This is a genomic window from Bradyrhizobium sp. BR 1433, assembly GCF_051547665.1.
Taxonomy (GTDB): domain Bacteria; phylum Pseudomonadota; class Alphaproteobacteria; order Rhizobiales; family Xanthobacteraceae; genus Bradyrhizobium; species Bradyrhizobium australafricanum.
The window spans coordinates 5,185,461-5,243,131 of sequence record NZ_JBPUGG010000001.1 but is presented as its reverse complement, the minus strand read 5'-3'; the positions used below and the strand labels follow the sequence as shown (position 1 = coordinate 5,243,131).

The 57,671-nt window shown below is 65.6% G+C and carries 47 protein-coding genes and 6 pseudogenes (2 of these 53 cut by a window edge); 38 read left to right on the top strand and 15 right to left on the bottom strand.

The window, feature by feature from the left end; all coding sequences use genetic code 11:
- Window positions 1–805: the 3' portion of a phosphoribosylaminoimidazolesuccinocarboxamide synthase gene (locus tag ACSKB9_RS25295; RefSeq protein ID WP_438076491.1), read on the top strand. 110 nt of this gene lie to the left of the window's left edge; the window shows 805 of its 915 coding nt (coding positions 111–915); its start codon lies off the left edge, out of view; it ends in the stop codon at window positions 803–805.
- A 257-nt stretch (window positions 806–1,062) separates the two neighbouring features.
- On the top strand, window positions 1,063–1,869 hold the full coding sequence (locus tag ACSKB9_RS25290; RefSeq protein ID WP_438076489.1) for a crotonase/enoyl-CoA hydratase family protein: 807 nt from the start codon (window positions 1,063–1,065) through the stop codon (window positions 1,867–1,869).
- Between the two features lie 256 nt (window positions 1,870–2,125).
- Here ACSKB9_RS25290 and ACSKB9_RS25285 read toward each other — a convergent pair whose 3' ends face one another.
- The 3 genes from ACSKB9_RS25285 to ACSKB9_RS25275 form a co-directional block, all read right to left on the bottom strand.
- The gene (locus ACSKB9_RS25285; protein ID WP_438076487.1) at window positions 2,126–2,530 is read right to left on the bottom strand and encodes a hypothetical protein; all 405 of its coding nucleotides are present in this window, start codon (window positions 2,528–2,530) and stop codon (window positions 2,126–2,128) included.
- A 109-nt stretch (window positions 2,531–2,639) separates the two neighbouring features.
- Entirely contained in the window at window positions 2,640–4,136 is a 1,497-nt protein-coding gene (locus ACSKB9_RS25280; RefSeq protein WP_438076485.1) for an NAD-dependent succinate-semialdehyde dehydrogenase, read from the bottom strand.
- A gap of 241 nt (window positions 4,137–4,377) precedes the next feature.
- Entirely contained in the window at window positions 4,378–4,701 is a 324-nt protein-coding gene (locus ACSKB9_RS25275; RefSeq protein WP_092080983.1) for a hypothetical protein, read from the bottom strand.
- Window positions 4,702–5,046: 345 nt separating this feature from the next.
- On the opposite strand from ACSKB9_RS25275, the pseudogene ACSKB9_RS25270 reads away from it, so the two are divergent.
- Both ACSKB9_RS25270 and ACSKB9_RS25265 read left to right on the top strand, forming a co-directional pair.
- Window positions 5,047–6,241 (top strand): annotated as a pseudogene (locus ACSKB9_RS25270) (serine hydrolase domain-containing protein).
- Between the two features lie 316 nt (window positions 6,242–6,557).
- Window positions 6,558–8,270 carry an AMP-binding protein gene (locus tag ACSKB9_RS25265; protein ID WP_438076483.1) on the top strand — a complete coding sequence of 571 codons (1,713 nt, stop codon included), beginning with the start codon at window positions 6,558–6,560 and terminating at the stop codon, window positions 8,268–8,270.
- A gap of 170 nt (window positions 8,271–8,440) precedes the next feature.
- Here the strand turns inward: ACSKB9_RS25265 and ACSKB9_RS25260 are convergent, their stop codons facing one another.
- Window positions 8,441–9,442 (bottom strand): adenosine kinase, encoded by a 1,002-nt coding sequence (locus tag ACSKB9_RS25260; protein ID WP_438076481.1) that lies wholly within the window; start codon window positions 9,440–9,442, stop codon window positions 8,441–8,443.
- A gap of 297 nt (window positions 9,443–9,739) precedes the next feature.
- On the opposite strand from ACSKB9_RS25260, the gene murJ reads away from it, so the two are divergent.
- The 16 genes and pseudogenes from murJ (at window position 9,740) to ACSKB9_RS25180 (ending at window position 24,919) form a co-directional block, all read left to right on the top strand.
- Entirely contained in the window at window positions 9,740–11,278 is a 1,539-nt protein-coding gene (gene murJ / locus ACSKB9_RS25255; RefSeq protein WP_438076479.1) for a murein biosynthesis integral membrane protein MurJ, read from the top strand.
- A gap of 66 nt (window positions 11,279–11,344) precedes the next feature.
- Window positions 11,345–12,398, top strand: a pseudogene (gene trpS, locus ACSKB9_RS25250) (tryptophan--tRNA ligase).
- Between the two features lie 88 nt (window positions 12,399–12,486).
- Window positions 12,487–12,981 (top strand): universal stress protein, encoded by a 495-nt coding sequence (locus tag ACSKB9_RS25245; RefSeq protein ID WP_438076477.1) that lies wholly within the window; start codon window positions 12,487–12,489, stop codon window positions 12,979–12,981.
- Window positions 12,982–13,182: 201 nt separating this feature from the next.
- A complete protein-coding gene (locus tag ACSKB9_RS25240; RefSeq protein WP_438076475.1) occupies window positions 13,183–13,752 on the top strand; it encodes a NifU family protein in 570 nt (189 codons plus the stop codon).
- A gap of 88 nt (window positions 13,753–13,840) precedes the next feature.
- Complete coding sequence (gene tsaB, locus ACSKB9_RS25235; protein ID WP_438076473.1) at window positions 13,841–14,536, top strand: tRNA (adenosine(37)-N6)-threonylcarbamoyltransferase complex dimerization subunit type 1 TsaB; 696 nt, start codon at window positions 13,841–13,843, stop codon at window positions 14,534–14,536.
- Window positions 14,533–15,018 (top strand): ribosomal protein S18-alanine N-acetyltransferase, encoded by a 486-nt coding sequence (rimI, locus tag ACSKB9_RS25230; RefSeq protein ID WP_438076471.1) that lies wholly within the window; start codon window positions 14,533–14,535, stop codon window positions 15,016–15,018. Before tsaB ends, rimI begins: the two co-directional genes overlap by 4 nt.
- A 77-nt stretch (window positions 15,019–15,095) precedes the next feature.
- On the top strand, window positions 15,096–15,548 hold the full coding sequence (locus ACSKB9_RS25225; protein ID WP_016840396.1) for a Fur family transcriptional regulator: 453 nt from the start codon (window positions 15,096–15,098) through the stop codon (window positions 15,546–15,548).
- A 5-nt stretch (window positions 15,549–15,553) separates the two neighbouring features.
- On the top strand, window positions 15,554–16,234 hold the full coding sequence (locus tag ACSKB9_RS25220) for an HAD family hydrolase (protein WP_057015308.1): 681 nt from the start codon (window positions 15,554–15,556) through the stop codon (window positions 16,232–16,234).
- 204 nt (window positions 16,235–16,438) lie between these two features.
- Window positions 16,439–17,827, top strand: a complete 1,389-nt coding sequence (gene miaB, locus ACSKB9_RS25215) for a tRNA (N6-isopentenyl adenosine(37)-C2)-methylthiotransferase MiaB (RefSeq protein ID WP_438076468.1) — start codon at window positions 16,439–16,441, stop codon at window positions 17,825–17,827.
- A 5-nt stretch (window positions 17,828–17,832) separates the two neighbouring features.
- Window positions 17,833–18,904 (top strand): annotated as a pseudogene (locus ACSKB9_RS25210) (PhoH family protein).
- A gap of 68 nt (window positions 18,905–18,972) precedes the next feature.
- A complete protein-coding gene (gene ybeY, locus ACSKB9_RS25205; protein WP_438076466.1) occupies window positions 18,973–19,476 on the top strand; it encodes an rRNA maturation RNase YbeY in 504 nt (167 codons plus the stop codon).
- A 1-nt stretch (window position 19,477) separates the two neighbouring features.
- Window positions 19,478–20,590 carry a hemolysin family protein gene (locus ACSKB9_RS25200; RefSeq protein WP_028335517.1) on the top strand — a complete coding sequence of 371 codons (1,113 nt, stop codon included), beginning with the start codon at window positions 19,478–19,480 and terminating at the stop codon, window positions 20,588–20,590.
- Complete coding sequence (gene lnt, locus ACSKB9_RS25195) at window positions 20,587–22,200, top strand: apolipoprotein N-acyltransferase (protein WP_438076464.1); 1,614 nt, start codon at window positions 20,587–20,589, stop codon at window positions 22,198–22,200. Before ACSKB9_RS25200 ends, lnt begins: the two co-directional genes overlap by 4 nt.
- 261 nt (window positions 22,201–22,461) lie before the next feature.
- Window positions 22,462–22,878: a helix-turn-helix domain-containing protein gene (locus ACSKB9_RS25190; protein ID WP_028335515.1), complete on the top strand. Its 417-nt coding sequence runs from the start codon at window positions 22,462–22,464 to the stop codon at window positions 22,876–22,878.
- 179 nt (window positions 22,879–23,057) lie between these two features.
- Window positions 23,058–24,182 (top strand): M20 family metallopeptidase, encoded by a 1,125-nt coding sequence (locus ACSKB9_RS25185; protein ID WP_438076462.1) that lies wholly within the window; start codon window positions 23,058–23,060, stop codon window positions 24,180–24,182.
- On the top strand, window positions 24,179–24,919 hold the full coding sequence (locus ACSKB9_RS25180) for a tRNA (guanine(46)-N(7))-methyltransferase TrmB (protein WP_438076460.1): 741 nt from the start codon (window positions 24,179–24,181) through the stop codon (window positions 24,917–24,919). Before ACSKB9_RS25185 ends, ACSKB9_RS25180 begins: the two co-directional genes overlap by 4 nt.
- Before the next feature lie 93 nt (window positions 24,920–25,012).
- Here ACSKB9_RS25180 and ACSKB9_RS25175 read toward each other — a convergent pair whose 3' ends face one another.
- Together ACSKB9_RS25175 and ACSKB9_RS25170 are read right to left on the bottom strand one after the other, a co-directional pair.
- Window positions 25,013–25,855 (bottom strand): phytanoyl-CoA dioxygenase family protein, encoded by an 843-nt coding sequence (locus ACSKB9_RS25175; RefSeq protein ID WP_076824505.1) that lies wholly within the window; start codon window positions 25,853–25,855, stop codon window positions 25,013–25,015.
- 217 nt (window positions 25,856–26,072) lie between these two features.
- On the bottom strand, window positions 26,073–27,143 hold the full coding sequence (locus ACSKB9_RS25170) for a DUF2336 domain-containing protein (RefSeq protein WP_438076457.1): 1,071 nt from the start codon (window positions 27,141–27,143) through the stop codon (window positions 26,073–26,075).
- 346 nt (window positions 27,144–27,489) lie between these two features.
- On the opposite strand from ACSKB9_RS25170, the gene rimP reads away from it, so the two are divergent.
- The 11 genes and pseudogenes from rimP (at window position 27,490) to ACSKB9_RS25115 (ending at window position 40,026) form a co-directional block, all read left to right on the top strand.
- A complete protein-coding gene (rimP, locus tag ACSKB9_RS25165) occupies window positions 27,490–28,278 on the top strand; it encodes a ribosome maturation factor RimP (RefSeq protein WP_438076455.1) in 789 nt (262 codons plus the stop codon).
- A gap of 3 nt (window positions 28,279–28,281) precedes the next feature.
- Window positions 28,282–29,898, top strand: coding sequence for a transcription termination factor NusA (nusA, locus tag ACSKB9_RS25160; protein WP_057015297.1), 1,617 nt, complete (start codon window positions 28,282–28,284; stop codon window positions 29,896–29,898).
- Window positions 29,899–29,972: 74 nt separating this feature from the next.
- A complete protein-coding gene (locus ACSKB9_RS25155; RefSeq protein WP_438076453.1) occupies window positions 29,973–30,659 on the top strand; it encodes an RNA-binding protein in 687 nt (228 codons plus the stop codon).
- A gap of 107 nt (window positions 30,660–30,766) precedes the next feature.
- Window positions 30,767–33,464, top strand: a pseudogene (infB, locus tag ACSKB9_RS25150) (translation initiation factor IF-2).
- A 174-nt stretch (window positions 33,465–33,638) separates the two neighbouring features.
- On the top strand, window positions 33,639–34,049 hold the full coding sequence (gene rbfA / locus ACSKB9_RS25145; RefSeq protein ID WP_028343913.1) for a 30S ribosome-binding factor RbfA: 411 nt from the start codon (window positions 33,639–33,641) through the stop codon (window positions 34,047–34,049).
- Window positions 34,049–35,158, top strand: coding sequence for a tRNA pseudouridine(55) synthase TruB (gene truB / locus ACSKB9_RS25140; RefSeq protein WP_438076451.1), 1,110 nt, complete (start codon window positions 34,049–34,051; stop codon window positions 35,156–35,158). Before rbfA ends, truB begins: the two co-directional genes overlap by 1 nt.
- 2 nt (window positions 35,159–35,160) lie before the next feature.
- Complete coding sequence (gene rpsO, locus ACSKB9_RS25135; RefSeq protein ID WP_016844725.1) at window positions 35,161–35,430, top strand: 30S ribosomal protein S15; 270 nt, start codon at window positions 35,161–35,163, stop codon at window positions 35,428–35,430.
- A 314-nt stretch (window positions 35,431–35,744) separates the two neighbouring features.
- Complete coding sequence (pnp, locus tag ACSKB9_RS25130; protein ID WP_050383431.1) at window positions 35,745–37,907, top strand: polyribonucleotide nucleotidyltransferase; 2,163 nt, start codon at window positions 35,745–35,747, stop codon at window positions 37,905–37,907.
- 203 nt (window positions 37,908–38,110) lie between these two features.
- Window positions 38,111–38,833: a superoxide dismutase gene (locus ACSKB9_RS25125; protein WP_057015294.1), complete on the top strand. Its 723-nt coding sequence runs from the start codon at window positions 38,111–38,113 to the stop codon at window positions 38,831–38,833.
- Between the two features lie 123 nt (window positions 38,834–38,956).
- Window positions 38,957–39,433, top strand: coding sequence for a GNAT family N-acetyltransferase (locus ACSKB9_RS25120; protein WP_438076448.1), 477 nt, complete (start codon window positions 38,957–38,959; stop codon window positions 39,431–39,433).
- Window positions 39,430–40,026 carry a glutathione S-transferase family protein gene (locus ACSKB9_RS25115; RefSeq protein ID WP_438076446.1) on the top strand — a complete coding sequence of 199 codons (597 nt, stop codon included), beginning with the start codon at window positions 39,430–39,432 and terminating at the stop codon, window positions 40,024–40,026. Before ACSKB9_RS25120 ends, ACSKB9_RS25115 begins: the two co-directional genes overlap by 4 nt.
- Here ACSKB9_RS25115 and fabV read toward each other — a convergent pair.
- The 3 genes from fabV to fabA all read right to left on the bottom strand — a co-directional run bounded on the left by fabV (window position 39,952) and on the right by fabA (window position 43,186).
- The gene (gene fabV, locus ACSKB9_RS25110; protein WP_438076444.1) at window positions 39,952–41,319 is read right to left on the bottom strand and encodes an enoyl-ACP reductase FabV; all 1,368 of its coding nucleotides are present in this window, start codon (window positions 41,317–41,319) and stop codon (window positions 39,952–39,954) included. The genes ACSKB9_RS25115 and fabV overlap by 75 nt on opposite strands.
- Window positions 41,320–41,397: 78 nt before the next feature.
- The gene (fabB, locus tag ACSKB9_RS25105) at window positions 41,398–42,621 is read right to left on the bottom strand and encodes a beta-ketoacyl-ACP synthase I (protein ID WP_172646261.1); all 1,224 of its coding nucleotides are present in this window, start codon (window positions 42,619–42,621) and stop codon (window positions 41,398–41,400) included.
- A 43-nt stretch (window positions 42,622–42,664) separates the two neighbouring features.
- Window positions 42,665–43,186 carry a 3-hydroxyacyl-[acyl-carrier-protein] dehydratase FabA gene (gene fabA, locus ACSKB9_RS25100; protein WP_057015289.1) on the bottom strand — a complete coding sequence of 174 codons (522 nt, stop codon included), beginning with the start codon at window positions 43,184–43,186 and terminating at the stop codon, window positions 42,665–42,667.
- Window positions 43,187–43,513: 327 nt separating this feature from the next.
- Here fabA and irrA point away from each other — a divergent pair, with 327 nt between their 5' ends.
- Window positions 43,514–44,005 (top strand): iron response transcriptional regulator IrrA, encoded by a 492-nt coding sequence (irrA, locus tag ACSKB9_RS25095; protein WP_026192029.1) that lies wholly within the window; start codon window positions 43,514–43,516, stop codon window positions 44,003–44,005.
- Between the two features lie 177 nt (window positions 44,006–44,182).
- On the opposite strand, the gene ACSKB9_RS25090 is transcribed toward irrA, so the two are convergent.
- Window positions 44,183–44,710 carry an SH3 domain-containing protein gene (locus ACSKB9_RS25090; RefSeq protein ID WP_438080394.1) on the bottom strand — a complete coding sequence of 176 codons (528 nt, stop codon included), beginning with the start codon at window positions 44,708–44,710 and terminating at the stop codon, window positions 44,183–44,185.
- A gap of 339 nt (window positions 44,711–45,049) precedes the next feature.
- Here ACSKB9_RS25090 and ACSKB9_RS25085 point away from each other — a divergent pair, with 339 nt between their 5' ends.
- Window positions 45,050–46,054, top strand: a complete 1,005-nt coding sequence (locus ACSKB9_RS25085; protein ID WP_438076441.1) for a 2-hydroxyacid dehydrogenase — start codon at window positions 45,050–45,052, stop codon at window positions 46,052–46,054.
- 425 nt (window positions 46,055–46,479) lie between these two features.
- Here ACSKB9_RS25085 and ACSKB9_RS25080 read toward each other — a convergent pair whose 3' ends face one another.
- Complete coding sequence (locus tag ACSKB9_RS25080) at window positions 46,480–47,391, bottom strand: LysR family transcriptional regulator (RefSeq protein WP_253605833.1); 912 nt, start codon at window positions 47,389–47,391, stop codon at window positions 46,480–46,482.
- Window positions 47,392–47,512: 121 nt separating this feature from the next.
- On the opposite strand from ACSKB9_RS25080, the gene ACSKB9_RS25075 reads away from it, so the two are divergent.
- Window positions 47,513–48,520: an aldo/keto reductase gene (locus ACSKB9_RS25075; RefSeq protein WP_438076439.1), complete on the top strand. Its 1,008-nt coding sequence runs from the start codon at window positions 47,513–47,515 to the stop codon at window positions 48,518–48,520.
- A 110-nt stretch (window positions 48,521–48,630) separates the two neighbouring features.
- On the opposite strand, the gene ACSKB9_RS25070 is transcribed toward ACSKB9_RS25075, so the two are convergent.
- Window positions 48,631–49,434 carry a HesA/MoeB/ThiF family protein gene (locus ACSKB9_RS25070; protein ID WP_438076437.1) on the bottom strand — a complete coding sequence of 268 codons (804 nt, stop codon included), beginning with the start codon at window positions 49,432–49,434 and terminating at the stop codon, window positions 48,631–48,633.
- A gap of 111 nt (window positions 49,435–49,545) precedes the next feature.
- Here ACSKB9_RS25070 and ACSKB9_RS25065 point away from each other — a divergent pair, with 111 nt between their 5' ends.
- The gene (locus ACSKB9_RS25065) at window positions 49,546–50,919 is read left to right on the top strand and encodes a serine protease (RefSeq protein ID WP_438076435.1); all 1,374 of its coding nucleotides are present in this window, start codon (window positions 49,546–49,548) and stop codon (window positions 50,917–50,919) included.
- 191 nt (window positions 50,920–51,110) lie between these two features.
- Here the strand turns inward: ACSKB9_RS25065 and ggt are convergent, their stop codons facing one another.
- The 3 genes and pseudogenes from ggt to mutM all read right to left on the bottom strand — a co-directional run bounded on the left by ggt (window position 51,111) and on the right by mutM (window position 54,366).
- The gene (ggt, locus tag ACSKB9_RS25060) at window positions 51,111–52,790 is read right to left on the bottom strand and encodes a gamma-glutamyltransferase (RefSeq protein WP_438080392.1); all 1,680 of its coding nucleotides are present in this window, start codon (window positions 52,788–52,790) and stop codon (window positions 51,111–51,113) included.
- Between the two features lie 106 nt (window positions 52,791–52,896).
- Entirely contained in the window at window positions 52,897–53,460 is a 564-nt protein-coding gene (locus tag ACSKB9_RS25055; protein ID WP_438076433.1) for a GNAT family N-acetyltransferase, read from the bottom strand.
- A 1-nt stretch (window position 53,461) separates the two neighbouring features.
- Window positions 53,462–54,366, bottom strand: a pseudogene (gene mutM / locus ACSKB9_RS25050) (bifunctional DNA-formamidopyrimidine glycosylase/DNA-(apurinic or apyrimidinic site) lyase).
- 162 nt (window positions 54,367–54,528) lie between these two features.
- Here mutM and ubiE point away from each other — a divergent pair.
- The 3 genes and pseudogenes from ubiE to coaBC all read left to right on the top strand — a co-directional run.
- Window positions 54,529–55,292 (top strand): annotated as a pseudogene (gene ubiE / locus ACSKB9_RS25045) (bifunctional demethylmenaquinone methyltransferase/2-methoxy-6-polyprenyl-1,4-benzoquinol methylase UbiE).
- Window positions 55,289–56,863, top strand: a complete 1,575-nt coding sequence (ubiB, locus tag ACSKB9_RS25040) for a 2-polyprenylphenol 6-hydroxylase (protein WP_438076431.1) — start codon at window positions 55,289–55,291, stop codon at window positions 56,861–56,863. Before ubiE ends, ubiB begins: the two are co-directional and overlap by 4 nt.
- Window positions 56,864–56,932: 69 nt before the next feature.
- Window positions 56,933–57,671, top strand: partial view of a bifunctional phosphopantothenoylcysteine decarboxylase/phosphopantothenate--cysteine ligase CoaBC gene (gene coaBC / locus ACSKB9_RS25035; protein ID WP_438076429.1) — the 5' portion only. The gene runs 728 nt beyond the window's last position; the window shows 739 of its 1,467 coding nt (coding positions 1–739); the start codon lies at window positions 56,933–56,935; its stop codon lies beyond the right edge, outside the window.

The following is a 57,671-nucleotide window of genomic DNA, read 5'->3' as shown; positions in this document are numbered from 1 at the left end:
CATCTCGGCATTCGACGTGGTAATGGCGGAAACCATTCCGATGAAGGGCGCGGTGCTGACCCAGATCAGCGCCTGGTGGTTCCGGCAGCTCGAGGGCACCGTGCCGCATCACATGATCAGTGCCGATGCCGACGAGATCATCCGCGCCGTGCCTGAACTGAAGGACCATCGCGCCGACATCCTCGGCCGCGCGATGCTGTGCAAGCGCACCACCGTGTTCCCGATCGAATGCGTGATCCGCGGCTACATCTCCGGCTCGGCGTGGAAGGAATATGCAGCCGATGGCACGCTTGCCGGCGAGAAGCTGCCGGCCGGCCTGGTCGAGAGCCAGAAGCTCGAACCCGCGATCTTCAGCCCGGCGACCAAGGCCGAGGCCGGCCATGACGAGAACATCACGGTTAAGCGGGTGTGCGAGATCGTCGGTGCCGACGTCGCCGCGACGCTGGAGAAGATGGCGCGCGACGTCTACGGCTATGGCAAGCAGACCAGCCGTGCCCGCGGCATCATCATCGCCGACACCAAGTTCGAGTTCGGCCGCGACAAGGACGGCCGCATCATCCTGATCGACGAGGTGATGACGCCGGATTCGTCGCGGTTCTGGGCGGTCGATGCCTACAAGCCCGGCCAGTCGCAGCCGAGCTTCGACAAGCAGCCACTGCGCGACTATCTCGACGTCGAGCGCCGCGCCGGTCGCTGGAACGGCGACGCGCCGGCCCCGCCGCTGCCGGCCAGCGTGGTGGATGCGACGAGCAAGCGGTATCTGGAAGCGTATCGCCGCGTGACGGGAAGCGAGCTGAAGGTTTAGCTGCACCGTCGGCGCGTTCGCTCTTTCACCGTCACCCTGAGGAGGCCGCAACGCGGCCGTCTCGGAGGGTCGACGGCCCGGCTGGTGGCCGTCCATCCTTCGAGGCTCGCTCCGCTCGCACCTCAGGATGACGGGGAATGAGCGGTGCACGCTTCGCTTTGCCCACCCTGCGGAATTGCGCTGTCTGTCGTGGGATTGCACCGAACTCACCTCTGAGCCACTCTCCGGCACAACAAGAACAGCCCTGGGAGCGCCCCATGTCCGATGCCGATACCGTGCTCGTCGAGCGCGACGGTCCTGTCACCATCATCTCGATCAACCGTCCGCACAACCGCAACGCCGTCGATGGCGCCACCGCGCGCAAGCTGTATGACGCGTTTCTCGCCTTCGATGCGGATGCGAGCGCATCGGTCGCGGTGTTCACCGGCACCGGCGGCTATTTCTGCGCCGGCGCCGATCTGAAGGCGGTGGCGGCGGGCGATCCCGAGAAGAAGCGCGAGGTCGGCGGCCACAACACGATCGCGCCGATGGGACCGAGCCGGCTGCGGCTTTCGAAGCCGGTGGTCGCCGCGATCGAAGGCTTTGCGGTCGCCGGCGGCATGGAGCTCGCGCTGTGGGCCGACATGCGCGTCGTGGCCGAGGACGCAACCTTCGGCGTGTTCTGCCGCCGCTTCGGCGTGCCGCTGATCGATCTCGGCACCATCCGCCTGCCGCGACTGATCGGCCATTCGCAGGCCATCGACATGATCCTGACCGGACGCCCGGTTGCCGGGCCCGAAGCCCACCGCATGGGACTCGCGAACCGATTGGTGCCGAAGGGCGAGGCCCGCGCCCACGCCATTGCGCTCGCCAAGGACATCGCGAAATTCCCGCAGAAATGCATGCGCGCCGACCGGCTGTCGGCGCTGCGGCAGTGGGACCTCGACGAGGAAGAGGCGATCAGGAACGAGATGCGCGGCGGGCTCGACGTGATAGCGTCAGGCGAAACGCTGTCGGGCGCGGCGCGCTTTGCCTCCGGCGTCGGCCGTCACGGCGCCTTCGGCAGTGAGAGCGGCCACGGCTGAAGATTACGTCTCGCTAGCCTTCTCCTTTTCCTGAAAGGGGGAAGGTCGGGATGGGGTGAGCCGCAGGCGATGCCGTATGCGGAGAGAGCTGATCCCCACCCGCTTGCTCTGACGAGCAAAGCGACCTCCCCTTTTCAGGGGAAGGTAATGCGGAGAGACTCCGGATTTCGCTTCGCTTCATTCGGGCTACGAAGGCGAGAACTACAGCGACCCGCGGCTTTGGCTCGCCGCAAGCTGACCCATCAGCGCCTTGTCGTCATAGCGCGCGAGCGAAAGGCTGCGGGCGAAGACTGGCACGGGCGCGCCGACCACAGCGCGGGCGCAGAGGTCGCCGGTGGCGCGGGCGCCCATCGTGCCGTAGCCCGACAGCGCGGTGGCGAGGAACACGCTTGGCGTCTTCGCCGCCCCGATCAGTGGCCAATTCTCTCGTCATCGGATAGTAGCCGCCGTAATGCACGCGGTCGCGCGGCAGCGCGCCGAGATAGTGCGCGAGCTTTGGCTGCAGCCGGCTCGCCGCGCGCAGCACGACTTCGGGGAAATAGGGATTCAGTTCCGGCTCGCGAACCGGCTCGGTGATCTGTTCCGCGTTGAACGCCCAGCCGAGCTTGATCCACTCGCCGTGATCGCCGCCGTCGGGCCGGCAATGGATGCTGCCCGGCAAGCCCCCCACCCCAACCGTCTCCCCGCAAGAACGGGGAGAGGGTGCGCAGCGGCAGTTGCCGTCACGATACGGCCTAATCTCGCTACACTCTCAAAGGTAATGACGGCGATCAGACGCCGGCCATCATCACGTATTTGATCTCGACATATTCATCCATGCCGTGGCGCGAGCCTTCGCGGCCGAGGCCCGATTCCTTGACGCCGCCGAACGGCGCCACTTCGGTCGTGATCAGGCCGGAGTTGACGCCGACCATGCCCGACTCCAGCGCCTCGGCGACGCGCCAGACGCGGCCGATGTCGCGCGAATAGAAGTAGGAGGCGAGGCCGAACGGCGAGGCGTTGCACATCGCGATCACGTCGGCCTCGTCCTTGAAACGGATAACCGGCGCGAGCGGGCCAAAGGTCTCTTCGTGCGAGACCAGCGCGTCCGGCCGCACATCCGACAGCACCGTCGGCTCGAAGAAGCTGCGGCCGAGCGACGAGCGCTTGCCGCCGGTCACGATCTTGGCGCCGCCCTTCACCGCATCGGCAATGTGCCGTTCGACCTTCTCGATCGCTTCCATGTTGATCAGCGGCCCCTGCGTCACGCCCTGCTCCGTGCCGTCGCCGATCTTCATCTCCGCGACCTTCTTCGACAGCTTCGAGACGAACGCGTCGTAGACCTTGTCCTGGGCATAGAGACGGTTGGCGCAGACGCAGGTCTGGCCCATGTTGCGATACTTCGAGACGATGGCGCCTTCGACGGCGGCATCGATATCGGCGTCGTCGAACACCACGAACGGCGCGTTGCCGCCGAGCTCGAGGCCGAGCTTCTTCACGCCGACCGACGCCTGCCGGTACAGGATCTTGCCGACCTCGGTCGAGCCGGTGAAGCCGACGAAGCGCACCGCCGGATGCTCGCACAGCACCTCGCCGATCGGCGGCGCATCACCGGTGATGATGTTGAACACGCCCTTCGGCACGCCGGCCTTCTCGGCCAGCGCAACGAGCGCGAGCGCGGACAGCGGCGTCTCGTTGGCGGGCTTCAGCACCACGGTGCAACCGGCCGCCAGCGCCGGCGAGACTTTGCGGGTGATCATCGAGTTCGGGAAATTCCATGGGGTGATGGCGCCGCAGACACCGATCGGCTGCCGGATCGCGAGCAGACGCGCGTCCGGACGCTGGGTCGGGATCGTCTCGCCATAGACGCGACGCGCCTCTTCCGCGAAGAATTCGACATAGGCGGCGCCGATATCGACCTCGCCGAGCGCTTCCGCCAGCGGCTTGCCCTGCTCGGAGGTCAGGATCAGCGCAAGGTCCTCGCGGTTGGCGATGATCAGATCAAACCACTTGCGCAGGATGTTGGAGCGCTGTTTCGCGGTCAGCTTGGCCCAGGCCGGAAACGCGCGCTCGGCGGCCTCGACGGCCTTGGTCGCGTCATCGGCGCTCAGCTGCGGGATCTTGATCAGCTCGACGCCGGTCGCCGGATTGTTGACGGCGAATTCTGACGTGCCGACCCAGGCGCCGTCGATGTAGCAGCGGTCGCGCAGCAGCGAGGGGTCCTTCAGGCGGCTCTTCAGGGAGGATGCTGCGGATTGGGTGGCGCGTGCGGCGACGGGCGGGGTCATGGCGTTACTCCTGTCATTTCTGGAATTTCTTGGGGGTGTTCACCGCCTATATAAGCGGAAAGCCGCTGCGATGCACCGGCGCCGGGCGCGACCCTGCTTGGACGCAAACGCGGCGCGATTGTTGGAGGGTTGTCATTCCGGGGCGGCTCTAAGAGCCGAACCCGGAATCTCGAGATTCTCGGTGCGCAGTTGCGCACCTGAGGGTTCGATGCTGCGCATCGCCCCGGAATGACGGCTCTGATCAGACCGCGCCGCCGGACATATAGGTTTCACGACGCCCGATCATGCGCTCGGCCGCGGCCTTGGCGTCCGCCTTGGTCGAGGTCGCGCAGGTCCGGTATTCGAGGTCGGCCTGCGCCCGCGCATCGCGGCGGCCGAACCAGGATTTGGCGCCGGTCTGCAGCAGCGCCAGCGCCCGCGCGACATTCTCGACGGCCTCGAAGGAGTGCAGTGCGCCGGTACCTGCGTAGCGGACTTCGTAGAGACCTGGGCTGATCGGCGCTTCGATATTCTCGCCGCGGCCCGGCCGCGGATAGCGCTTCCATTCACTCCATGTCGAAATCATTGCTGCGCCCCCGCAAGGCGGGAAATGACGAATCTTTTCGTCAAATCCGGTCCAATCCGCCGCACCGTTTGTGCAGCGATCTGAATGCGTTAATGCAAATAATCAGGTACGAAAATCATTCCTTGATCACGTTACCGTGGCCACCCGCGAAGGTCACCGGGACTTGCTCGAAGTCCCCTGCAAAATCTGCGCGCGTGGTGAACGCCTCCCGACCAAGGCCGTTCCTGGCGGCCGGCCTTCACGACATCGCGACGTCGTCGTATCGCGCCCGCCTTGCGGGAGCGGAAAAGCGGGAGGATGATCCGCCCACTTCAAAACAATAAACCCCACCGGAGGAAGCCCCCAATGCAGAGCAAGGCTCAGATCGATCAGGTATTGCGCCAGAAGAGCGAGGCAAAGGAAATTCCCGGCGTGGTCGCCATCGCGGCCACCGGCAAGGACGTGATCTACGAAGGCGCGTTCGGCAAGCGCGACCTCTCCAAGAGCGATCCCATGACGGCAGACAGCGTGTTCTGGATCGCCTCGATGACCAAGGCGGTGACCTCGGCGGGCGCGATGCAGCTCGTTCGAGCAGGGCAAGCTCTCGCTCGATGAGCCGATCGGCAAGCTGTTGCCCGATCTCGCCGCGGTGCAGGTGCTCGACGGCTTCGACGCCAAGGGCGAACCGCAGCTGCGGCCGGCGAAAAAGCCGATCACGCTGCGCCAGCTCATGACCCACACCGCCGGCTTCGCCTACGACATGTGGGACGGCAACCTCGGCAAATATCTGGAAAAGACCGGCACGCCCGGCATCATCACCTGCCTGAATGCCGCGCTGAAGACGCCGATTATGACCGATCCCGGCACGCGCTGGGAATACGGCACCAATATCGACTTTGTCGGCAAGGCAGTGGAGGCCGCATCCGGCAAGAAGCTCGATGCCTATCTGCGCGACAATATGTTCGCGCCGCTCGGCATGAGCGACACCGCCTTCAAGATCTCCGACGACATGCGCAAGCGGCTGGTCGGCATGCATGCCCGCGGCGAGGACGGCACGCTGGCGGCAATCCCGTTCGAGCTCGAGCAGAATCCTGAATTTCACATGGGTGGCGGCGGCCTGTATTCGACCGCGGCCGACTACATCAAGTTCTGCCAGATGATCCTCAACAAGGGCAAAGGCAACCGCAATCAGGTGCTGAAGGCCGAGACGGTCGCGACCATGGGGCAGAATCACATCGGCGAGCTCACCGTCGGCAAGATGACGACGGCCTTGCCGATGTACACCAACGATGTCGATCTCTATCCCGACATCGTCAAGAAATGGGGCTTGAGCTTCCTCATCAACACCGCCAAGACGCCGGAAGGCCGCAGCGCCGGCAGCCTCGCCTGGGCGGGCCTTGCCAACACCTATTACTGGATCGATCCGTCGCGCGACGTCTGCGGCGTGATCCTGACCCAGCTGTTGCCGTTCGCCGACAAGCACAGCCTGGAAGCCTTCGCAGGCTTCGAGAAGGGCATCTATGCCGGGCTCGACGCCGGCAGCGGGCAAAGGGCGGCGTAAGGCTCGATGAGATAAGTCGTACCAGCCGTGACGGGACTCCTCTCCCTCTCTCCATTCTTACGGGGAGAGGGTTGGGGTGAGGGGCTGCTTCCGCACAGACGGTCGCAATTGGACTCGCAGAGACTCCCCCTCACCCGGATCGCATCTTCGATGCGATCCGACCTCTCCCCGCACGCGGGGCGAGGTGAAGCGGAACCCGTCGCCGCTACAATCGAAAACCATACCCGCCATAGGTCGGGCCTGTCCCATCGGCGCCAAACGACTAAGATCGCGCAAAAAGCGTGACGACACGAACACGACCACGAGGAGGACGAGCTTGGCACCCACACCCAAGGGAGACAGCAAGGCCGACAGCTATGTCTGCGGCATTTCCGATACGCCGCTGCTCGGTGAAACCATCGGCCGCAGCCTCGACCGCGCACGGGCGCGCTGGGGCGAGCGCGAGGCGCTGGTCTCGCCCAGCCACAATGTGCGCTGGACCTGGACCGAATTCGCCTGTCACGTCGAGGCGCTGGCGGCGGGCTTCATCGCGCTCGGGCTGCAACGCGGCGAGCGGATCGGCATCTGGTCGCTGAACCGCCCGGAATGGACGCTGACGCAATTCGCCGCCGCGAAAGCCGGACTGATCCTCGTCACCATCAATCCGGCCTATCGCCTCAGCGAGCTGGAATTCGCGCTCGGCAAGGTCGGCTGCGCCGCGATCGTGACGGCGACCGCATTCAAGACCTCGGCCTATATGGAGATGCTGAACACGCTGCTGCCCGAGCTCGCAAGCTCGGAGCCCGGTCACTTGCGGTCGGCGCGGCTGCCGCAGCTGCGCGCCGTCATCCAGATCGGCGGGCCGGCTGCACCAGGCACCATTCCATTCGACCAGGTATCGCAGATGAGCGGGGCGCGTCATCGCGAGCAGCTCGCAGCGCTCGGCGAGAGCCTGCAATTCGACGATCCCGTCAACATCCAGTTCACCAGCGGCACCACCGGCTCGCCCAAGGGCGTGACGCTGACCCATCACAACATCCTCAACAACGGCTACTTCACCGGCCGCGCCATGCGCCTGACCGAGCAGGACCGCATCTGCATTCCGGTGCCGCTCTATCACTGCTTCGGCATGGTGATGGGCAACCTCGCCTCGGTCACGCTCGGCACCACCATGATCTATCCCGGCGAAGGTTTCGATCCGCTGGCGACGCTGACCACCGTCGCGCAGGAGAGATGCACGACGCTGTACGGCGTGCCGACCATGTTCATCGCCGAGCTCGACCATCCGGAGTTTTCGCGCTTCGACTTGTCGTCGCTGCGCACCGGCATCATGGCCGGCGCGCCCTGCCCGATCGAGGTGATGAAGCGCGTCAACACCGAGATGAACATGCGCGAGGTGACCATCGCCTACGGCATGACCGAGACGAGCCCGGTTAGTTTCCAGAGCGCGACCGACGATCCGCTGGAACGCCGCGTCTCGACCGTCGGACGCATCCATCCGCATGTCGAGGTCAAGGTGATCGATCTCGACGGCAAGGTGGTGCCACGCGGCGAACGCGGCGAGCTCTGCACCCGCGGCTACAGCATCATGCTCGGCTATCGGGACGAGAAGGAAAAGACCTCAGACGTGCTTGATGCCAATGGCTGGATGCACACCGGCGACCTCGCCGTGATCGACGACGAGGGCTATTGCAACATCGTCGGCCGCATCAAGGACATGGTGATCCGCGGCGGCGAAAACCTGTATCCGCGCGAGATCGAGGAATTCCTCTACCGCCATCCGAAGATCCAGGACGTGCAGATCTTCGGCGTCGCCGACGAGCGCTATGGCGAGGAGCTGTGCGCCTGGGTCAGGATCAGGCAGGGTGAAACGCTCACCGCCGACGAGGTCCGCGCCTTCTGCCATGGCCAGATCGCCCACAACAAGATCCCTCGCTATGTCGAGTTCGTCGAGGAATTCCCGATGACGGTGACGGGGAAAATCCAGAAGTTCGTGATGCGCGACGCGGTGGAGCAGCGGCTCGGGCTCAAGGCGGCGAAGACGGCGTGATCTCTCTTCTCCCTCGCCCCGCTCTTGCGGGGAGAGGGTCGGGGTGAGGGGCCGCCTCCGCAAACTGGATGAAGATGAGTACGCGGAGACTCCCCCTCACCCGGATCGCATCTTGCGATGCGATCCGGCCTCTCCCCGCAGGCGGGGCGAGGCGAGAAAGAGCGGCGCCCTTAAACCAGCAGCCCCTGCTGCTTCGCCAGATCCTGCAGCGATACCAGCGGCCGGGCGCCGATGTGCTGGATCACTTCGGCCGCGGCGAGCGCGCCGAGCCGGCCGGCATTCTCATGGCCGACATTGCGCACGAGACCGACCAGGAAGCCGGCGGCGAACAGATCGCCGGCGCCGGTGGTGTCGACCAGCCTGTCGATCGGAGAGGCCGGCGCCGAAACAACGCTTTCGCCTGATATCACGACGCAGCCCTTCTCGCTGCGGGTGACGACGCCGAGTTTGGTATCCTTGCCGAATTGCTTCAGCGCGGTGTCGAAATCCGAGGTCTGGTACAGCGAGTGCAGTTCGGACTCGTTGGCGAACACGAGGTCCACGATGCCCTTGCGCATCAGGTCGAGGAATTCGTCGCGATAGCGATCGACGCAGAACGAATCCGACAACGTCAGCGCCACCCGGCGGCCTGCGCCATGCGCGATATCAGCCGCCTTCACGAAAGCGTCCTTGGCGTTCTTCGGATCCCAGAGATAGCCCTCGAGATAGATGATGCTGGCGGCCGCGATCTGGTTTGGATCGATATCGTCGGGGGTCAGATCCTGCGCGGCCCCGAGATAGGTGTTCATGGTGCGCTCGCCGTCCGGCGTCACCAGGATGTAGGAGCAGCCGGTGGCCGGTCCGGTCCTGGCCGGCGCGGTGTCGAACGCCACGCCGGCGGCGCGGATATCGTGGACGTAAAGCTTGCCGATCTGGTCGTCCTTGACCTTGCCGACATAGGCGGCGCGGGCACCGAGACTGCCGACGCCGACGATGGTGTTGGCAGCTGAGCCGCCCGACATTTCCGTCGCCACGCCCATGTCGCCGTAGATCGCGGTGGCGCGCGCCTCGTCGATCAGCTGCATCGAGCCTTTGGTCATGCCGTGACGGGCAAGGAACCCCTCGTCGGTCTGCACCAGCACGTCGAAGATCGCGTTGCCGATCCCAAGAACGTCGTATTTTGCGTCAGCCATAGACCTGCCCTGTGTTAACGCCACCCAACAAGAGTGGCGGCCTATCACGTTACGCCTCGGGGCAGCAAGGGAAGCGGCTGCTGCTAGTTCCGTCATCCCCTCGCCAGTAACCCGTCATCCCCGCGCAAAGGCTTCGCCTTTGTCGCTGGAGGTGCGAGCCTCTTCGGCGAGCCTCGAAGGATGGACGGCCCGACTGCGGCCGATTCATCCTTCGAGGCTCGCTTCGCTCGCACCTCAGGATGACGGGGCTGGCAGAGTGATGCTGGCGGCAACGTGGGTGGCTGCTATACAGACCCCATGTTCCGCTCCTTCCTCACGGTCTCCTCGGGAACGCTGGCCTCGCGACTGCTCGGCTTCGTGCGCGATTCCGTGATCGCGGCGCTGCTGGGCGCGGGGCCGGTGGCAGATGCCTTCCTGGCGGCATTCCAGCTTGTGAACGTTGTGCGACGGCTGTTGTCCGAGGGCGGACTGAATGCCGCCCTGGTACCGGCCTGGCTGAAGGCGCGCGATGCCGGCGGCTTGGAGGCGGCAACCGCCTTTGCCGGCCGCGTGCTCGGCACCGTCAGCGCCGCGGTGATCGCATCCGCGCTCGTCATCGGCCTGCTGATGCCGCTGGTGATCGCGGCGATCGCGCCGGGTTTTGTCGGCCGCGACACGCTGCAATTCGCCGTCGACGACGCGAGGCTGATGCTGCCCTATCTCGCCTTCGCCGGCCCGGTCACCGTGATGATGGCACTGCTCAGCGCGCAGGGGCGCTTCGCGCTGACCGCGTTCTCGCCGCTGTTGTTCAACATCGCGTTGATATCGGTGATGGCCGTGCTGCTGGTGCGGCAGCAGGAGCCGGCGCAGGCCGCGATTGTCATGGCGGCAACGATCGGCGTCGCCGGCTTCCTGCAACTGTCGATGCTGGTGCTGCGCGGCGCAAGGCTCGCCTCGCCGCTCCGCGTGTCCTTCGATCCTGACATGCGCGGCTTTCTCGGCCGCGCGGTCCCCGGCATGGTCGCGAGCAGCGCGCCGCAATGGCTGATGGTCGCAGGCGCGGTGATCGCATCGACCTCGCCGTCGGCGGTGTCCTGGCTCTATTTCGCCAACCGCCTGCTCGAGCTGCCGCTCGGCATTGTCGGCGTCGCCATGGGCACGGTGCTGATCCCGGAGATGACGCGCGCCGTGCGCAGCGGCGAATCCAGCGCGATCGCGCATGCGGAATCGCGTGCCCTCGAGCTCGCGGTCGGGCTGGCGCTGCCGGCGACGCTCGGCCTGATGGTGCTGAGCGAGCCGATCGTGCGGATGCTGTTCGAGCACGGCGCGTTCACCGCCCAGGATAGCGCGGCAACCGCGCAAGCCTTGATCTGGCTGACGCTGGCCTTGCCGGCGCATGTGCTGGTGAAGGCGCTGTCGCCGGCGTTCTTCGCGCGCGAGGACACGCTGACGCCGCTGCTCGCGACGCTGAAGGCTATCGTGGTGACGATCGCGGCGGCCTTCCTGTTCGGTCATATCTTCGGCGCGAGCGGAATTGCCGCAGGCATCGCGCTCGGCGCCTGGAGCAACGCACTGGCACTGATCCGCAAGGGGGCCGCCACCTTCGGCTTCTCGATCGATGCCGATGCGCGCCGCCGGCTGCCGCGCATCCTGGCCGCGGCGCTCGCGATGGGCGCCCTGCTTTGGCTCGCGGAGGGCGGGCTGCCGTCGGCCGGTAGCCACGGTTTCGTGCAGGCAGCCTCGCTGCTCGTGCTGATCGCGGCAGGTATTGCCGGTTACGGGCTCCTCTTGCAGCTTTTCGGTGTCACCGGCTGGCGCGAGGCGGTTAACGCCGTCAGGCAAAGGCGCCCCGCCTGACTTGCGCGCGCGGAGCTTAAGTGGCAAACGACGCGGCAAAACTAGCCATTTCCGGGAATTTAGACCATGGCGTTCGTTGAACGGGTTTTCTCAGGCGTCCAGCCGACGGGCAATCTGCACCTCGGCAACTACCTCGGCGCCATCGTCAACTTCGTGAAGATGCAGCAGACCCACAACTGCATCTATTGCGTCGTCGACATGCATGCGATCACGCAGGGCGTTCGAGGTCTGGGGCGGCCCGGCCGAGCTCGCCCGCAACACCCGCGAGGTCACCGCGGCCTTCATCGCCGCCGGCATCGATGCCAAGAAGCACATCGTGTTCAACCAGAGCCAGATCGCCGGCCATGCCGAGCTGACCTGGATTTTCAACTGCGTCGCGCGGATCGGCTGGCTGAATCGCATGACGCAGTTCAAGGAGAAGGCAGGCAAGGACCGCGAGAACGCCTCGGTCGGCCTCTACGACTATCCGGTGCTGATGGCCGCCGACATCCTGCTCTACCGCGCCACCCATGTGCCGGTCGGCGAGGACCAGAAGCAGCATCTGGAGCTGTCCCGCGACATCGCGCAGAAGTTCAACAACGATTTCGCTGATTCAATTCGTGGTCATGGTTTCGCCGACGGCCTTTTCTTCCCGCAGCCCGAGCCGCTGATCACGGGGCCGGCGACGCGGGTGATGAGCCTGCGCGACGGCACCAAGAAGATGTCGAAGTCGGATGCGTCGGACAATTCGCGCATCAACCTCACCGACGACGCCGACACCATCGCGCAGAAGATCCGCAAGGCGAAGACCGATCCGGAGCCGCTGCCGTCGGAGGAGAAGGGTCTCGAAACGCGTCCGGAGGCCGACAACCTGGTCGGCATCTACGCGGCGCTGGCCGGCATCTCCAAGCAGGAGGTGCTGACGCAGTTCGGCGGCGGTCAGTTCTCCAGCTTCAAGAACGCGCTGGTCGAGGTTTGCGTCGCGAAACTGGCGCCGATCGCCTCCGAGATGAAGAAGCTGGTCGCCGATCCCGGCCATGTCGACGCGGTCCTCGCCGACGGCGCCAACCGCGCCCGCGGCATCGCCGACGAGACCATGCGCATGACCAAGGACATCGTCGGCTTCATCCGCCCGCGCTGACGCGCAAAGCAGGAACTGCGCGCTCCCTCTCCCAAACGGCGAGGGAGTATGGCACCATGGGTTGGTTTGGTTCAGCACCGGGACATGCATGACCACCCAGCGACGAAGCTACGAGACAGGTCACAAGCCGAAGTGCCTCGTCATCGTTGACGACACGGCGGAATGGGACCGCGCGGTCTATTACGCCAGCCGATGGGCGATCCGGGTCGGCGGCGGCGTCGTGATGCTGCGGGTGATCGAGACCGAGGACCAGAACCAGCAATGGCTCGGGGTCGCCGACATCATGCGCGCGGAGGCCGAGGAGGCCGCCAACGAGGCGCTCGACCGCGCCGCCGGCCGCGCCAACGGCATCGCCGCGATCACCCCGGAGCGGGTGATTCGCGAGGGCGAGCCGATCGAACAGATCCTCGACGTGATCGACAAGGACGTCGATATCGCAGCGCTGGTGCTGGCGGCCAATCCGGGCGCCGAGGGGCCCGGGCCGATCATCACCACCATGGCCAAGACCATGGGGGCATTCCCGATCCCGGTAACCATCGTGCCGGGCGGCCTGACCGACGCCGAGATCGACGCCCTGTCCTAAGCGCTATCCGGCCCGAAAACCGCTCCAGAGCATGGGTGCAGGCCTGGAACCGCGGTTTTGCGGCTTGATCGCGGGCTTTTTAGTTGCCATCTGACTCCTTGATTTGACGCGTTTTCTTCGCGAACCGGTGTCACTTCGCTCGAAAACGCTATAATGGAACCCAACGCGCCGGCCTTGAACCGGCGACGCCGGAGACAGCAAATGTTCATTCAGACCGAAGCCACGCCCAATCCCGCCACGCTGAAATTCATCCCGGGCCGCATGGTGCTCGACAGCGGGACCATGGAATTCTCCTCGCCCGAGTCCGCTGCGCGCTCGCCACTCGCCGAACGGCTGTTCGCCGTATCCGGCGTCACCGGTGTGTTCTACGGCGCCGACTTCGTCACCGTGACCAAAGCGGACGGCGACTGGCAGCACCTCAAGCCCGCGATCCTCGGCGCGATCATGGAGCACTACATGTCCGGCGCGCCGCTGCTCGCCGACGGCACTGCGGCCAGCGACGACGCGCGCGACGAGGAAGGCGAGTTCTTCGACGAGGCAGACGCCGAGACGGTCGAGCAGATCAAGGACCTGATCGAGACCCGCGTGCGGCCCGCGGTCGCCAATGACGGCGGCGACATCACCTTCCGCGGCTTCAAGGACGGCATCGTCTATCTCAACATGAAGGGCTCCTGCGCCGGCTGCCCGTCATCGACCGCAACCCTGCAACACGGCATCCAGAACCTGCTCCGGCACTTCGTGCCCGACGTGCAGGAAGTCCGGCCGATGTGATGGAGCGGCGAATGGCGAGTGGCGAATCGCGAATAGCATTCTCCGCAAGACCCCTATTCGCCATTCCCTATTCGCTATTCGCCCTCCCATGATGATTCTCGCCATCGATACCGCGCTCGACGCCTGCTCCGCGGCGGTGCTCGACACCACCTCCGGCAATACAATCGCCATCGAATCGCAGGCGATGCAGCGCGGCCATGCCGAGGCGCTGATGCCGCTGATCGCGCGGGTGATGAAAGAGAGCGGCATCGGCTTTGCCGGGCTCGACCGCATCGCCGTCACCACCGGCCCCGGCAGTTTCACGGGCCTGCGCGTCGGCCTCTCGGCGGCGCGCGGCCTGGCGCTGGCCGCAGAAAAGCCGGTGGTCGGACTTTCGACGCTCGCCGCCTACGCTGCGCCTGTCGTCGCCGAGAATGGCGCGGCTGCGATCCTGTCGGCGATCGATGCGCGGCATGATCACGTCGATTTCCAGCTGGTCGGCGGCGACGGCAGTCCGATCATCAAGCCGAAGGTGGCGCCGATCGCGGAAGCGCTCGAGGCCTCCCAACACGGCGCGCTGCATCTGGTCGGCAAAGCCGCCAATATCCTCGCCGAGCGCTGGCCCGCCGACGCCGCACCGCCGGTCAAGGTCGACCGGCAGCCCGCGCCCGATATCACCTGGGTCGCCTGGATCGGCGCGGCCGTGGATCCTGAAACCGCGCCGCCGCGGCCGTTCGATCCGCGCGCGCCCGACGCCAAGCCGCCGAAGGACCGGCTCGAAATCAGCACGCCGCGATCGACATGATCGGCTGGCTGTCACGATGGTGGGGCGGCGGTCCGCCCGCGGTCGAGCCCGCATCGCTGCGCGACGCGGCGCGACTCGCGCAATTGCACGGCGCGTCGTTTCATCGCGGCTGGGGCGAGGGCGAATTCGAGGCGATGCTGACCGAGCGCAACACGCTGGTGCACCGGCTGCGGCAGGGACGCAAGGTGATCGGCTTTGCCGTCTCACGGATGGCAGCGGACGAAGCCGAAATTCTGTCGATTGCGATCGATTCCAGTCAGCGCGGCCGCGGCCTGTCGCGCGACCTGCTGCTGACCCATCTCGGCCATCTTGCCGGCCGCGGCATCCGCACCATCTTCCTCGAGGTGGAAGAGAACAATCAGCCGGCGCGACGGCTCTACGAAAAGGCCGGATTCGGCGTGATCGGCCGCCGCGAACGCTACTACAAGCAGCCCGGCGGGGAACATTTGAACGCGCTTCTGATGCGGCGCGACTTGTCGTAACATCGGCGCGATGGCAGAACAGCGCCCTGCTCTGCCATCCAAGGCTCAAGGACTGGCCAAGGACCTGCCAAGGACCCATGACGACGGTGAAAATCACGCCTGCGCAGAAGAATACCGGCATCGAGGCGCGCTGCGCCGCGACCGGCATGCGCATGACCGAACAGCGCCGCGTGATCGCACGCGTGCTGGCGGAGGCCATGGATCACCCTGACGTCGAGGAGCTCTACCGCCGCTGCGTCGCGGTCGACGACAAGATCTCGATCTCGACCGTCTATCGCACCGTCAAGCTGTTCGAGGATGCCGGCATCATCGAGCGCCACGACTTCCGCGAGGGCCGCGCGCGCTACGAGCAGATGCCCGAGAGCCATCACGACCACCTGATCAATCTGCGCGACGGCAAGGTGATCGAGTTCACCTCCGAAGAGATCGAGAAGCTGCAGGCCGAGATCGCGCGCAAGCTCGGCTACAAGCTGGTCGATCACCGTCTCGAGCTGTATTGCGTCCCGCTCGACGAAGACAGCAAGTCGTAAGCCGGGTGAGTTTCGACCTCGTCATCTTCGATTGCGACGGCGTGCTGGTCGACAGCGAGGTGATCTCCTGTCGCGCGCATGCGGAGACGCTGACGCGGCACGGCTTTCCGATCACACCCGACGGCGTGCTGAAGCGCTTCCTCGGCGTGTCCGACCGCGAGGCGCGGCGGATCGTCGAGAGCGAGATCGGCCGCGCGCTGCCCGAGACCTTCGAGGCCGAGGTCAAGCACGCGACGCTGAGCTTCTATGCCGACGATCTCAGCGCGATCGCGCATGTCGGCGAGGCGATCGCCGCGCTCGGCTTACCGAAATGCGTGGCGTCGAGCGGCACACCGGAAAAGATCCATCACGGCTTGACCTGCGCCGGGCTCTACGACCAGCTCGCGCCGCATATTTTCTCCGCCACCCAGGTCAAGCGCGGCAAGCCGGCGCCCGATCTCTTCCTGTTCGCGGCGGCGCAGATGGGCGCCACCCCCGCGCGTTGCGTCGTGATCGAGGACAGCGTGGCCGGCGTCACCGGCGCCCGCGCCGCCGGGATGACCGTGCTCGGTTTTTACGGCGGCAGCCACTGCACGGCGGAACATGAGGGGATGCTGCGCCAGGCCGGCGCGGCCGTCACCTTCGCCGATATGCGGAAATTGCCCGATTTGATCGCCCGGGTGGGGGCCACGGCGAGCGCTGACTGACCCTGCGAGGTCATTCCGGGGCGCGACCGAAGGGAGCGAACCCGGAATCTCGAGATTCCCCGGTGCGCAATTGCGCACCTGAGGTTCGATGCTGACGCATCGCCCCGGAATGACGTCCAGACCGCTGGATTTTCCCCGGTTTAAGCTATATTTCAGCCTCGGCGCCCCGATGGCGCCGTTTCCATTTTTCACTCTCAGGGTTCCATGACGACGCCGCGCAAGCTGCACATCAAGTCCTATGGCTGCCAGATGAATGTCTACGATGCGCAACGCATGGCGGACACGCTGGCCGGCGAGGGCTTTGTCGAGACCGCGAGCGCCGAAGACGCCGACCTCGTCATCCTCAACACTTGCCACATTCGCGAGAAGGCGTCGGAGAAAGTCTATTCCGAGCTCGGGCGGCTGCGCGTCGCCAAGGACGAGGCCGCGCGGGCGGGCCGCGAGATGAAGATCGCGGTCGCCGGCTGCGTCGCGCAGGCCGAAGGCGCAGAGATCATCCATCGCGCGCCGACCGTCGACATCGTGGTCGGGCCGCAGAGCTATCATCATCTGCCCGAGCTCTTGAAGCGCGCCAAGGCAAACGGCCGCGCGCTGGAAACGGAATTCCCGGTCGAGGACAAGTTCGGCTTCCTGCCGCAGCCGAAGCCGGATGCGATCCGCGCCCGCGGCATCTCCGCCTTCGTCACGGTGCAGGAAGGTTGCGACAAGTTCTGCACCTTCTGCGTGGTGCCCTACACGCGCGGCGCGGAAGTCTCGCGTCCGGTCGCCAGGATCATCGACGATGTGAAGCAGCTCGCTGACAATGGCGTGCGCGAATTCACGCTGATCGGACAGAACGTCAACGCCTATCATGGCGAAGGCCCCGACGGCCGCGTCTGGCCGCTCGGCAAATTGTTGCAGCGCCTCGCCGAGATCCCCGGCGTCGCGCGGCTGCGCTATGCGACCAGCCATCCGCGCGACGTCGACGACGCCCTGATCGCGGCCCATCGCGATTTGCCCGAATTGATGCCGTTCGTGCACCTGCCGGTGCAATCGGGGTCGGACCGGATCCTTGCCGCCATGAACCGCAAACATACCGCCGATGACTACCGGCGCGTCATCGACCGGTTCCGCGCCGCGCGGCAAGACATTGCTTTTTCATCAGATTTTATCGTGGGCTTCCCCGGAGAGACGAGGGAAGAATTTTCCGCCACCCTCGCGCTTGTCACGCAAATCGGATACGCTGCGGCGTATTCATTCAAGTATTCGCCACGGCCGGGCACGCCGGCGGCGGAGATGCGGGAGACAGTGTCAGCAGCCGAGATGGACGAGCGCTTGGGGCGGCTTCAGGAATTGATCGACAGCCAGCAATCGGCCTTCAACCGGGCTGCGATTGGCACAACGGTCGATGTGCTGTTCGAGCGCGCCGCGCGCAATCCGGGCCAGATCGTCGGCCGTACCGCCTATCTGCAGCCCGCCCATGTGATGGCGTCGCCTGACATCATCGGCCAGGTCCTCCCGGTGAGGGTCGACAGCCTCGAGCGCTACAGCCTGATCGGCGAGCTCGCGACGCGACCCGTGCCCGGCCTCATTTCGCAGACCATTGGAGCCTGAAATCCTTGCCCAAAAGCGCATCGGATTCGTCTTCGCTCGCTCCCAGCCGCAAACCTGACCGCGACATGCAAATGCCACCTGAGACCCGGCCCCCTGAAACTCAGGTCGTCATCGATTTCGACGACAACCGCGCGGCATCTGCGCTGGTCGGCCCCTACGGACAGAATCTGGCGCTGATCGAGCGGCGGCTCGGCGTCGTGGTCGATTCCCGTGGCAATCATCTCACCATCGCAGGCTCCCGCGACGGCTGCGACGCGGCGCGGCGCGTGCTGGAGACGCTCTACGCGCAGGCCGTTCGAAGGACACGACCTCGATCAGGGCGAGGTCGAAGGCGCGATCCGCGCCGTGATCGCACAGGGCTCGCTGTTCGAATTCGACAACAAGACCGCCAAGCCGACCTTCGAGACCATCAATCTGCGCAAGCGTCCGGTGCGCGCCCGCACCGCGGCGCAGGATTCCTACATCCGCGCCCTGAAGCGGCATGAGCTGGTGTTCGGCATCGGCCCGGCCGGCACCGGCAAGACCTGGCTCGCGGTAGCCCATGCCGCGCAGCTGTTCGAGCGCAAGGAGGTCGATCGCATCATCCTGACGCGGCCCGCGGTCGAGGCCGGCGAGCGGCTCGGCTTCCTGCCCGGCGACCTCAAGGAGAAGGTCGATCCGTATCTGCGCCCGATCTATGACGCGCTGTACGATCTGATGGACGCCCGCGTCGTCGAGCGCGCGCTGCAGGGCAACGAGATCGAGATCGCCCCGCTCGCCTTCATGCGCGGCCGCACCCTGACCAATGCCGCCATCATCCTCGACGAGGCGCAGAACACCACGACGATGCAGATGAAGATGTTCCTGACGCGTCTCGGCGAGAACAGCCGGATGATCGTCACCGGCGACCCGTCGCAGGTCGACCTGCCGCATGGCCAGGCCTCGGGCCTCACGGAAGCCGTGAAGCTGCTCGACGGCGTCGAGGGCATCGCCCAGGTGCATTTCAAGGCCGAGGACGTCATCCGCCATGAATTGGTGGCGCGCATCGTGGCCGCCTATGAGGGATTGCCGCAAAAGCCGGCAAACGCCAGATCTTGAGACCAATAGCTTCGGCCGCGAGCCCACACGGCGCGGGATCCGGCCATAACGCAGATTTTGAAACCAACGTGTCTGCTTTTCCTGCAACCGATGTTCTCGTCACCGCCGAATGCTGGCAGGCCGAGCCCAATGCCGACGCGGTGATCCACCGCGCCATCGAGGCTGCCGCCGAACTCGCCGATGCCGATGTCGCCGACGCCGAGCTTGCGGTGATGCTGACCGACGATGCCGGTATCCGCACCCTGAACGCCAACTGGCGCAGCATCGACAAGCCGACCAACGTGCTGTCGTTCCCGGCGCTGCAGCCGGAGGGCGCCGCCGGCGGCGGACCTGACGACGCCCCGCGCATGCTCGGCGACATCGCGATCGCCTATGAGACGACACGGCGGGAAGCCGATGAAGAACAGAAACCGTTCGACCATCATTTGAGCCATCTCGCGGTGCATGGCTTCCTGCACCTGATCGGCTACGACCACGAGAACGATGACGATGCCGAGGATATGGAGGCGCTCGAGCGCGAGATCCTCTCTTCCCTCGGCATTCCCGACCCCTATGCGGATCGGATCGCCTGACATGCCGGATTCCGAACCGACCCACGACAACCCGCGCAACGTGAGCAACCTGCCCGCCGTGGTGCACGAGGGCGAGGTGCAGCGCCCGGCGGCCGAGGGCTGGCTGGTGCGCGCGATCCGCACGCTGTTCGGCTGGAAGGCCGGCTCGGTGCGCGACGACCTGCAGGTGGTGCTCGACGCCTCGACGCCCGACGATGTCGGCTTCTCGGCGATCGAGCGCACCATGCTGCGCAACATCCTGTCGCTGAACGAGCGGCGGATCGCCGACGTCATGGTGCACCGCGCCGACATCGTCGCGGTCAAGCGCGACATCCCGCTCGGCGAATTGATGAGCCTGTTCGAGAGCGCGGCGCATTCGCGGCTCGTCGTCTACAACGAGACCCTCGACGACCCCGAGGGCATGGTGCACATCCGCGACCTGCTCGCCTTTATGACCGCGAGAGCCCGCGTCACCGACGCGACCAAGACGAAGCGCAAGAAGCCGTTCCCGGCCGGGCTCGATCTGCGCAGCGTCGACCTCGCGCTGCCGTTGTCGGAAGCCAATATCATCCGTAAGCTGCTCTACATCCCGCCATCGATGCGCGCGATCGACCTGTTGGCGCAGATGCAGGCCTCGCGGATCCATCTCGCTTTGGTGGTCGACGAATATGGCGGCACCGACGGGCTGGTGTCGATCGAGGATATCGTCGAGCAGATCGTCGGCGAGATCGACGACGAGCACGATTCCGACGAGCCGCCGTCCATCGTGCGCCAGCCGGACAACTCCTTCATCGCCGACGCGCGCGCCAGCCTGGACGATGTCCGCTCAGTGATCGGCGAGGATTTCGTGATCGGCGACGCCGGCGAGGAGGTCGAGACGCTCGGCGGCTACCTCGTATCGTTCGTCGGGCGCCTGCCGGTACGCGGCGAGGTGATTTCGGGGCCCGGCAATTACGAGGTCGAGGTGCTCGACGCCGATCCGCGGCGGGTCAAGCGCGTGCGCATCACCGCGCGCAAGGAACGGCCGACGCCGCGCAAGGAGCGCGAGCGACGCCGCGAGCAGGCGCCGGACTCCGGAAACCCGCAGGCGAATGACAACATGCCGCCGCCCGGCGAGGGAGCCGGTCCGCAGTGAGGCTGTCCGACAAGCTCCGATCGATCGGCCTTGCAATCATCCTGACCTGGGGATGGAAACGCGCCGTCCTCGCGCTCACGGCCGGCGCGCTGTCTGCGCTGGCGATGGCGCCGTTCAACGCCTGGCCGGTTCTGTTTCTCACCTTTTCCATCGCGGTCTGGCTGATCGACGGCAGCGCGGCCGGGCGCTGGCGCGGCGTGCCCGCCGCGGCGCTGTCCGGCTTCTGGTTCGGCCTCGGCTATTTCGTGCCGGGGCTGTACTGGATCGGCTACGCCTTCTTCGTCGATGCGGACACCTTCGCCTGGCTGACGCCGTTCGCGGTGCTCGGCCTGCCTGCCTATCTCGCTTTGTTCACCGCGTTCGGCTTCGGGCTGGCGCGGCTGATCTGGCCGCGCGATGCCTCGCGCGTGCTGGCGCTCGCGGTCAGCCTGACGATTTCGGAATGGCTGCGCGGCCATCTCCTCAGCGGCTTTCCGTGGAATGCGTTCGGCTACGCACTGACCGAGCCGCTGGCGCTGGCGCAGACCGCGTCGCTGATCGGGCTGTGGGGCATGACGTTCCTGGCCGTCGCGATCTTCGCAAGCCCGGCCGTGTTGATCGACGGCGGCTCGCGCGGCCGCAAGCCGTGGCGCGCGCCGGTGGCCGCGGTGCTGGTGCTGGCGGCGATGCTGGCGTTCGGCGTGGTCCGCCTCGCGCAGCAGCCGACCAGGATGGTCGACGGCGTCAAGCTGCGCATCATGCAGCCCGATTTGCAGCAGGACGCCAAGTTCAACTACTCCGCCAAGGCGGCGGTGATGCAGAAATATCTCACCCTGTCGGATCGCGCCTCCGGGCCGCATGCCACCGGCGTGAAGGATGCCACCATCCTGATCTGGCCGGAATCCGCGTTTCCGTTCTTCCTGACCAAGGAAACCGACGCGATGGCGCAGATCGCCGACCTGCTGCCGAAGGGAACCGTGCTGATCACGGGTTCGGTGCGCGCGCCCGATCTGCCGCCCGGCGTCCGCGTCACGCGCGCCTATAATTCCATCTACGTCATCGACCACGACGGCAGCGTGCTCGCGGTCTACGACAAGCTGCATCTTGTCCCGTTCGGAGAATATCTGCCGTTCCAGGACTGGATGGAGAAGCTCGGCTTCGTGCAACTCACCAAGGTGCAGGGCGGCTACATTCCCGGCACGATCCGCCGCACGCTCGATATTCCGAATGCACCACGCGCCCTGCCGCTGATCTGCTACGAGGCGATCTTTCCCGGCAATGTCGTGAGCCGCGACGACCGTCCCGGCTGGATCGTCAATGTCACCAATGACGGATGGTTCGGAATCTCGACCGGCCCTTACCAGCACCTGCGACAAGCCCGGCTGCGCACCATCGAGGAAGGCCTGCCGATGGTCCGCGCCGCCAATACGGGCATCTCGGCCGTCATTGACCCCGTCGGCCGGATCGTCGCGCAACTCGGGCTCGGCATCGAGGGCGTGCTGGATGCCGGCCTGCCGGCGGCCATCGCGCCGACGATCTATGCGCGTGTCGGGAACGTCCCCGCCGCTGTGATTGTGATCACAGCCCTGGCGTTCGTGTTGCGGCGGCGGTTTGTGAGGCGAAAAGCCTGACGGCTGCATATCGCCGGTTGTCGCGAACCCGAAAAAACGTCGAAATTTACCTCAATATGATTCCACCAGTTGACAGATCGACCGTGCACTTCGCATTGTACGGGTCCACGCGAAATCACAAGCCAAGTCAGCCCCTTTGCGCAAATTGTCCGCATTTCGTCCCGATCCTCCTTGCAGGATTTGACGGCACCGGCGCCTGAGGCATACTCCACTTCCAACTTGCCTCATCCACGGGCGCGCAATCCCTTAGGAGAGTTGGAGATGTCCACCAAAGCGCCCAATCCTGTTGACAAATATGTCGGCAGCCGCGTCCGTATGCGACGCATCATGCTCGGCATGAGCCAGGAGAAACTGGGCGAGGCGCTAGGCCTGACGTTCCAGCAGGTGCAGAAATACGAGAAGGGCACCAACCGCGTCGGCGCCAGCCGGCTGCAGCAGATCTCCGAAATCCTGCAGGTGCCGGTCTCCTTCCTGTTCGACGGCGGCCCGAGCGGGGTCAAGACCGCCGACGGCTTCAGCGAGGGCGCCTCGCCGACCTACGTCTCCGATTTTCTGGCAACCGCCGAGGGCCTGGCCCTGACCCGCGCCTTCACGCGGATTGCGGACGCCAAGCTCCGCCGCAGCATCGTCGAACTGGTCGAGCAGATTGCGGCGCGCGAGGCAGCCGAGCAGGCCTGATCCAGCCATATCCGTTTGAGAGATCGTCAAATCTGGAATATGCCATTGCGGCGCGCGCCAACGCGATGAGCTCAGCTTGAGCATCATCGCGCTTGAGCGCCTCCTTTGAGCATGTTTCCGGATCATGCTTCGGCGCGTGCGCGCAATGACAAAGCGAATTCACAGGCGACGACAACACCATGTCCAGCAATCCGTTCGAAACCGCCGTGATTCTCGACGGCATCCGCCGCTGGGTCGAGATCGAATCTCCGACCGAGCGGCCCGATCAGGTCAACAAGCTGGCTGATCTCGTCGCGTCGGGCTATCGCGACCTGCCAGCCACGGTGGAGCGCCTTGCGGGACGCGACGGCTGCGGCGATCACCTGGTGACGCGCTCGTCCTGGGGCCAGGACGCGCCGGGCATCCTGGTGCTGAGCCATCTCGACACAGTCCATCCGATGGGATTCATCGAACGGTTACCATTCAAGGTCGACGGCGACAGCGCGTTCGGCCCCGGCATCTACGACATGAAGGGCGGCGCCTACCTAGCTTATCATGCATTCCGGCAGGTCTGCGCCGACGACACGCGCCCGCCGCTCGGCATCACCCAGCTCTACGTATCGGACGAGGAGATCGGCAGCCCGACCTCGCGGGCGCTGATCGAGGCCGAGGGCCGCAAGGCCAAATACGTGCTGGTGACGGAGCCGGCGCGCGACGGCGGCAAGATCGTCACCGGACGCAAGGGCGTTGCGCGCTTCGACGTCACCATCAAGGGCGCGCCGGCCCATGCCGGCACGCGCCCCGAGGACGGCCGCAGCGCGATCCGGGAGCTCGGCAATGTGATCCAGGCGCTGGAGGCGATGAACGACCTCAAGCGCGGCGTCACCGTCAATGTCGGCGTCGTCCGCGGCGGCACCAAGCCGAACGTGATCGCCGAAGAGGCCTATGCGGAAGTCGACATGCGCGTGCCGACCAGAGCCGACGCCGACGAACTGGTGCCGAAGATCCTCGGGATCACCTCACGCACCGAGGGCGTCAGCGTGAAGATATCGGGCGAATTGAACCGTCCGCCCTATGAGAAAAGCAACGCCGGCGCCGCACTCTACGAGCACGCCAAGGGGCTGGCCGCCGAGCTCGGCTTCGAGCTGGCGGATGTGTTCACCGGCGGCGGCTCCGACGGCAATTTCACCGCGCCGCACACCGCGACCCTCGACGGCCTCGGCGTCGACGGCAAGGGCGCGCATACCCATTACGAGCAGCTCTACATCTCGTCGATCGAGCCGCGCGCGCGGCTGCTCCACCGTCTCTATCAAACGCTGCGATGACACCGGCTCCAGGCGACCGCGGCGATCGCGATTCCCCCGACGACGGTGCGATGGCGCATGCGCGCGGCTCGTTCTTCGGACGACGCAAGGGCCATAAGCTGCGCCCGCATCAGGCCGACCTGATCGACACTCTGCTGCCGCATCTGGCGGTCGACATCTCGGCGCCCGCGCCCGAGGCGCTGACCGAGTTGTTCGATGACGGCATCGAGAATGTCAGGCTCGAGATCGGCTTCGGCGGCGGCGAGCATCTGATCGCGGAGGCACAGGCCTTTCCGAGCACGGGCTTCATCGGCTGCGAGCCCTATGTCAACGGCATGGCGAAGATCCTGACCCAGATCGAGGCGCAAAATATCGGCAATATCCGCCTGTTCGCCGGCGACGCGGCCGAACTGCTGGCCTGGGCGCCGCCGCGCTCGCTTGCGCGCATCGACCTGATCCATCCCGATCCGTGGCCGAAGCGGCGGCACTGGAAGCGGCGCTTCGTGCAGGATGCAACGGTCGCCGCCATGACACGATTGCTGCCACCGGGCGGCGATTTCCGCTTCGTCAGCGACATCGACGATTATTGCGCCTGGACGCTGGCGCATCTGATGCGCTCACCCGACTTCGCCTGGCTGGCCGAGCGCGCGATCGACTGGCAGCAGCCGTGGCCGAACTACACGATGACGCGCTACGGCGCCAAAGCCGAGCGCGAGGGGCGCAAGGCGGCGTATTTGAGGTTCAAGCGCTTGCCGTAGTGCTGTCATTCCGGGGCGATGCGCAGCATCGAACCCGGAACCTCGAGATTCCGGGTTCGTCGCTATCGCGCCGCCCCGGAACGACGGATATCTTCACGCCTGCCCCGCCAGCCGCGCCTTCCTGACGTCGGTCGCCTCCCACACCATCCGCTTGCCGCGCTCGCGGCCGAGCAGCTCGATCGGATCGTGATTGTCGATGTGGCCGAACTGGCCCTTGTAGACGCTGTAGCCGCACAATTCCTGCAAACGGCGCGGAAAGCGGGCCGCGGTCTCGCGCGGAATGCCGAGTTGCAGGTTCTCCTGCTGCCGCATCCAGCCCCAGCAATAGGCGCAGGAGAAGGCAAAGCGCCTGGCGTCGCTGCTGTTGGCGCCGCCGCCATGCCACAGCGCGCTGTCGAACAGCATCACGCTGCCGGCCGGCATGGTCGCGGTGACCGCGTCGTACTCCTTGCCGTATTCGGGCGACGAATCGAATTTGTGGCTGCGCGGAATGATCCGCGTCGCGCCGTTATCTTCGCGGAAATCGGACAGCGCCCAGATCGCATTGATCGTGATCGGAATGTGCGGCCGCGGCAACGGGATCAATTGGGTGTCTTCGTGAATCGGCTGCGCCTCCTGGCCGGGGCCGAGCACGAGCGAGCAGAACGACGAGAGCAGGCATTCCCTGTCCAGCACGCGTTCGACCACCGGCAGCACGTTGTCATGCAGCGGCACCTCCCAGAACAGATCGTCATAGGTCAGGAGGTTGTTGATGCGCAGCGTCTTGAAGCCTTCGAACGACGTCCTGGCAGGTGCGAGATTGCGCTCGCTCTCGATTCTCAGCACCGCCGCCTTCAACCCCTCGACCAGATCGGGCGAGGCGGCGCGCTCGATCACGGTGTATCCGTCGTCGCGGATCCGCGCGGCGTGCGTTTGGATGTCGGCGTCCGTCAGCATGGCAATCTCCCTGTTGGCGCTGTGTCGCGCCTTGCGGAAAGCATAGCGGAACGATTTTGGGTTTGGGAAGTGTGCACGATGATCCGTCATGCTGAGGAGGCCGCAAAGCGGCCGTCTCGAAGCACGACGGCCCGGCTGCAACAGCGTGGCCGTGCATCCTTCGAGACGCGCCTGCGGCGCTCCTCAGGATGACGGAGCCAAGAGCAGCTAGCGTGAACTAGCGCGACTTCCAGAACTCCACGACGCGCTGCGCCGTCGAGGGCATCAGGCGCACGAAATTCACCCGCGCACCTTCGATATCGGCAGGAGACGGCACGCGGTTGGGCCCGAGCCGCATCAGGATCAGGGCACGCACGGTCGGCCATTCGAAGCCGATCGTCTTGCTCGCGATCAGGATCGGATCGTAACGGTCGCCGGAGATCAGGCGATCGAGCGTGACGATTTTCACGCCGGCCATCGCGGCGAGCGCCGCCACGCATTCCTCATATTTGAAGGCCTTTGCGAAGCCGGCCACCGTGGCCTCGTTCAATTCACCGGCGCGATGCAGCGCCAGGACGGCGCGCTGCGCAGCTGTGAAATCGCGGCCCTCGACCTGAACGATCACGCCCTCGATCTCGGTCATCGCCAGCTTGATCTCGGCCTGGCGTTCCGGCTTGGCGACGGCATGCAGACGGCGGCGGATCACGTCGATCGAGCCGGCGAGCAGGCCCTTCAGATGCTCGGGCGGAAGATCATCGCGGCGGCCGATCCGCAGCGTCAGCACGCCGTCCTGGCCGGCGCGTTGCACCAAGGTCGTGAAGGAGGCGTCCGAGAACGCCGCGCCCGCATTGCCGGCCGCGCATCGGATGACGTCGCGATCGCCACGTCGGACGAGGACGTCGGTCAGCGCAGTCGAGAGCTTCGATCGCTCGGCCATCGCGAGCAGATGGCCCTGGCCCTTGGCATTGGCGATCTCGACCAGCACCTTTTCGTCAATCACCGGCGATCGGCGCAGCAGCGGCCCCGCGATCGCGACCTCGTCGTCGCGGGCGAGCTGCCCGACCAGATGCCGCGGCGCGTTGGCGAGCAGCGCGAGCCGTTCGGCGAGATCGACCCGCGCGGCAAGCTCGGCATGCGGGACCAGGCTGGTCAGCACCCCGTCGAACAGGTCGATATGGTCGGGACGGAAGCTCGCGGCGCCCTGCAGGAACAGCTCGCCGAGCCGCCGCGCGGCCTCGGCGCGGCGCTTGGGGTCGCCGCGACGAACGATGTCGTCGAGTTCCGGGATCAGCGCAGGGGCTGTCGTCATGGGCCTTGTCCAACCGGCGACTTCTGCCGATTTTCGGCAATCTATGGTCCCGTTCGTAAACGGAGGGTTAGATCAATCCGGCATCCGGGGAGCCGTAAAATCGCCTCCCGCCGGACCCGAGGGCCTTGCCGGACCCGGGCAAAAGAGCTATATCCAGCGCAACTTATGGTATCTCATACGATCGCGTAGGAGAGTGGGCCCCCCGGGACCCGCTCTTTTTATTACCTGACGGGACCCAACGAGGCCGGGTCCGGTTTGGGTAGCGTTAGCGGCCCCTTAAGGCCACCTGAACAACACAACAGACCTCAGCAGCCTTTAAGACCTTAGACAGCCTTTGACACTGGATATGACCGAACCGACCGCCACGTCCGTGGACACCGAACTGCTCGCCGAGCCGCGTCTCGTCGTCGAGCCCGGGGTTGCGGCGCGCGTCGCCGCGGTCGCGGTCCCGGTGCTGCAGGGCATGGGCTATCGCCTGGTGCGCATCAAGGTCTCGGGCGATGCCGGCTGCACCGTGCAGATCATGGCGGAGCGGCCCGACGGCTCGATGCAGCTCGAGGATTGCGAGGCGATCTCGCGCGCGCTGTCGCCGGTGCTCGATGTCGCCGACCCGATCGAGCGCGCCTACCGGCTGGAAATCTCGTCGCCCGGCATCGACCGCCCGCTGGTGCGCCGCTCCGACTTCGAGCGCTACACCGGGCATCTCGTGAAGATCGAGATGGCGGTGGCGCATCAGGGCCGCAAGCGGTTTCGCGGCGTGCTTGCCGGCGTCGAGGGCGATGCGGTGCGCATCAGGCGCGACGATCCGCGTCCGGACGAGGACGCCGAGGTTCTCCTGGTGATGGAGGACATCTCGGACGCGCGGCTGGTGCTGACCGATGAGCTGATCGAGGAATCGATGCGCCGCGGCAAGGCCGCCGAGCGCGAGCTGCGCCGCGAGCTCGGCCTTGCGCCGCCGCAGCCGGCCCATGCCAAGAAGAGCGATCCGGCGAAGAGCCAGAAGCCGAAACCCAAGCCTGGTGATAAGCCTGCTCACAAGCCCGGCAAGAGGCCGGCCCCGACCAATACCAAAAAGCACCGCCTGGCGGCCGAGCGCGCGCGCCGTGGCGAGATCGATCCATCCGAAGGAGACTAAGCCATGGCAGTCAGCGCCAACAAACTCGAACTGCTGCAGATCGCAGACGCAGTTGCGCGCGAAAAGTCGATCGACCGCTCCATCGTGATCGCGGCGATGGAAGACGCCATCGCCAAGGCCGCGCGTGCCCGCTACGGCAGCGAGACCGACGTCCATGCCGAGATCGACGCCAAGAAGGGCGAGCTGCGGCTGACCCGCCACATGCTGGTGGTCGACGTCGTCGAAAACTCGTCGAACCAGATTTCGCTGCACGACGCGCAGCGCGCCAATCCGGGCGCCCAGGTCGGCGACACCATCGCCGACACCCTGCCGCCGCTGGAATATGGCCGCATTGCCGCGCAGTCGGCCAAGCAGGTGATCGTGCAGAAGGTGCGCGAGGCCGAGCGCGACCGGCAGTACCAGGAATTCAAGGACCGCATCGGCGACATCGTCAACGGCATCGTCAAGCGCGTCGAATATGGCAGCGTGATCGTCGACCTCGGCCGTGGCGAAGCGATCGTGCGCCGCGACGAGATGCTGCCGCGCGAAGTGTTCCGCAACGGCGACCGCGTCCGCGCCTATATCTTCGACGTCCGCCGCGAGACCCGCGGTCCGCAGATTTTCCTGTCGCGCACCCATCCGCAGTTCATGGCGAAGCTGTTCGCGCAGGAAGTGCCGGAGATCTATGACGGCATCGTCGAGATCAAGGCGGTCGCCCGCGATCCGGGCTCGCGCGCCAAGATCGGCGTGATTTCGCGCGATTCCTCGGTCGACCCGGTCGGCGCCTGCGTCGGCATGCGCGGCTCGCGCGTGCAGGCCGTGGTGAACGAGCTGCAGGGCGAGAAGATCGACATCATCCCGTGGTCGCCCGACATTGCGACCTTCGTCGTCAACGCGCTGGCGCCGGCTGAAGTCGCCAAGGTCGTGATCGACGAGGACCGCGAGCGCATCGAGGTCGTGGTTCCCGACACCAACAACCAGCTGTCGCTGGCGATCGGCCGCCGCGGCCAGAACGTCCGCCTCGCCTCGCAGCTGACCGGCTGGGACATCGACATCCTGACCGAGCAGGAAGAGTCGGAGCGCCGTCAGGCCGACTTCGAGAACTCGACCCGCGTGTTCATGGAAGCGCTCAATGTCGACGAGGTGGTCGGCCAGCTGCTCGCCTCCGAAGGCTTCACCTCGGTCGAGGAACTCGCGCTGGTCGATGTCAAGGAACTCGCGGGCATCGAGGGTTTCGACGAGGAGACCGCCACCGAGCTGCAGACCCGCGCCCGCGAATATCTGGAACAGCTCGAGGCGGAACTGGAAGCCAAGCGCAAGGAACTCGGCGTCGAGGACGCCATGAAGGACGTGCCCGGCATCACCGGCAAGATGCTGGTGAAGCTCGGCGAGAACGACGTGAAGACGGTCGAGGATCTCGCCGGCTGCGCCACCGACGATCTGGTCGGCTGGACCGAGCGCAAGGAAGGCGGCGAGCCGACCAAGCATGCCGGGTTCCTCGACGGCATCGAGATCTCGCGCGACGAGGCCGAGGCCGTGATCATGCAGGCCCGTCTGAAGGCCGGCTGGATCACCGAGGCCGACCTCGCCAAGCCTGCCGAGGAGGCCGAGGCCGCCGAAGCAGAAACGACGGCTTCGTAGCGCGTGTTCCGCAAAGGTGGATACCGGCTTTGCGATAAGAACTCGCGCCAATTCACGACGGAGATGCCCCACGGATGCCGGCTCAGGCTGACCCCGATCTCGACGATGGGCCGCGGACGCAGAAGTCCGCGACCACGCGGATGTGCGCGGTCAGCCGCGAGGTGCGTCCGATCGACGAGCTGATCCGGTTCGTCGTCGCGCCCACGGGCGAGGTGATCCCGGATCTCAAGCGCAAGCTGCCCGGCCGCGGACTCTGGGTTTCCGCATCGCGGCGCAGCGTTGCGGAAGCCGTCCGCCGTCACCAATTTAGCAAGGGATTCAAGCGCGATGTCCGCGTCGCGCCGACCCTCCCCACCGACACCGACACCCTCCTGGTGCGCAGCGTCACCGAGGCCCTGGCAATGGCCGCCAAGGCCGGTCAGGTGGTTTCGGGCTTCGGCAAGGTCGAGGACGCACTCAACCGGAACGAAACTGCAGCCCTGATCCACGCTTCCGACGGCGCGGCGGACGGAATCCGCAAATTGGACGCGATCGTGAGGCAAAGGGGCGAAAAACGTGGTGAATCGCCGGTAATCCCCGTCGTCAATGTTTTGACGTCGGAAGAATTGGATTTGGCACTTGGGCGGTCAAATGTGATACATGCTGCGCTGCTCGCGGGCCCAGCGAGCAAGACGTTCCTGTCGCGCTGCCAGATGCTGGTCCGATACCGGATGGCCGACGACGACAAGACCGCCGAAGCGGCCAGAAATTCCAGAGCGTGATCCGGGAAGGCGGACGCCGTCTTTCCGACCGGTCATGCTCAGCAAACGACGACACGTTGAAGGATTTGTGCGGCAAACGCACAGCGAAACGAGATTAGGACTGCTGAATGGTTGATACCAAGACCCCTGGCGACAAGACTTTGAGTGTCCCGAGCAAGACGTTGTCGCTGAAGCCGCGCGTCGAGACGGGCACCGTGCGCCAGAGCTTCAGCCACGGCCGGACCAAGCAGGTCGTGGTCGAGAAGCGCGGCAAGCGTCGCGTCGGTGGCGATGGTCCCGGCGAGGCGCACGCGCCGGAACCCGTGGTTGCAAAGCCTGCGGCGCCGGCCGCCAGGCCGCCGCTCGGCCGCCCCTCAGGCCCGCCTCCCGGCCAGCAACAGCGTAACACCCGCTCCGGCGTGGTGCTGCCGACCCTGACCGAGGACGAGCGTTCCGCGCGCGCCAGCGCGCTGGCCGACGCCCGTCAGCGCGACATCGAGGAACGCCGCCAGGCCGAAGAGGAAGCCAAGCGCCGCGCCGTCCGCGAGGCTGCCGAGAAGGCCGAGCGCGAGGCCGCCGAAACCCGCCGCAAGGCGGAAGAGGAGCGCCACCGCCACGAGGAAGAGGCCAAGCGCAAGGCCGAGGTCGAGGCCAAGCGCCGCTTTGGCGAGGGTGAAGCCAAACCCGGCGCTCCGGCCACAACAACGGCCAGGCCCACGACAGCCGCACCTGCGTCTGCTCCGCCTGCCCGCGCGCCCGCAGCACGCCCGACCACCACGACAACCGCGCGCGCACCAGCCTCTGCGGTGCGGCCGGCGGCAGTTGCGGCCGGGCCGGACGAAGACGAAGGTCCGCGCCTGGTGCGCCGCCCCGGCGGCGCCGTGCGCCCCGCCGCGGCTCCGAAGACCACCCACAAGCCCGGCCCGCAGAAGGAGCGCGGCCGCCTCACTCTGACCACTGCGCTCAACGCCGACGACGTGCGCGAGCGTTCGATCGCCTCGTTCCGCCGCCGCACCCAGCGCCTGAAGGGGCATGCGTCGAACGAACCGAAGGAAAAGCTGATCCGCGAAGTCACCATTCCGGAAGCGATCACGATCCAGGAACTCGCGAACCGCATGTCGGAACGCGCGGTCGACGTCATCCGCATGCTGATGAAGCAGGGCGCGATGCACAAGATCACCGACGTGATCGATGCCGACACCGCGCAACTGATCGCCGAAGAACTCGGCCACAGCGTCAAGCGCGTCGCGGCGTCCGACGTGGAAGAGGGCCTGTTCGACGTCGTCGACAATTCCACCGACACCGAGCCGCGCTCGCCGGTGGTCACCGTCATGGGTCACGTCGACCACGGCAAGACCTCGCTGCTCGAACGCGCTGCGCCACGCCAACGTCGTATCGGGCGAAGCCGGCGGCATCACCCAGCATATCGGCGCCTACCAGGTGCTGTCGCCCGAGAGCGGCACCAAGATCACGTTCATCGACACGCCCGGCCACGCCGCGTTCACCGCGATGCGCGCCCGCGGCGCCAAGGTCACCGACATCGTCGTGCTGGTGGTCGCGGCCGATGACGGCGTGATGCCGCAGACGATCGAGGCGATCAATCACGCCAAGGCGGCCAAGGTGCCGATGATCGTGGCGATCAACAAGATCGACAAGCCGGATGCGCGGCCGGAGCGCGTGCGCACCGAGTTGCTCCAGTACGAGGTGCAGGTCGAATCGCTCGGCGGCGACGTCGTCGACGTCGAGGTTTCGGCCAAGAACAAGACCAATCTCGACAAGCTGCTCGAGATGATCGCGCTGCAGGCTGAAATCCTCGACCTGAAGACCAACTCGGAACGTCCGGCGGAAGGCACCGTGATCGAAGCCAAGCTCGATCGCGGACGCGGTCCGGTCGCGACCGTGCTGGTGCAGCGCGGCACGCTGCGCGTCGGCGACATCATCGTGGCCGGCGCCGAGATGGGCCGCGTCCGCGCCTTGATCTCCGACCAGGGCGAGAATCTCGAAGAGGCCGGCCCTTCGGTGCCGGTCGAGGTGCTCGGCTTCAACGGTCCGCCGGAAGCCGGCGATCGTCTCGCCGTGGTCGAGAACGAAGCTCGCGCCCGTCAGGTCACGAGCTATCGCGCGCACCAGAAGCGCGAGAATGCCGCGGCCTCGATCTCGGGCATGCGCGGCTCGCTCGAGCAGATGATGTCGCAGCTCAAGACCGCGGGCCGCAAGGAGTTCCCGCTGATCGTCAAGGCCGACGTGCAGGGCTCGCTGGAAGCGATCCTGGGCTCGCTCGAGAAGCTCGGCACCGACGAAGTCGCCGCCCGTATCCTGCATGCCGGCGTCGGCGGCATCTCGAAGTCCGACGTCACGCTGGCGGAAGGCTTCAACGCCGCGATCATCGGCTTCTCGGTCCGAGCCAACAAGGAAGCCGCAGCCGCCGCCAAGCGCAACGGCATCGAGATCCGCTACTACAACATCATCTACGACCTCGTGGATGACATCAAAAAGGCGATGTCCGGCCTGCTCGCGCCCACGCTGCGCGAAACCATGCTGGGCAACGCGCAGATCCTGGAAGTGTTCAACATTTCCAAGGTCGGCAAGGTCGCGGGTTGCCGCGTCACCGACGGCACCGTGGAACGCGGCGCCAATGTTCGCCTGATCCGCGACAACGTCGTGGTGCACGAAGGCAAGCTGTCGACGCTGAAGCGCTTCAAGGATGAAGTGAAGGAAGTGGTCGCCGGCCAGGAGTGTGGCATGGCGTTCGAGAACTACGGCGACATGCGTGTCGGCGACGTGATCGAGTGTTACCGCATCGAGACGATCCAGCGCTCTCTGTAAGTCCAAATCTTACGAAGCGCAGATCTTGCTAGGCGTTGGGTCCATTTAACTGAAAATGCGACGGCGTGGCCGGACTTTAGTCCGGCCACCAGCACATCGTCCGATTGAAAGCAAAGCAAGGACATTGATGCCCGCGGCCACGGCTGGCGGGCGCGACGGTTTTGGAAAAAGGTCATGCCCCGTCAAAAGAAGAGTTCCAGCCCCGGCGGATCGCAACGTCAGCTGCGCGTCGGCGAAACGGTTCGCCATGCAGTTGCCGAGATTCTGTCACAGGGTGAGGTTCACGATCCCGATCTGGAAGGCCACATCATCACCGTTCCCGAGGTGCGTATGTCGCCGGATCTGAAGCTCGCCACGATCTACGTGATGCCGCTCGGCGGCCGCGACACCGACACGGTGATATCCGCGCTCGAGCGCAACAAGAAGTTCCTTCGCGGCGAGATCGCGCACCGCGTCAACCTGAAATTTGCACCCGACATTCGCTTCCGCGTCGATGAGCGGTTCGACGAGGCGGAGCGCATCGAGAAACTACTGCGGACACCTGCGGTGCAGCGAGACCTTGCACCCGATTCGGACGACGAGTGATGACTGTGATGACGACCAACAGCGTTATCGACGCGAAGGATTCCGACGCGCGCGACGTTGAGCGGGATGCTTTTGCCGGCCAGCGCACCGACGATGCGCGCCGCACCAACAACGACCCGCGCCAGAAGCAGGGCAGGCAGAACCAGCAGCCGCGCCGCGACAAGCGCGACGTCCACGGCTGGGTGGTGCTCGACAAGCCGATCGGCATGACCTCGACGCAGGCGGTCGCGGTGCTCAAGCGCCTGTTCCAGGCCAAGCGCGCCGGCCATGCCGGCACGCTCGATCCGCTCGCCTCCGGCGGCTTGCCGATCGCGCTGGGCGAGGCGACCAAGACGGTGCCGTTCGTGATGGACGGCCGCAAGCGCTACCGCTTCACGGTGTGCTGGGGCGAGGAGCGCGACACCGACGACACCGAGGGACGGCCGGTCAGGACCAGCGAGAGCCGGCCGACCGCCGATTCGATCCGGGAACTCTTGCCGCGCTTTACCGGGGTGATCGAGCAGATCCCGCCGCAATATTCGGCGATCAAGGTGCAGGGCGAGCGCGCCTATGATCTGGCGCGCGACGGCGAGACCGTCGAACTGAAGCCGCGCCCGGTCGAAATTCACGAATTAACCCTTGTGGAACATGGAGATAACAGTCAGTCCGTATTCGAGGCCGAGTGCGGCAAGGGAACCTATGTCCGGGCGCTGGCCCGCGATATGGGCCGGATTCTGGGCTGTTTCGGCCATATCTGCGCCCTGCGGCGAACCCTTGTCGGTCCGTTTACCGAACGGGACATGATTCCGCTGGAACAGTTGGAGGCTTTATGCAATAGAGCCGCGTCTGGCGAGGGCAGCCTCGCCGACGCGCTTTTGCCCGTTGAGACCGCGCTGGACGACATCCCGGCACTGGCCGTCACACGGGCTGATGCGGCAAGGCTCCACAGGGGCCAGGCCGTTTTGTTGCGCGGACGGGATGCGCCCAATACCAGCGGCACAGTCTATGTCACGGTGGCAGGCCGGCTTCTCGCGCTTGCCGAAATTGGCAATGGCGAACTCATCCCCAAGCGCGTGTTCAACCTGAACGGACTGACTGCCGGTCCGGCTCGCAACCATGAAAGTAACTGACGATGTCGATTACCGCAGAACGCAAAGCGGAAGTCATCAAGACGAATGCCAACAAGGCCGGCGACACCGGCTCGCCCGAGGTTCAGGTCGCGATCCTGTCGGAACGCATCAATAACCTCACCGAGCACTTCAAGAGCCATGTGAAGGACAACCATTCACGCCGCGGCCTGCTGAAGCTCGTGTCGACGCGTCGCTCCCTGCTTGACTACATCAAGCGCAAGGACGAGGCGCGCTACAAGGCGCTGCTCGAAAAGCACAACATCCGTCGTTGATTTGAGAAGCACGCGCGCGAGGGTTCGCGCGCGTTTTCGCATGGTCGTCCGTGAACTCGGGCTTTCGAATTGTCGAAAGATGATCATGCGCAGCATGGCAGTCGCGCCATGCACACTAGCGTCCAGCAGCAATCCGGCCGCTGGACCGGGCAAGATGCCCAGATGACCGAAAGGATGGACGCCATCCGAAATCCAGGGACCATGGCAGGATCGCCGGATGCTGATCGCGACAGCGCATCAGTGTCTCGCCGTCTTGGCATGGTCTTTGTGTTTCAGGGCGCCGTGCTTTCGTGAAACCATGAAAGAAAACCGAAATGTTCAATTCGCATTCCGTCGAAATCGACTGGGGTGGACGTCCCCTCAAACTTGAAACCGGCAAGATCGCCCGCCAGGCCGACGGCGCCGTGATGGCCACCTACGGCGAGACCGTGGTGCTTGCCACCGTCGTTGCGGCGAAGGCGCCGCGCGAGGGCGTCGACTTCCTGCCGCTCACGGTCGACTACCAGGAGAAGACCTACGCCGCGGGCCGCATTCCCGGCGGCTATTTCAAGCGCGAAGGCCGTCCGACCGAGAAGGAGACGCTGGTCTCCCGCCTGATCGACCGCCCGATCCGTCCGCTGTTCGTCGACGGCTGGCGCAACGAGACCCAGGTGATCGTCACCGTGCTCTCGCACGACATGGAGAACGATCCGGACATCGTGTCGCTGGTCGCCGCCTCCGCCGCCCTGACGCTGTCGGGCGCGCCGTTCAAGGGCCCGATCGGCGCCGCGCGCGTCGGCTTCGCCAATGACGAATACGTGCTCAACCCGACGCTGGACGAGATGACCGAGACCCAGCTCGACCTCGTCGTCGCCGGCACCGCCGACGCCGTGCTGATGGTCGAATCGGAAGCCAAGGAGCTCAACGAGGACGTGATGCTCGGCGCGGTCATGTTCGGCCACCGCCACTTCCAGCCGGTGATCAACGCGATCATCGAGCTTGCCGAGAAGGCCGCCAAGGAGCCGCGCGAAGTCACCACGATCGACAACTCGGAGATCGAGAAGGAGATGCTCGGCATCGCCGAACAGGAGCTCCGCAAGGCCTATGCGATCCCGGTCAAGCAGGAACGCTATGCCGCGGTCGGCGCCGTCAAGGAGAAGGTGCTGGCGCACTTCTTCCCGGAAGGCCAGGAGCCGAAATACGACAAACTTCGCGTCGCCGGCGTGTTCAAGGAACTGGAAGCCAAGATCGTTCGCTGGAACATCCTTGACACCGGCAAGCGCATCGACGGCCGTGACGCCAAGACCGTGCGCAACATCATCGCCGAAGCCGGCGTGCTGCCGCGCGCCCACGGCTCGGCGCTGTTCACCCGCGGTGAGACCCAGGCGATGGTCGTGACCACGCTCGGCACCGGCGAGGACGAGCAGTACATCGATGCACTGTCGGGGACGTACAAGGAAACGTTCCTGCTGCACTACAACTTCCCGCCCTACTCGGTCGGTGAAACCGGTCGCCTCGGCGGCACCAAGCGCCGCGAAATCGGCCACGGCAAGCTCGCCTGGCGCGCGATCCACCCGGTGCTGCCGCCGCATCACGAGTTCCCGTACACGATCCGCGTGGTCTCCGAGATCACCGAGTCGAACGGCTCGTCCTCGATGGCCTCGGTGTGCGGCGCCTCGTTGTCGCTGATGGACGCCGGCGTGCCGCTGAAGCGGCCGACCGCCGGTATCGCCATGGGCCTGATCCTCGAAGGTCAGCGCTTCGCGGTGCTGTCGGACATCCTCGGTGACGAGGATCATCTCGGCGACATGGACTTCAAGGTCGCCGGTACCGACCACGGCATCACCTCGCTCCAGATGGACATCAAGATCGAGGGCATCACCGAGGAGATCATGAAGGTTGCGCTTGGCCAGGCCAAGGAAGGGCGCATCCACATCCTCGGCGAGATGGCCAAGGCACTGACCGCGGCGCGCGCCGAGCTCGGCGAATACGCACCGCGCATCGAGACCTTCAAGATCGCCACCGACAAGATCCGCGAAGTGATCGGCACCGGCGGCAAGGTGATCCGCGAGATCGTCGAGAAGACCGGCGCCAAGGTCAACATCGAGGACGACGGCACCGTGAAGGTCGCCTCCAACGATGGCGAGGCGATGAAGGCTGCGATCAAGTGGATCAAGTCGATCGCCTCCGATCCGGAGGTCGGCCAGATCTACGAGGGCACCGTCGTCAAGGTGATGGAGTTCGGCGCATTCGTGAACTTCTTCGGCGCCAAGGACGGCCTCGTCCACATCAGCCAGCTCGCGTCCAACCGCGTGCAGAAGACCTCCGACGTCGTCAAGGAAGGCGACAAGGTCAAGGTCAAGCTGCTCGGCTTCGACGATCGCGGCAAGACCCGCCTGTCGATGAAGGCGGTCGACCAGGAGACCGGCGAGGATCTCGAGGCCAAGCAGAAGACCGAAGCGCCGGCTGCGGCGCCGCGCGAAGCTGCCGGCGAGTAAGCCAAGGCCAATCGACTAGCAAATCGACTGTTACGAAAAGGGCGGCCCTGTGGCCGCCCTTTTTGGCTTGCCGAGATCGGACGCAAATCAATCTCCGCTGATCGGCATGCGCGATTTTGACCCGGCATTGTGACCGGATTCGCTGGAACCCGTTCACAACTCGGGCCTAACATCAGGAAGCTTTCCCAGCACGGAGAACCACGATGTCCTCGATGTCCCGACGCCATTTGATCATCGCAGCAGGCGGCATCGCCGCGGCCGCAGCCGCATCGCGCACGGCATTCGCGCAGGCCCCCGCCGGACCGTTCAAGATCGATCCGCTGACCTATCCCACCAATGCGCTGGAGCCGCATATCGACGCCAAGACGATGGAAATCCATCACGACCGGCATCATCAGGCCTATGTCACCAACCTCAACAATTTCGCCAAGGACAATCCGCAGATCGCCGAGAAGCCGGTCGTCGAGGTGCTCGCCAATCTCGGCAGCGTGCCGGAGGCGATCCGCACCGGCGTGCGCAACAATATGGGCGGCCACGCCAACCACACCATGTTCTGGCAGATCATGGGACCGAACGGCGGCAAGGCGGACGGCGAGGTGCTCGCCGCGATCGATCGCGACCTCGGCGGCATGGAAAAATTCCAGACCGATTTCAACGCCGCCGGCGGGCGCGTGTTCGGCTCCGGCTGGGTGTTCGTCACCGTGACCAAGGACGGCAAGCTCGCGATCGAGACCCGGCCGAACCAGGACAATCCGATCATGGACGGCAAGCGCGCGCTGCTCGGCAATGACGTCTGGGAGCACGCCTATTACCTGACCTATCAGAACCGTCGGCCCGATTATCTCAAGGCGTGGTGGAATACGGTGAACTGGAAGGCCGTGGCTGAGCGCTATGCGGCAGCAAAGGCCGGCACGCTCGGCGTGTGAGCCGCCGGGCTCGCCGGTCGCACACAACTGCGCTAGAGTTGAAAGCTCCGCGAGACGATCGCGGGCTTTCAACTTTATGCACCCACAGCGTCGCGCCGCCGGCGTCGAACGCGATAGGGAACAATGACGCCGCCGATCATCCGCCCCGCTCGTCCCGACGAACATGACGCGATCGCGCGCGCCTGGATGGCGAGCTGGGTTTCGACCGGGCTCTCGCAAGCCAGCGACAGTTTGTTGAACGATCTGCGTATCCGCTTGCCGCGCGAGATCGCCGGCGGCTGGAGCCTGTTCGTGGCCGACGATCGCGGCAGCATCGCCGCCATGCTGGCGCTGCACCTGCCGACCTTGCTGCTTGATCAGCTGATGGTGGTCCCCGCCTATCATGGCCGGAGCCTGGGACGCGAGCTGCTTGCCTTCACACGCCGGCAGATGCCCGACGAGATCTGGCTGAAATGCGTCCGCGAAAATGAGAAGGCCTGGCGCTGGTACGAGCGCGAAGGCTTTGTGTTCGAGAAGGAAGCACCCAATCCGGTCACCGGCTTCATGATGAAGCACTATCGGTGGAAGAGAACAAACCGCACATCGGAGGCTAAGCCATGATCAAGCTGTACTGGTCGCCGCGCTCGCGCTCGTTCTCAGCCATCTGGCTGCTGGAGGAATCCGGTCTGCCATACGAGCGGGTGCTGACCGACATCAGCACCGGCGCGCAGAAATCGCCGGACTTCCTCAAGATCAACCCGATGGGCAAGGTGCCGGCGCTGACCGACGGCGACGCGCAGCTCGCCGAGGCCGCCGCGATCTGCGCCTATATCGCCGACCGTTATCCCGAGACCAAACTCGCGCCGGCAGCGACGGACCCGAAGCGGGCGCGCTATCTGCAGTGGCTATTCTTCTCGCCGAGCTGCATCGAGCCCGCGCTGATCCAGCTCTTCACCAAGCTCGAGGTGCCGACCAGCACCGCGGCATGGGGCAGCGCCGCGCAGGTGTTCGACGTGCTCGACGCCGAGCTGCAGAAGGGGCCATGGATCCTCGGCGATCAATTCTCCGCGGCCGACATCGCGATCGGCGCGGGACTGAACTTTGCGGTGCGCGTGTTCAAGATGGTGCCGTCGCGGCCGTCATTCGAGGCCTATATCGGCCGCTGCGTGGCCCGGCGCGCGTTCCAGCGCGCAGAGAAGATCGCGGCGGGGTGAGACATGTAGCCCGGATGAAGCGCAGCGAAATCCGGGGCTCTCTGCCACAGAGGGACTGTCCCGGATTGCGCTGCGCTCCATCCGGGCTACGAAGCTGTGATTGCGATGTTTCCCGAACGGCCTAACCCGGCACGACGCGCGGATCCACGTCCTGCGTGTAATCCACGCCGTCGATGCCGAAGCCGAACAGGCGCAGGAACTGGCTCTTGTACTCGCCGAGATCGGCCAACTCGCCGAGCGTCTCGGTGGTGAGCAGTGGCCAGCGCCGCGACACTTCCGTCTGCACTTCGGGGAAAGCTCCCAGTCGTCGACCCGGACGCGCTGCGCGTCATCGAGCTCGACGCCCTTACCGAGCTTCGTCCGGAACAGGCGATCAATCTGCTCGATGCAGCCTTCGTGAAGCCCGAGCTGCTTCATCACCTTGAACAGCACGGTGCCATAGAGCGGCACCACCGGAATCGCCGAGCTCGCCTGGGTGACGACGGCCTTCAGCGCGACGACGCGGGCGGCGTCCGCACCGAGCCGGCCGCGGATCGCTTCCGCCTTGCTGTCGAGATCGACCTTGGCGCGGCCGAGCGTGCCGTTCCAGTAGATCGGCCAGGTCAGTTCGCTGCCGATATAGGTGTAGTTGAGCGTCCGGAAGCCCGGCGCCAGCACGCCGGCATCCGCCAGCTGATCGATCCAGCGCTTCCAATCGTCGCCGCCCATCACCGCGACGGTGGCCGCGGTTTGCTCCTCGCTCGCCGGTTCGAGCGTGGTCTGGAACACCTCGCCGGTCTCGGTGTCGAGCGTCTTGATCTCGACCGGGGCGCCGAGCGGCTTGATCACCGAACGATAGGTCTTGCCGGTGTCGGGATCAGTGCGGACCGGAGCGGCCATGCTGTAGACCAGCAGGTCGAGCTGTCCGAATTTCTCGCGCACGCGCTCGATGAAGGTCGCCTTCAACTCGTCGGAGAAGGCGTCGCCCTCCAGCGTGAGCGGCGAGCGTCCGATCTTCTGGGCCTCGATCTCGAAGGCGCGGTTGTTGTACCAGCCGGCGCTGGCGCTTCTCTTTTCCGACGGCTCGCGCTCCAGCGACACGCCGATCGTATCGGCGCCGCCGGCGAAGGTCGCGACGATGCGGCTCGCGAGGCCGTACCCCGTCGAGCAGCCCAGCACGGCAACGCGCTTCGGGCAGTCAGCGACCGGACCCTGCTTCAGAACATAGGCGATCTGTTCGCGGACATTCGTGGCGCAGCCGACGGGATGTGCCGTCGTGCAGATGAAGCCTCGCACGCGCGGTTCAATAATCATTCCCACCCCATTCCGGATCGTTGCAATGTTCCCATTCGCTGCCCGCGGACGTCCCTCAGCAAGCGAGGAGAGGCGAAATCACGCGTCAAGCCGCCTGAACACCAGCGTCGCGTTGGTGCCGCCGAAGCCGAACGAGTTCGACAGCACGGTGTTGAGCTTGGCGTTGTCGATGCGCTTGCGCACGATCGGCATGTCGGCAAACACCGGATCGAGTTCGGTGATATGCGCGCTCTCGCAGATGAAGCCGTTGTTCAGCATCAGCAGCGAATAGATCGCTTCCTGCACGCCGGTGGCGCCGAGCGAGTGGCCGGTCAGCGCCTTGGTCGCCGAGATCGGCGGGCACTTGTCGCCGGTGCCGAACACCTTGCGGATCGCCTCGATCTCCGGCGGATCGCCGGCGGGCGTCGAAGTGGCGTGCGGATTGATGTAGTCGACCGGCGTGTTCACCGTCGACATCGCCATGCGCATGCAGCGCTCGGCGCCCTCGCCCGACGGCGCCACCATGTCGTAGCCGTCGGACGTCGCGCCGTAGCCGACGACCTCGGCATAGATCCTGGCGCCGCGCGCCTTGGCATGCTCGAGCTCTTCCAGCACCACGACACCCGCGCCGCCGGCGATGACGAAGCCGTCGCGGTTGAGGTCGTAGGGACGCGAGGCGGTGGCAGGCGTGTCGTTGTATTTCGAGGACATCGCGCCCATGGCGTCGAACAGCACCGACAGCGTCCAGTCGAGTTCCTCGCAGCCGCCGGCGAAGATGACATCCTGCTTGCCGATCTGGATCGTCTCATAGGCGTTGCCGATGCAGTGGTTCGACGTCGCGCAGGCCGACGAGATCGAATAGTTCACGCCCTTGATCTTGAACCAGGTGGCGAGCGTCGCCGACGCGGTCGAGGACATGCCCTTCGGCACCGCGAACGGACCGACGCGCTTCGGGCCCTTGGCGCGTGCGATGTCGGCGGCCTCGACCAGCGTGCGCGTCGACGGACCGCCGGATCCCATGATGATGCCGGTACGGATGTTGGAGACTTCGCTTTCCTCGAGGCCCGAGTCGCGGATCGCCTGTTCCATCGCAACGTGATTCCACGCCGCACCTTCGGCAAGGAACCGCATCGCGCGGCGATCGATCACCTCGGCAGGATTGAGTGTCGGCGCACCGTGCACCTGCGAACGGAAGCCGAGTTCGGCGGCCTTCTCCGCGCGCGAAATGCCCGACTTCGCCTCGTAGAGGCTCGCAAGCACTTCCTGGGTGTTGTTACCGATGGACGAGACAATACCCATCCCCGTGATGACAACCCGCCTCATGTTCGCCTCGCCCTGCCTTTATGTTGCCGCATGATGATCCTGCTCAAGATGGAGCCGTGCCCTGCTTGAACAACCCGACCTTCAAGTCCTTGGCGCGATAGATAATCTCGTCGTCCATGGAAAGCCACCCGTCGGCAATTCCAAGCACGAGCTTTGACCGCATCACGCGCTTGATATCGATGTTGTACACAACCTTGCGCGCTTGCGGCAGCACCTGTCCGGAGAACTTCAGCTCGCCGAGGCCGAGCGCGCGGCCACGACCTTCGCCACCGATCCAGCCGAGGTAAAAGCCGACCATTTGCCACATGGCATCGAGGCCGAGGCAACCCGGCATCACCGGATCGTTCTTGAAATGGCAACCGAAGAACCAGAGATCCGGTTTCACCTCGAGCTCGGCGCGCACCAGTCCCTTGCCGAACTCGCCGCCATTCTCCGAAATCTCGCTGATCCGATCGAACATGAGCATCGGCGGCAGCGGCAACTGGGCGTTGCCGGGACCGAAAAGCTCGCCCCGTCCGCAAGCCAGCAAATCCTCGTATTCGTAACCGCCGCGCCGATCCAGCATCCTCTTTCCACCTCTGATGTCCCGATGAGCGCTTTGCTTGGTCGGACCTTGATCTACCCACGGGAACCGGAATAACCCGTCCCGCATCTTGGCGCTACCTGGGTACGCGACGGCTTGTTATCTCTGCCGAAAGCGCATATGTGGTCCGCGCGCTCTCTAACATAGCGCCAACTGGGCGGCAAAGCGGCATTCCGAGGATAAATGACCGCTTCTCCTTAGGTTTCTACCGCAGCTTGGATTCGTTCTAGTTGCGAAAAACTTGCATCTGATAGGCATCCTTTTTATATTTATGAGGAATATTGCCTGAGTTGGGTGCATAGAGTGGATATGAACGAGGAAGTACCGGCTGTGAACGATGATGCCGTGCACCCGGCTGCCCGGGGCGCTGGGCACCACCCTGCCCTGACCGGCTGTCCGTGGCATGACGTCAACGAAATGTTGCAGTCTGCCGGTCTGCGGCCGACCCGTCAGCGCATGGCGCTGGGCTGGCTGTTGTTCGGCAAGGGTGCCCGCCACCTGACCGCTGAAATGCTGTACGAGGAAGCCACGCTGGCCAAGGTTCCGGTGTCGCTGGCGACCGTCTACAACACCCTGAACCAGCTGACCGATGCCGGCCTGCTGCGCCAGGTCAGCGTCGACGGCACGAAAACCTATTTCGATACCAACGTGTCGACGCACCACCACTTCTATCTCGAGCACAACCACGAGCTGGTCGACATTCCCGACCCGAACCTTGTGCTGTCGAAGATGCCCGACGTGCCGGAAGGCTACGAGATCTCCCGCGTCGACATGGTGGTGCGGCTGCGCAAGAAGCGCTGAACCGTCTTACCGTCGATTTGAGTTGTGATGGCCGGGCTCGTCCCGGCCATTGTCGTTTTGCACTTACGTCATTCCGGGGCGATGCGTCAGCATCGAACCGGGAATCTCGAGATTCCGGTGCGCAATTGCGCACCTGCGGTCTGGGGCTCGCGCACCATCCCGGAATGACGCTGCGCGTCAGTCCACCTTCTCGTCGGCGTAGACGCCCCACAGGCGCTGCTGCTCGATCCAGCCGTCGAACCCGCTGCCGATGACCCGACACCAGTTATTGGCGCATTTCTTCACCTGCGCGACGACGCCGGCCTGCAGGCGCGCCGCGACGGCGCTGGTCGCGTCGGGACGATCGTAGAGCGAGGCCAGATCGTCCTTGTTCTTCATTGTGACGACCGCGGTGCGGCGGCCGGACAGCAGGGAGTGATAGACCCAGCCTTCGGCGCCTTCGGAATCGCGCACCCGGCGCCAGTTCTCGAACTCGGCGGTGATTTCGACCGGCAGCCCCGACCGCGTGTAGACCCAGGCGACGTCATTGTCCTTGGTCGGGCCGGCCCGGACGTTCACGTGATCCGACTTCAGGCTGACATAGCGCGGGATCGGCAGGCCGCTGGTGGTGGGGCTCAAATCCTTGGCGGTATGTCCCGGCATCACCGACGCGCTCAGCATGCTCCCGACCAGAGCCAGCAATGAACCGAAACGCCAGAACGCCACCATCAACTCGTCTCCTGCCGAGATGCCCAACCCGCATTCGGCGAATTGCAACCCAAACCACGCCCGAAGGCCCCTGCGCCGTTCGCTCCCGCACTGCAAGTCCGAGGGGTTCTTGTCTTGGCCCGGCCTTCTGCTAGAGAGGACGGAACGCCTGAGAGCCAGAACACCCGAATTTGCCAGTCGTTTCGCCTTGGCGAAGAGCCGGGGCAAGTATCGGGGAACCCTAGGAAACGCGAAGGAAACGCCGGGACAGCGCGGCTATCAGCAGTGTCGAACAACCGGGTTAATGAGGCCTCAACGGTTTGCTTTTTGGCAAGCCGCGCGTCATGAAAGCAGGACATGTCGGTGAAGAAAAAGCCTCTCGTCGTCGTCACCCGCAAGCTGCCGGACTCGATCGAGACCCGGATGCGCGAGTTGTTCGACGCCAGATTGAATCTCGACGACACGCCGATGACGCCGGAGCAGATCGCCGAAGCGGCGCGAACCGCCGACGTGCTGGTGCCGACCGTGACCGACATGGTCCGCGAGGACGTGATCAATCAGCCCGACTGCAAGCTGAAGATGATCGCCAATTTCGGCAACGGCGTCGACAATATCGATGTCGCGGCGGCGCATGCCCGCGGCATCACGGTGACCAACACGCCGAAGGTGCTGACCGAGGACACCGCCGACATGACCATGGCGCTGATCCTGGCGGTGCCGCGGCGCCTGATCGAGGGCGCCTCGATCCTGACCGAAGGCAGGCAGCACTGGGCGGGCTGGTCGCCGACCTGGATGCTCGGCCACCGCATCGGCGGCAAGCGCCTCGGCATCGTCGGCATGGGCCGCATCGGCCAGGCCGTGGCGCGCCGCGCCCGGGCCTTCGGCCTGCAGATCCACTATCACAACCGCCGCCCGGTGGCGTCTATGATCGCCGAAGAGCTCGGGGCGACCTATTGGGAAAGCCTCGACCAGATGCTGGCGCGGATGGACATCATCTCGGTGAACTGTCCGCACACGCCGGCCACCTATCACCTGCTCTCGGCGCGGCGGCTCAAGCTGATCCGCAAAGAGGCCTATGTCGTCAACACCGCGCGCGGCGAGGTGATCGACGAGGACACGCTGATCAAGCTGATCGAAGCCGGCGATATCGGCGGGGCAGCCCTCGACGTCTATGAGCACGAGCCCGCGGTGAACCCCAAGCTGGTGCGGCTCGCCAAGGCCGGCAAGGTGACGCTGCTGCCGCATATGGGCTCGGCCACCATCGAGGGCCGCGTCGAGATGGGCGAGAAGGTGATCATCAACATCCGAACCTTCCTCGACGCCCACAAGCCGCCGGATCGCGTGCTGCCGAGCATGCTGTGATTTCGTAGCCGGGATTACGCCGCGCTCGATCCAAGCCACGCAGCTCCGACCTTCCTTGAAAGGGGAGGTCGCTTTGCTCGCGAGAGCAAAGCGGGTGGGGATCATCTCTCGCCACGAGCGACGGCGCGTGTGGCTGACCCCCATCCCGACCTTCCCCCTTTCAGGGGAAGGGGAAGAGAGATTTGCAGCCCGGATGAGGGGCGCGCTGCCAAAATATCGAAAACAACCCCATGCAAAGGAGCCGGGGCGGCCGACCCGCATTCGGTGTCGTCCCTGCGAAAGCAGGGACCCATAACCGCAGGACCTCGTTGTTGCGAAGGCTGTGGCCCCAGCGCTGCAAGGCAATCCGCATGTGTGGTTATGGGTCCCGGCTCCCGTGCGCAATCGCGCACTAGGCCGGGACGACGATGTGGCGAGGTCCTGCCTTACTTCTTCCGCCGCGCCTGCTTGCGCCAGTCGGCGACGAACGACACGAAGGCGGCGAGCGCGGGCGGCGGCTGACGGCGGCTCGGATAATACAGGAACGGTCCGTCGAACGGCGGGCACCAGTCGTCGAGCACGCTGACCAGCGCGCCGGATTTGACGCCGTAGCGGACATAGCCCTCGAACGTCGCCCAGTAGCCGACGCCATCATGGACCGCGCGCAGCGCAAGGCCGAGATGGGTCGCGGTCAACCTGGCCGGCGGCGAAATCTTCACCACGCGGCCGTTCTTCTCGAACTCCCAATCGAACATCACGCCGTTGCTGAAGCGGCTGCGGATGCAGGGGTGCGCCAGCAGATCCTTCGGATGCATCGGCCGACCGTGCTTTGCGACATACTCACTGGACGCCACGATCGCGTATCGCTGCGGCGCGCCGAGCGGGACCGCGACCATGTCCTGTGCCAGGTGCTCGCCGTAACGCACGCCGGCGTCAAAGCCCTGCGCGACGATGTCGACGAACGCACTCTCCGCAACGACGTCGAGCTCGACCCGCGGATATCTGGCGAGGAACGGCGCGATCATCGGCGCCAGCACCAGATCGACCGCCGGCGGCGGCGCGTTGATGCGCAACCGCCCCGACGGCTCGGCGCGCAGGCCGCGCACCTCGGTGATCGCATCGGCAACATTGACCATGGCCGGCGCGACGCGGGCAAGCAGCAGTTCGCCGGCCTCGGTCAGCGCGACGCTGCGGGTGGTGCGGTTCATCAGGCGGACGCCGAGCCGCTCTTCCATGTCGCGCAGGCGCTGGCTGAGGCTGGAGACCGAGACGCGCTGCTCGAGCGCCGCACGCCGGAAATTGCGCGTGCGCGCCACCGCCACGAAGGCGTCGAGGTCGCGAAGGTCGAAATCCTGCATTGTTCGATATAGTGAACAAGCCATTCGGGATTGTCCAGCTTATCGTCCGAAACCGTCCGGCCCATATCACCTCGGCATTTGGCGACGGATTTTCCGCCGCAAACGTTTGAGGAACATCCACATGGACACACGCAAACTCGGCTCAACCGGGCCCACCGTCGCGGCCCTCGGCCTCGGCTGCATGGGCATGTCCGAGGTCTATGGCCCGGCCGATCGCGGCGAGAGCATCGCCACCGTGCACGCGGCGCTCGATGCCGGCATCACGCTGCTGGATACCGGCGACTTCTACGCCATGGGCCACAACGAGATGCTGGTGCAGGAAGCCCTGAAGGACGTCGCGCGCGACCGGCTGCAGATCAGCGTCAAGTTCGGCGCGCTCCGCGGTCCCGCGGGCGAATTCGCCGGAATGGACACCCGGCCGGCCGCGACGAAGAATTTCCTCGCCTATTCGCTGCAACGTCTCGGCACCGACTACATCGACATCTACCGCCCGGCACGTCTCGATCCCAACGTCCCGATCGAGGAGACGATCGGCGGCCTCGCCGATCTGGTGAAGTCCGGCTACATCAGACATATCGGCTTGTCCGAGGTCGGCTCCGACACCATCCGCCGTGCTCATGCCGTGCATCCGATCGTCGATCTCCAGATCGAATACTCGCTGATCGAGCGTGGCATCGAGCGCGATATCCTGACGACCTGCCGCGAGCTTGGCATCGGCATCACAGCCTACGGCGTGCTGGCGCGCGGGCTGATCAGCGGCCACTGGTCGAAGGAGTCCGGCAAGATCGGCAGGGACTACCGGCTGATGACGCCGCGCTTCCAGGGCGCGAACCTCGATGCCAATCTCGCGCTGGTCGAGCAGTTGCGCGCCGTTGCCGCCGAGATCGGGGCGACGCCGGCGCAGGTCGCAATCGCCTGGGTCGCGGCGCAGGGCAAGGAGATCGTGCCGCTGGTCGGCGCCCGCACCCGCAACCGTCTCACCGAAGCGCTCGGCGCGACCAAGCTGACGCTGACGCAGGCTCATCTCGCAGCGCTGGCGAAAGCCTTCCCGCCGGATATCGCGGCCGGCACGCGCTATGCGGCCGAGCAGATGGCGCATCTCGACAGCGAGAAGCCGGCCACCACCTAGAGCGTTTTCGAGCGAAGTGGGTACCGGTTCGCGTGAAGAAAACGCTCACAACAAGAGCCTAGAGCCCCGTTCCGATTCTATCGGAACGGGAAAGGCTCTAACGGCAGCAATCAGGTGCGATGGGCGCTGAGGTCAGTGATGACAGGCCCATCGCCATTGAGCGGGTTCTGCGGATCGCGCGCGTAGCGCAGGGTTTCGAACCGCATCGCGCGCGCATCCACCATCAGCAGGCGACCGACCAGGCCCTCGCCGAAGCCGACGATCTCGCGGATCGCCTCCAGCGCCATCATCGACCCCAGGACGCCGGCAAGCGCGCCCATCACGCCGGCCTCGGCGCAGGCCGGCACCGTGCCCGGCGGCGGCGCCTCCGGAAACAGGCAGCGATAGGTCGGATTGAATTCGCCGTCCGCATTCTTCTCGTGCGCGCGGATCGTGGTCAGCGAACCGTCGAACTGCCCCAGTGCCGCCGTGATCAGCGGCCGCTTCGCGAGGAAGCAGGCATCGGCGACGAGATAGCGGGTCTCGAAATTGTCGGAGCCGTCGAGCACGAGATCGTAGTTCGCGATCAGCGCCATCGCATTGTCGGCGGTGAGCCGCATCGGATGCGCCTCGAACGTCACATGCGGGTTGAGCGCATGGATCTGCGCCGCCGCACTGTCGACCTTGCGCTTGCCGATATCAGACGTCGCATGGATGATCTGGCGCTGCAAATTGGAGAGCGAGACGATATCGTCATCGATCACGCCGAGCTGGCCGACACCGGCGGCCGCGAGATACATCAGCACCGGCGCGCCGAGGCCGCCGGCGCCGATCACCAGCACCGACGCTTTTTTCAGCGCATTCTGGCCGGGGCCGCCCACCTCGCGCAGCACGATATGGCGGGCATAGCGTTCAAGTTCGTCGGCACTCAGCATTACGATGTCCTGCGCGCTGCCCCCTGAACCGGAGCGCGGTTGTTGCCGACCAAGCAGATGTGCTTAATTGCCTGGACGTCAATGGTGTCAGTCATTCCCCCCGGATTTGTCATGAGATCGGTGCTTTCGGCAACATTGATGGCCGCTTCCATTACGGTCACAGGGATGGGCATGGCGCAGGCCCAGATGACCCCGTCCGCGACGGCGGGGGCGAAGCCGAAGACCGCGGCGACGGTGCCGATACGCCCCGCGCTGCAGAAGCCGGAGGATACCGCTGGCGCGATGGCGCAGGCCGAGCGGCTGGCGCTGCAATCCGACCTCGCCTGGGTCGGCGAATATAACGGCGCGATATCGGGCGACGTCAGCGAGCGCATGGTCAATGCGATCAAGGAATTCCAGAAGAAGCGCGGCGGCAAGCCGACCGGCGTGCTGAACCCGCAGGAGCGCGGCGTGCTCGCCGACACTGCGCGGCGGAAGCAGGAAGGTGTCGGCTGGAAGATCGTCACCGAGCCGGCCACCGGGGCGCGGCTCGGCATTCCGACCAAGCTGGTGCCGCAGCTCATCAGCGATGCCGCCGGGGCCAAATGGACCTCGCCGACCGGCACCGTCCAGGTGCTGCTGACCCGGCGCAAGGAAGCGAGCCCGACCACCGCAAAGCTTGCCGAGCAGGAAAAGAAGGAACCGGCAGGCCGCACCATCGACTACACGGTGGTGAAGCCGGATTTCTTCGTGCTGTCGGGCATGCAGGGGCTGAAGAAGTTCTATCTGCGCGGCACCTTGAAGGGCGACGAGGTCCGCATCCTCACCATCCTCTATGACCAGGCGATGCAGACCACGGTCGAGCCGGTGGTGATCGCGATGTCGAGCGCCTTCAACGCCTTTCCGTCCGCCGTGCAGGCCGCACCGCCGCCGCGCAAGACCGTCGAATATGGCACCGGCGTCGTGGTCAGCGACGACGGCGCCATCGTGACCGATCGCGTGGCGACCGACGACTGCATCACGCTGACGATCCCGGGCTACGGCAATGCCGATCGGGTCGCCGACGACAAGGATCACGATCTCGCGCTGCTGCGCATCTATGGCGCGCGCGGGCTGAAGCCGCTCAATATCGCAGGCCAGGCGACGCAGACCGCGCTCGACATCACCGGGATCGCCGATCCGCAGAACCAGGGCGGCGGCGCGGCCGCGAGCAGCGTGAAGGCTTCGGTCGCACAGATCGGCGGCGGCGATCAGGCGCTGTCGCCGGCGCCGGCACTCGGATTCTCCGGCGCGGCGGCACTCGACGGCGGCGGCAGGTTTGCCGGCATCGCGACGCTGAAACCCGTTATCGTCGCGGGCCCCGCAAACGCTGCGCCGCCGGCGCAGGCCGCATTGGTGCCGGCCGACACGGTGCGCAGCTTCCTGAAGGCGCATGGCGTCACCGCGTCGGGCGACTCGGCAGACGCCAAGGCCGCCGTGGTCCGCGTGATCTGCGTCAGGAAGTAGAGTTCCCTCGCCCCGCTTGCGGGGAGAGGTCGGATTGCATCGCCAGATGCAATCCGGGTGAGGGGGTACAGGTCCATCAATGGACACCACCTCGTGGAGAGAGCCCCTCACCCCACCCTCTCCCCGCATCCGCCTTCGCCCGAAGGCGGGCTTCGGCGGACAAGAGAGCGGGGCGAGGGAGCCTAACCACCTCACCTCAACGCGAACCGCACCCCGGCGCGGGCGAGACCGCCGGCAATGCCGACCGGGGTGCCGTCGGCGCGCCAGCAGGCTGCGCCCGACATCGTGCCGTCAGCGTGAAACTGGATCGCGTTCATGCCGCCGGCCACCGTCGGCACGACCTGCACCTTGTGGCCTTTGGCTGATAGCGCGGCGCGGACGGCCTCCGGCACCGCCTGCTCGACCTCCAGCGCATTGCCCTCGGTCCAGACCCGCGGCGCCTCGACCGCCTCCTGCAGGCTCATGCCGTGGTCGATCAGATTGATCAACGCCTGCATCGCGCTCGGGAAGATGCGCTTGCCGCCGGGCAGGCCGAGCGCGTAGGCGAGCTTGCCGTCGCGCAGCGCCATCATCGGCGACATCGAGGTGGTGACGCGCTTGCCGGCGGCCAGCGACAGCGCGTGTCCCGGCCGCGGATCGAACAGGTTCATGTAGTTGTTCGGCACGGTGCCGAGGCCCGGGATCAGGATCTTGGCGCCGAACAGATTGTTGATGGTCTGGGTGGTCGCGACCACATTGCCCATCGCATCCGCCGCGGTCATGTGCGTGGTGTGCGCGCTTTCGAGCTGGGTGACGCCGGCGCTCCAGGCTTGCGCGCGGTCGGGATCGATCGCGCGGCGGCGCTCCTCGGCATAGGCCTTCGAGGTCAACCGCTCCACCGGCACGTTGATATAGGCGGGATCGCCGCTCGCGGCCGCGCGGTCGGCAAAGGCGATCTTCAGCACCTCGGCAAGATAATGGATCGTCTCGGTCGTGCCGAAGCCGAGCCGCGCGATGTCATAGCCTTCGAGGATGTTGAGCATCTGCGTGATATGCACGCCCGATGCCGCGGGCGGCGGAGGCCCGAGGATTTCCCAGCCGCGGTAGTCGCAGCGGATCGGCTGCCGCTCGACCGTCTTGTAGGTCGCGAGATCCTCCTGCGCGATGAAGCCGCCGCTCTTTTTCATGTAGTCGACCAGGATGTCGCCAAGCGGCCCCTGGTAGAGCGCGTTGTCGCCATGATCGGCGATGTATTTCAGCGTCTCGGCATATTCCGCCTGCACCACGCGCTCGCCGGGCTTCAGCGGCGTGCCATCAGGCAGATAGATCGCCGAGATCGGCTTGTCCTTCAGCATTTCCTCGGCGCCGTCGGTGATGCATTCATGCAAATAGGGCGTCGCCGCATAGCCGCGCGCGGCGTGCTTGATCGCGGGCTGCATCACATCGGCAAGGCTCATGGTGCCGAAGCGGCGCAGCGTTTCGCACCAGGCTTTCAGCGAGCCCGGCACCGCGACCGCTTTCGGCCCGTTGAGGTTCTCGTTGCCGACGGTGTCGAACACGTCGTGCGCCGATCCTGGCTTCGAAGTGTAGGTATCCGGCCGCACCGCCTGCGGCACCGTGCTCTGGCCGTCGATGAAGCGATGGCTGCCGTCGGCGAGGCGAATATGCGCCATGCCGCCGCCGATGATGCCGACCATCATCGGCTCGACCACGGTCAGCGTGAATAAGGTGGCGATCGCCGCATCGATCGCATTGCCGCCGGCAGCCAACATCTCGGCGCCCGCGCTCGATGCCAGCGGATGATTGCTCACCACCATGCCGCGGCTGCTGGTGGCCGGCTGCTTCTCGCATTGAAAACTTGTCGCGGCGCGGTCGCGCCAGTTGCCGTTCATCGCCATTGTGTTCTCGTTTTTGAAGGAGCGATGGGCCATGTTCGCCAGCCCCGCATCCGCGGTCAAGCCGTCGCGATTTTCCTCACGACGGCATTCGCAAATAAGGTCACGGCTTCGCGCGATCGCGCAACCAGGTCTCGCGCGTAACCTTCCACTTCTCCGCTCTGGATTCGCCATTGTGGTGCGGAAGCTCGACGAAGCCGACGAATTCGGCCCCGGTCTTCTGCTTGACCCGGCGCGAGCCGACGTTGGACGGCGCGTTGCAGACATGGAAGTGATCGAGGCCGAGCGCCAGGAAGGCGAAATCGTTCACCGCCGCGATCGCCTCGGTCATGAGGCCCTGATTCCAATACGGCTCAGCGAGCCAGAATCCGCGATTGCCCTTGCGGCCGTCGGCGCGCGGCCGGAAATTGATGTTGCCGATCGCCTCGCCATCGCCGGCGCGCAACACCAGCACCCATTGATAGCTTTCCTCGCCGGCCGCGATCTTGTCGAGCTCGCGCCTGATGAAGCTATCCGCGCCGTCGCCCGGATAAGGCCACGGCACCACCGTGGCGAGAGTCCTGATCACGTTCCAATTGTTGAAGTGACGCTGGATCGCCGCGGCATCCGACAACGCAAGCGGCCGCAGGATCAGGCGCGACGTCTCGATGCGCGGGGTCTCGAACATGCTACTTCTGGCACTTCGGGCACCAGAACGTCGAACGGCCGTTCTGCGTGAAGCGCCTGACGATGCCCTCGCAGCCTGACGTGCGGCACGTCTCGCCCTCGCGGTCGTAGACCTGGAACGAATGCTGGAAATAGCCGAGATCGCCATTGGTCAATCGATGGTCGCTGATCGAGGAGCCGCCGGCCTTGATCGCCTGGTTGAGCACCGAATGGATCGCGTCGACCAGCCGCCTGGCGTGGTCGGTCGGCTCGCCCCGGCAACGCCCTTGCGATGTCCGGACTTGGTCGCGAGCGTCGCGGCCAATCGCCGCGGCGACAGATGCGAACGAAACAGCGCCTCGCAGACATAGATGTTGCCAAGTCCCGCCACCACGCGCTGATCGAGCAGGGCGGCCTTCAGGCTGGTCTTCTTGTTGTGGCAGGAGCGCGCCAGCATCGCCGCGTCGAACTCGTTGCCGAGCGGCTCGGGACCGAGCCCTTTCAGCAGCGGCTCATCCTCGATCGCGTTGCGCGCGATGATCTTCATGTAGCCGAAGCGCCGCGGATCGTTGAAGACGACGGCCGCGCCCGACGACATATGGAACACGACGTGATCATGCGCGCGGTCCTCGCTGCGCGGATGGTGGAATTGCCCCGGCGTCGCCGCGCCGTCCAGCTTCAGCACGCGGAACGAGCCCGACATGCCCAGATGCATCAGCAGCACGTCGCCGGAGTTCAGGTCGGCCATCAGATATTTGGCACGGCGGCCGAGCCCGGTGATGGTCCGGCCTTCGAGCCGGGCGATAAAGTCTTTTTGAAACGGAAACCGCAAGTCCTTGCGGCGGGCCTCGGCCTTGAGGATCTTGGACCCCTCCATGGCCGGCTGCAGGCCGCGGCGGACGGTCTCGACTTCGGGTAATTCCGGCATGGCAGGCATTCACCTTTTGGAAGTGACGTGATAGCGCCATTGCGGCCGCCGCGCTATGGTTTGGCTGGAGCGTTTTTCGAGCGAAGCCCGTCCGCACTTGATGGGGACGGCTACCGGTTCGCGTAAAGAAAGCGCGACCAAAAAGGGTAAGAGTTCTGAGTGATGGATCGGCCGGATCAAACCACCCATTTCGGCTTCAGGGACGTCCCCCTGGGCGAGAAGCAGACGCTGGTGAACGACGTGTTTCACAGCGTGGCGTCACGCTACGACCTGATGAACGATCTGATGTCGGCAGGCCTGCACCGGGCCTGGAAGGACGTCATGATCACGACCCTCGATCCGCCGAAGGGCGACCGGCCGTTCGCGCTGCTCGACGTCGCCGGCGGTACCGGCGACATCGCGTTCCGGGCCGCCAAGACCGCGGGCGCGGGCTTTCATGCCACGGTCTGCGACATCAATGCCGACATGCTCGCCGTCGGCCGCGAGCGCGCCGCGAGGCAGCACCTCGATGACCGCGTGTCGTTCGTCGAGGGCAACGCCGAAACGCTGGGTTTTGCCGACCGCGCGTTCGACGCCTACACCATCGCGTTCGGCATCCGCAACGTGCCGCAGATCGAGCTTGCGCTGCGCGAGGCCTATCGGGTGCTCAAGCCGGGCAGCCGCTTCCTGTGCCTGGAATTCTCCACCGTCGACGTGCCCGGCCTCGACAAGATCTACGATCTGTTTTCCTTCAAGGTGATCCCGCCGCTCGGCCGCGCCGTCACCGGTGACGCCGAGTCCTGATCAATATCTCGTCGAGTTCGATCCGCAAATTCCCGCGCCCGAGCGCGTTCGCCGAGATGATCGGCGCCGCCGGCTTTGCCCGCGTGAAGTGGCAGAGCCTCTCCGGCGGCATCGTGGCGCTGCATTCGGGCTGGCGTTTGTGATCTCTGCACTGTCCCACATCACGCGCCTTGCCCGCGCCGGTTTCGTGTTTGCGCGCGAAGGCGTGTTCGGCGTCGTCGATCCCGCGCTGGTGCCGCCGCCCGGGCAGCTCGCGCTGAAGCTGGCGCGGCTGATCGAGCGCCGAGACGGCAAGTCCGGTCCCCGGCTGTCGCGCGCGCTGACGCGGCTCGGGCCGGCGTACCTCAAGCTCGGCCAATTCCTCGCCACCCGCCCCGACGTGGTCGGCGTGGCGATGGCGCGCGATCTCGAAAGCCTGCAGGACCGGCTGCCGCCGTTCGCGCAGGAGGCGGCCGAAACCGTCATCACGCAATCGCTGGAACGGCCACTGGCGCAGGCCTTTGTGCATCTGGGCCCTGCGGTTGCCGCGGCCTCGATCGCGCAGGTGCATCGCGGCGAAATCGAGCGCGACGGCGTCCGGCAGCAGGTTGCGGTCAAGGTGCTCCGGCCCAATGTCGCCGCGCGCTTCCGCCGCGACCTCAGCGACTTCTTCTTTGTCGCGCACAAGGCCGAGGCGCATTCCGCCGAGGCGCGGCGCTTGAGGCTGATCGAGGTCATCAACACGATGTCGCGCTCGGTCGCGATGGAGATGGACCTGCGGCTCGAGGCGGCCGCGCTGTCCGAGATGGCCGAGAACACCCGCGACGATCCGGACTTCCGCGTCCCCGCGGTGGATTGGGATCGCACCGCGCACAGCGTGCTGACGATGGAGTGGATCGACGGCATCGCGCTGAACGATCACGTCCGGCTGGCGCAGGCCAAAGTCGATTTGCCCGATCTCGGCCGCAAGGTGATCCAGAGCTTCCTGCGTCACGCGCTGCGCGACGGCTTCTTCCATGCCGACATGCATCCCGGCAATTTGTTCCTCGACGAGGCCGGCCGGCTCGTTGCCGTGGATTTCGGCATCATGGGACGGCTCGGGCTGAAGGAGCGGCGCTTCCTGGCCGAGATCCTGCTCGGCTTCATCACCCGCGATTATCGCCGCGTCGCCGAGGTGCATTTCGAGGCCGGCTACGTGCCGGGCCACCATTCGGTGGAGAATTTCGCGCAGGCGATCCGCGCGATCGGCGAGCCGATCCACAACCGCACCGCCGAGGAAATCTCGATGGCGAAGCTGCTGACGCTTCTGCTCGAGGTCACCGGCCTGTTCGACATGCAGACGCGCCCCGAGCTGATCCTGCTGCAGAAGACCATGGTGGTGGTCGAGGGCGTGGCGCGCGGCTTCGACCCGAAGCTCGACATCTGGAAGATCGCGGACCCCGTGGTGCGCGAATGGATCACGCAGAATCTCGGGCCGGCTGGACGCATCCAGGGCGCGCTATCGGGTGCGGGCGAACTCGGCCGCATCCTCGCCAACCTGCCGTCGATTGCCAACCGCGCCGTCACGGTGCTCGAGCAGCTGGAGACCATGACGCTGGAGGGCCACATGCTGTCGTCGGACTCGATCGACGAAATGGCCCGCGCCGAGGCCCGCAAGGCGCGGGTGCAGACCGTTGGCCTCTGGGTCATTGCGATCGCCTCCATCGCGATCTTTTTCGCCATCCGGGCGCACTGATTGCAATGCATGCACTTTGTGATAGCATCGCTATCACATTTGATTGAGCATGATGCCTGAGGGCACGCAATGGCCAGCCTGACCATCCGCAAACTCGACGACACGCTGAAGGCCTATCTGCGGCTGCGCTCCGCCAGGAACGGCCGCTCGGTCGAGGAGGAGGTCCGGGTGATCCTCCGGGACCTCGCGGACGGCGGTACGGAGCCTGCCGAGGCGCCCGGCCCAGGTTCCGCGACAGTGGCAGCCCCTGCTCCACGGGCCGCCAGCGTGGCCGGCGAGCCGCGCGTCACCCTGATCATCGGCGGGGGGATTGCGGCCTACAAGGCGCTGGACCTGATCCGGCGACTCAAGGAACGGCACATCCAGGTCCGCTGCGTGCTGACCAGGGCGGCCCAGCAGTTCGTGACCCCGCTCGCCGCCAGCGCGCTGTCGCATGAGCGCGTCTACACCGACCTGTTCGACGCCGAGAGCGAATTCGACGCCGGCCATATCCGCCTGGCGCGGGACTGCGACCTGATCGTGGTGGCGCCGGCGACCGCCGACCTGATGGCCAAGATGGCGCAGGGCCATGCCGACGATCTCGCCACGGCCACCTTGCTGGCGGCCAACCGGCCGATCCTGCTGGCGCCGGCGATGAACCCGCTGATGTGGAACAATCCGGCCACCCGCCGCAACGTGCTGCAGCTCCGCCGCGACGGCGTCCATACCGTCGGCCCCAACGCGGGCGAGATGGCGGAAGCCGGCGAAGCCGGCGTCGGGCGGATGGCCGAGCCGACCGAGATCGCGGCCGCCGCCGACCGCATGCTGC

Bases quoted from the DNA above. Each gene is read 5' to 3' on its own strand.
- ACSKB9_RS25290 (WP_438076489.1), top strand. From the start codon at position 1,063: ATGTCCGATGCCGATACCGTGCTCGTCGAGCGCGACGGTCCTGTCACC.
- ACSKB9_RS25280 (WP_438076485.1), bottom strand. From the start codon at position 4,136: ATGACCCCGCCCGTCGCCGCACGCGCCACCCAATCCGCAGCATCCTCC.
- ACSKB9_RS25275 (WP_092080983.1), bottom strand. From the start codon at position 4,701: ATGATTTCGACATGGAGTGAATGGAAGCGCTATCCGCGGCCGGGCCGC.
- ACSKB9_RS25260 (WP_438076481.1), bottom strand. From the start codon at position 9,442: ATGGCTGACGCAAAATACGACGTTCTTGGGATCGGCAACGCGATCTTC.
- murJ (WP_438076479.1), top strand. From the start codon at position 9,740: ATGTTCCGCTCCTTCCTCACGGTCTCCTCGGGAACGCTGGCCTCGCGA.
- ACSKB9_RS25245 (WP_438076477.1), top strand. From the start codon at position 12,487: ATGACCACCCAGCGACGAAGCTACGAGACAGGTCACAAGCCGAAGTGC.
- ACSKB9_RS25240 (WP_438076475.1), top strand. From the start codon at position 13,183: ATGTTCATTCAGACCGAAGCCACGCCCAATCCCGCCACGCTGAAATTC.
- tsaB (WP_438076473.1), top strand. From the start codon at position 13,841: ATGATGATTCTCGCCATCGATACCGCGCTCGACGCCTGCTCCGCGGCG.
- rimI (WP_438076471.1), top strand. From the start codon at position 14,533: ATGATCGGCTGGCTGTCACGATGGTGGGGCGGCGGTCCGCCCGCGGTC.
- ACSKB9_RS25225 (WP_016840396.1), top strand. From the start codon at position 15,096: ATGACGACGGTGAAAATCACGCCTGCGCAGAAGAATACCGGCATCGAG.
- miaB (WP_438076468.1), top strand. From the start codon at position 16,439: ATGACGACGCCGCGCAAGCTGCACATCAAGTCCTATGGCTGCCAGATG.
- ACSKB9_RS25200 (WP_028335517.1), top strand. From the start codon at position 19,478: ATGCCGGATTCCGAACCGACCCACGACAACCCGCGCAACGTGAGCAAC.
- ACSKB9_RS25190 (WP_028335515.1), top strand. From the start codon at position 22,462: ATGTCCACCAAAGCGCCCAATCCTGTTGACAAATATGTCGGCAGCCGC.
- ACSKB9_RS25185 (WP_438076462.1), top strand. From the start codon at position 23,058: ATGTCCAGCAATCCGTTCGAAACCGCCGTGATTCTCGACGGCATCCGC.
- ACSKB9_RS25180 (WP_438076460.1), top strand. From the start codon at position 24,179: ATGACACCGGCTCCAGGCGACCGCGGCGATCGCGATTCCCCCGACGAC.
- ACSKB9_RS25175 (WP_076824505.1), bottom strand. From the start codon at position 25,855: ATGCTGACGGACGCCGACATCCAAACGCACGCCGCGCGGATCCGCGAC.
- ACSKB9_RS25170 (WP_438076457.1), bottom strand. From the start codon at position 27,143: ATGACGACAGCCCCTGCGCTGATCCCGGAACTCGACGACATCGTTCGT.
- rimP (WP_438076455.1), top strand. From the start codon at position 27,490: ATGACCGAACCGACCGCCACGTCCGTGGACACCGAACTGCTCGCCGAG.
- nusA (WP_057015297.1), top strand. From the start codon at position 28,282: ATGGCAGTCAGCGCCAACAAACTCGAACTGCTGCAGATCGCAGACGCA.
- ACSKB9_RS25155 (WP_438076453.1), top strand. From the start codon at position 29,973: ATGCCGGCTCAGGCTGACCCCGATCTCGACGATGGGCCGCGGACGCAG.
- rbfA (WP_028343913.1), top strand. From the start codon at position 33,639: ATGCCCCGTCAAAAGAAGAGTTCCAGCCCCGGCGGATCGCAACGTCAG.
- truB (WP_438076451.1), top strand. From the start codon at position 34,049: ATGACTGTGATGACGACCAACAGCGTTATCGACGCGAAGGATTCCGAC.
- rpsO (WP_016844725.1), top strand. From the start codon at position 35,161: ATGTCGATTACCGCAGAACGCAAAGCGGAAGTCATCAAGACGAATGCC.
- pnp (WP_050383431.1), top strand. From the start codon at position 35,745: ATGTTCAATTCGCATTCCGTCGAAATCGACTGGGGTGGACGTCCCCTC.
- ACSKB9_RS25125 (WP_057015294.1), top strand. From the start codon at position 38,111: ATGTCCTCGATGTCCCGACGCCATTTGATCATCGCAGCAGGCGGCATC.
- ACSKB9_RS25120 (WP_438076448.1), top strand. From the start codon at position 38,957: ATGACGCCGCCGATCATCCGCCCCGCTCGTCCCGACGAACATGACGCG.
- ACSKB9_RS25115 (WP_438076446.1), top strand. From the start codon at position 39,430: ATGATCAAGCTGTACTGGTCGCCGCGCTCGCGCTCGTTCTCAGCCATC.
- fabV (WP_438076444.1), bottom strand. From the start codon at position 41,319: ATGATTATTGAACCGCGCGTGCGAGGCTTCATCTGCACGACGGCACAT.
- fabB (WP_172646261.1), bottom strand. From the start codon at position 42,621: ATGAGGCGGGTTGTCATCACGGGGATGGGTATTGTCTCGTCCATCGGT.
- fabA (WP_057015289.1), bottom strand. From the start codon at position 43,186: ATGCTGGATCGGCGCGGCGGTTACGAATACGAGGATTTGCTGGCTTGC.
- irrA (WP_026192029.1), top strand. From the start codon at position 43,514: ATGAACGAGGAAGTACCGGCTGTGAACGATGATGCCGTGCACCCGGCT.
- ACSKB9_RS25085 (WP_438076441.1), top strand. From the start codon at position 45,050: ATGTCGGTGAAGAAAAAGCCTCTCGTCGTCGTCACCCGCAAGCTGCCG.
- ACSKB9_RS25080 (WP_253605833.1), bottom strand. From the start codon at position 47,391: ATGCAGGATTTCGACCTTCGCGACCTCGACGCCTTCGTGGCGGTGGCG.
- ACSKB9_RS25075 (WP_438076439.1), top strand. From the start codon at position 47,513: ATGGACACACGCAAACTCGGCTCAACCGGGCCCACCGTCGCGGCCCTC.
- ACSKB9_RS25070 (WP_438076437.1), bottom strand. From the start codon at position 49,434: ATGCTGAGTGCCGACGAACTTGAACGCTATGCCCGCCATATCGTGCTG.
- ACSKB9_RS25065 (WP_438076435.1), top strand. From the start codon at position 49,546: ATGAGATCGGTGCTTTCGGCAACATTGATGGCCGCTTCCATTACGGTC.
- ggt (WP_438080392.1), bottom strand. From the start codon at position 52,790: ATGAACGGCAACTGGCGCGACCGCGCCGCGACAAGTTTTCAATGCGAG.
- ACSKB9_RS25055 (WP_438076433.1), bottom strand. From the start codon at position 53,460: ATGTTCGAGACCCCGCGCATCGAGACGTCGCGCCTGATCCTGCGGCCG.